At 56.1% G+C, this 57,671-nt stretch carries 52 protein-coding genes and 1 pseudogene (1 of these 53 running past the window's edge); 37 read left to right on the top strand and 16 right to left on the bottom strand.

What is annotated here, in order from left to right:
- A protein-coding gene (gene hemD / locus IAE27_RS23640) for a uroporphyrinogen-III synthase (RefSeq protein WP_004107673.1) crosses the window boundary here: on the bottom strand, positions 1–677 show its 5' portion. Its footprint begins 64 nt before the window's first position; the window shows 677 of its 741 coding nt (coding positions 1–677); its start codon is at positions 675–677; the stop codon falls past the left edge of the window.
- Positions 674–1,615, bottom strand: a complete 942-nt coding sequence (gene hemC / locus IAE27_RS23635) for a hydroxymethylbilane synthase (protein ID WP_016808212.1) — start codon at positions 1,613–1,615, stop codon at positions 674–676. Before hemC ends, hemD begins: the two co-directional genes overlap by 4 nt.
- 346 nt (positions 1,616–1,961) lie before the next feature.
- Here hemC and cyaA point away from each other — a divergent pair, with 346 nt between their 5' ends.
- The gene (cyaA, locus tag IAE27_RS23630; RefSeq protein ID WP_016808213.1) at positions 1,962–4,511 is read left to right on the top strand and encodes a class I adenylate cyclase; all 2,550 of its coding nucleotides are present in this window, start codon (positions 1,962–1,964) and stop codon (positions 4,509–4,511) included.
- Between the two features lie 156 nt (positions 4,512–4,667).
- On the opposite strand, the gene cyaY is transcribed toward cyaA, so the two are convergent.
- The 4 genes from cyaY to IAE27_RS23610 all read right to left on the bottom strand — a co-directional run bounded on the left by cyaY (position 4,668) and on the right by IAE27_RS23610 (position 10,229).
- Positions 4,668–4,988, bottom strand: coding sequence for an iron donor protein CyaY (gene cyaY / locus IAE27_RS23625; RefSeq protein WP_004107678.1), 321 nt, complete (start codon positions 4,986–4,988; stop codon positions 4,668–4,670).
- A 44-nt stretch (positions 4,989–5,032) separates the two neighbouring features.
- The gene (locus tag IAE27_RS23620; RefSeq protein WP_070555244.1) at positions 5,033–6,616 is read right to left on the bottom strand and encodes an MFS transporter; all 1,584 of its coding nucleotides are present in this window, start codon (positions 6,614–6,616) and stop codon (positions 5,033–5,035) included.
- Positions 6,617–6,702: 86 nt separating this feature from the next.
- On the bottom strand, positions 6,703–8,379 hold the full coding sequence (locus IAE27_RS23615) for an MFS transporter (RefSeq protein WP_154022976.1): 1,677 nt from the start codon (positions 8,377–8,379) through the stop codon (positions 6,703–6,705).
- Positions 8,380–8,582: 203 nt separating this feature from the next.
- Positions 8,583–10,229, bottom strand: coding sequence for an amidohydrolase (locus IAE27_RS23610; protein ID WP_070555250.1), 1,647 nt, complete (start codon positions 10,227–10,229; stop codon positions 8,583–8,585).
- Between the two features lie 132 nt (positions 10,230–10,361).
- Between IAE27_RS23610 and IAE27_RS23605 the strand changes: the two genes are divergently transcribed.
- From IAE27_RS23605 to corA, 9 genes are all read left to right on the top strand, one after another.
- Positions 10,362–11,822, top strand: a complete 1,461-nt coding sequence (locus IAE27_RS23605; protein WP_070555253.1) for a PLP-dependent aminotransferase family protein — start codon at positions 10,362–10,364, stop codon at positions 11,820–11,822.
- Between the two features lie 164 nt (positions 11,823–11,986).
- Positions 11,987–12,190: an LPS translocon maturation chaperone LptM gene (gene lptM / locus IAE27_RS23600; protein ID WP_016808214.1), complete on the top strand. Its 204-nt coding sequence runs from the start codon at positions 11,987–11,989 to the stop codon at positions 12,188–12,190.
- A gap of 25 nt (positions 12,191–12,215) precedes the next feature.
- Entirely contained in the window at positions 12,216–13,040 is an 825-nt protein-coding gene (gene dapF / locus IAE27_RS23595) for a diaminopimelate epimerase (protein ID WP_004107680.1), read from the top strand.
- Positions 13,037–13,744 carry a DUF484 domain-containing protein gene (locus IAE27_RS23590; RefSeq protein ID WP_004107681.1) on the top strand — a complete coding sequence of 236 codons (708 nt, stop codon included), beginning with the start codon at positions 13,037–13,039 and terminating at the stop codon, positions 13,742–13,744. Before dapF ends, IAE27_RS23590 begins: the two co-directional genes overlap by 4 nt.
- Positions 13,741–14,643: a tyrosine recombinase XerC gene (xerC, locus tag IAE27_RS23585; protein WP_023329100.1), complete on the top strand. Its 903-nt coding sequence runs from the start codon at positions 13,741–13,743 to the stop codon at positions 14,641–14,643. Before IAE27_RS23590 ends, xerC begins: the two co-directional genes overlap by 4 nt.
- A complete protein-coding gene (gene yigB / locus IAE27_RS23580) occupies positions 14,643–15,359 on the top strand; it encodes a 5-amino-6-(5-phospho-D-ribitylamino)uracil phosphatase YigB (protein ID WP_016808215.1) in 717 nt (238 codons plus the stop codon). Before xerC ends, yigB begins: the two co-directional genes overlap by 1 nt.
- 77 nt (positions 15,360–15,436) lie before the next feature.
- Entirely contained in the window at positions 15,437–17,599 is a 2,163-nt protein-coding gene (gene uvrD, locus IAE27_RS23575; RefSeq protein ID WP_070555259.1) for a DNA helicase II, read from the top strand.
- 148 nt (positions 17,600–17,747) lie between these two features.
- Positions 17,748–17,804, top strand: a complete 57-nt coding sequence (gene ysgD, locus IAE27_RS30000) for a YsgD/CorL family protein (RefSeq protein ID WP_349817343.1) — start codon at positions 17,748–17,750, stop codon at positions 17,802–17,804.
- Between the two features lie 149 nt (positions 17,805–17,953).
- Entirely contained in the window at positions 17,954–18,904 is a 951-nt protein-coding gene (gene corA, locus IAE27_RS23570) for a magnesium/cobalt transporter CorA (RefSeq protein WP_004107687.1), read from the top strand.
- A gap of 41 nt (positions 18,905–18,945) precedes the next feature.
- Here corA and rarD read toward each other — a convergent pair whose 3' ends face one another.
- Complete coding sequence (gene rarD, locus IAE27_RS23565) at positions 18,946–19,839, bottom strand: EamA family transporter RarD (protein ID WP_004107689.1); 894 nt, start codon at positions 19,837–19,839, stop codon at positions 18,946–18,948.
- Between the two features lie 49 nt (positions 19,840–19,888).
- Positions 19,889–20,353 carry an acyl-CoA thioesterase YigI gene (gene yigI / locus IAE27_RS23560; protein ID WP_004097567.1) on the bottom strand — a complete coding sequence of 155 codons (465 nt, stop codon included), beginning with the start codon at positions 20,351–20,353 and terminating at the stop codon, positions 19,889–19,891.
- Between the two features lie 155 nt (positions 20,354–20,508).
- Here yigI and pldA point away from each other — a divergent pair, with 155 nt between their 5' ends.
- The 3 genes from pldA (at position 20,509) to rhtC (ending at position 23,960) form a co-directional block, all read left to right on the top strand.
- Positions 20,509–21,381, top strand: a complete 873-nt coding sequence (pldA, locus tag IAE27_RS23555; RefSeq protein WP_200092888.1) for a phospholipase A — start codon at positions 20,509–20,511, stop codon at positions 21,379–21,381.
- A gap of 67 nt (positions 21,382–21,448) precedes the next feature.
- Positions 21,449–23,275 (top strand): ATP-dependent DNA helicase RecQ, encoded by a 1,827-nt coding sequence (gene recQ, locus IAE27_RS23550; RefSeq protein WP_016808220.1) that lies wholly within the window; start codon positions 21,449–21,451, stop codon positions 23,273–23,275.
- A gap of 61 nt (positions 23,276–23,336) precedes the next feature.
- The gene (gene rhtC, locus IAE27_RS23545; RefSeq protein ID WP_154022974.1) at positions 23,337–23,960 is read left to right on the top strand and encodes a threonine export protein RhtC; all 624 of its coding nucleotides are present in this window, start codon (positions 23,337–23,339) and stop codon (positions 23,958–23,960) included.
- A gap of 42 nt (positions 23,961–24,002) precedes the next feature.
- Here the strand turns inward: rhtC and IAE27_RS29700 are convergent.
- Positions 24,003–24,299: pseudogene (locus IAE27_RS29700) on the bottom strand (ISNCY family transposase); the annotation flags it as partial.
- A 12-nt stretch (positions 24,300–24,311) separates the two neighbouring features.
- Positions 24,312–24,932 carry a homoserine/homoserine lactone efflux protein gene (rhtB, locus tag IAE27_RS23535; RefSeq protein WP_004107699.1) on the bottom strand — a complete coding sequence of 207 codons (621 nt, stop codon included), beginning with the start codon at positions 24,930–24,932 and terminating at the stop codon, positions 24,312–24,314.
- A gap of 109 nt (positions 24,933–25,041) precedes the next feature.
- On the opposite strand from rhtB, the gene pldB reads away from it, so the two are divergent.
- From pldB to IAE27_RS23520, 3 genes are all read left to right on the top strand, one after another.
- Entirely contained in the window at positions 25,042–26,034 is a 993-nt protein-coding gene (gene pldB, locus IAE27_RS23530; RefSeq protein WP_004107700.1) for a lysophospholipase L2, read from the top strand.
- 43 nt (positions 26,035–26,077) lie between these two features.
- Entirely contained in the window at positions 26,078–26,878 is an 801-nt protein-coding gene (gene yigL, locus IAE27_RS23525; RefSeq protein ID WP_200092887.1) for a sugar/pyridoxal phosphate phosphatase YigL, read from the top strand.
- Between the two features lie 88 nt (positions 26,879–26,966).
- Positions 26,967–27,866, top strand: a complete 900-nt coding sequence (locus tag IAE27_RS23520) for a carboxylate/amino acid/amine transporter (protein WP_154023070.1) — start codon at positions 26,967–26,969, stop codon at positions 27,864–27,866.
- On the opposite strand, the gene metR is transcribed toward IAE27_RS23520, so the two are convergent.
- The gene (gene metR / locus IAE27_RS23515) at positions 27,754–28,707 is read right to left on the bottom strand and encodes an HTH-type transcriptional regulator MetR (RefSeq protein ID WP_004107703.1); all 954 of its coding nucleotides are present in this window, start codon (positions 28,705–28,707) and stop codon (positions 27,754–27,756) included. The two genes, IAE27_RS23520 and metR, sit on opposite strands and share 113 nt — an antisense overlap.
- A 231-nt stretch (positions 28,708–28,938) precedes the next feature.
- Here metR and metE point away from each other — a divergent pair, with 231 nt between their 5' ends.
- The 6 genes from metE to IAE27_RS23485 all read left to right on the top strand — a co-directional run bounded on the left by metE (position 28,939) and on the right by IAE27_RS23485 (position 37,566).
- The gene (metE, locus tag IAE27_RS23510) at positions 28,939–31,200 is read left to right on the top strand and encodes a 5-methyltetrahydropteroyltriglutamate--homocysteine S-methyltransferase (RefSeq protein WP_200092886.1); all 2,262 of its coding nucleotides are present in this window, start codon (positions 28,939–28,941) and stop codon (positions 31,198–31,200) included.
- Positions 31,201–31,498: 298 nt separating this feature from the next.
- Complete coding sequence (locus IAE27_RS23505) at positions 31,499–32,914, top strand: PTS transporter subunit EIIC (RefSeq protein ID WP_032729265.1); 1,416 nt, start codon at positions 31,499–31,501, stop codon at positions 32,912–32,914.
- 22 nt (positions 32,915–32,936) lie between these two features.
- The gene (locus IAE27_RS23500) at positions 32,937–34,682 is read left to right on the top strand and encodes a sulfatase (RefSeq protein ID WP_154023069.1); all 1,746 of its coding nucleotides are present in this window, start codon (positions 32,937–32,939) and stop codon (positions 34,680–34,682) included.
- 43 nt (positions 34,683–34,725) lie between these two features.
- On the top strand, positions 34,726–35,448 hold the full coding sequence (locus IAE27_RS23495; protein ID WP_004107711.1) for a GntR family transcriptional regulator: 723 nt from the start codon (positions 34,726–34,728) through the stop codon (positions 35,446–35,448).
- Between the two features lie 40 nt (positions 35,449–35,488).
- Positions 35,489–36,781 carry an anaerobic sulfatase maturase gene (locus IAE27_RS23490; protein WP_023321880.1) on the top strand — a complete coding sequence of 431 codons (1,293 nt, stop codon included), beginning with the start codon at positions 35,489–35,491 and terminating at the stop codon, positions 36,779–36,781.
- A gap of 95 nt (positions 36,782–36,876) precedes the next feature.
- Positions 36,877–37,566, top strand: a complete 690-nt coding sequence (locus IAE27_RS23485; protein ID WP_070555273.1) for a transporter substrate-binding domain-containing protein — start codon at positions 36,877–36,879, stop codon at positions 37,564–37,566.
- Positions 37,567–37,569: 3 nt separating this feature from the next.
- Here IAE27_RS23485 and IAE27_RS23480 read toward each other — a convergent pair whose 3' ends face one another.
- Positions 37,570–38,382, bottom strand: coding sequence for a dienelactone hydrolase family protein (locus IAE27_RS23480; RefSeq protein ID WP_004117059.1), 813 nt, complete (start codon positions 38,380–38,382; stop codon positions 37,570–37,572).
- A gap of 266 nt (positions 38,383–38,648) precedes the next feature.
- Here IAE27_RS23480 and udp point away from each other — a divergent pair, with 266 nt between their 5' ends.
- The 9 genes from udp to tatD all read left to right on the top strand — a co-directional run bounded on the left by udp (position 38,649) and on the right by tatD (position 46,552).
- Positions 38,649–39,410 carry a uridine phosphorylase gene (gene udp, locus IAE27_RS23475; protein ID WP_004097583.1) on the top strand — a complete coding sequence of 254 codons (762 nt, stop codon included), beginning with the start codon at positions 38,649–38,651 and terminating at the stop codon, positions 39,408–39,410.
- Positions 39,411–39,548: 138 nt separating this feature from the next.
- On the top strand, positions 39,549–40,997 hold the full coding sequence (gene rmuC, locus IAE27_RS23470; RefSeq protein WP_115240080.1) for a DNA recombination protein RmuC: 1,449 nt from the start codon (positions 39,549–39,551) through the stop codon (positions 40,995–40,997).
- 70 nt (positions 40,998–41,067) lie between these two features.
- The gene (gene ubiE, locus IAE27_RS23465) at positions 41,068–41,823 is read left to right on the top strand and encodes a bifunctional demethylmenaquinone methyltransferase/2-methoxy-6-polyprenyl-1,4-benzoquinol methylase UbiE (RefSeq protein WP_004107776.1); all 756 of its coding nucleotides are present in this window, start codon (positions 41,068–41,070) and stop codon (positions 41,821–41,823) included.
- 13 nt (positions 41,824–41,836) lie between these two features.
- Positions 41,837–42,442, top strand: coding sequence for a ubiquinone biosynthesis protein UbiJ (gene ubiJ / locus IAE27_RS23460; RefSeq protein WP_108704331.1), 606 nt, complete (start codon positions 41,837–41,839; stop codon positions 42,440–42,442).
- Positions 42,439–44,079 (top strand): ubiquinone biosynthesis regulatory protein kinase UbiB, encoded by a 1,641-nt coding sequence (gene ubiB / locus IAE27_RS23455; RefSeq protein ID WP_064398916.1) that lies wholly within the window; start codon positions 42,439–42,441, stop codon positions 44,077–44,079. The genes ubiJ and ubiB overlap by 4 nt, the downstream gene beginning before the upstream one ends.
- Before the next feature lie 77 nt (positions 44,080–44,156).
- Positions 44,157–44,408, top strand: coding sequence for a Sec-independent protein translocase subunit TatA (tatA, locus tag IAE27_RS23450; RefSeq protein WP_004107782.1), 252 nt, complete (start codon positions 44,157–44,159; stop codon positions 44,406–44,408).
- Between the two features lie 3 nt (positions 44,409–44,411).
- A complete protein-coding gene (tatB, locus tag IAE27_RS23445) occupies positions 44,412–44,951 on the top strand; it encodes a Sec-independent protein translocase protein TatB (RefSeq protein WP_004107785.1) in 540 nt (179 codons plus the stop codon).
- Positions 44,952–44,953: 2 nt separating this feature from the next.
- Positions 44,954–45,727, top strand: coding sequence for a Sec-independent protein translocase subunit TatC (gene tatC, locus IAE27_RS23440; protein ID WP_004107787.1), 774 nt, complete (start codon positions 44,954–44,956; stop codon positions 45,725–45,727).
- Positions 45,728–45,757: 30 nt separating this feature from the next.
- Entirely contained in the window at positions 45,758–46,552 is a 795-nt protein-coding gene (gene tatD / locus IAE27_RS23435) for a 3'-5' ssDNA/RNA exonuclease TatD (RefSeq protein WP_162556106.1), read from the top strand.
- Positions 46,553–46,558: 6 nt separating this feature from the next.
- Here the strand turns inward: tatD and rfaH are convergent, their stop codons facing one another.
- On the bottom strand, positions 46,559–47,047 hold the full coding sequence (rfaH, locus tag IAE27_RS23430; RefSeq protein ID WP_004097595.1) for a transcription/translation regulatory transformer protein RfaH: 489 nt from the start codon (positions 47,045–47,047) through the stop codon (positions 46,559–46,561).
- A 176-nt stretch (positions 47,048–47,223) separates the two neighbouring features.
- On the opposite strand from rfaH, the gene ubiD reads away from it, so the two are divergent.
- Together ubiD and fre are read left to right on the top strand one after the other, a co-directional pair.
- A complete protein-coding gene (gene ubiD, locus IAE27_RS23425) occupies positions 47,224–48,693 on the top strand; it encodes a 4-hydroxy-3-polyprenylbenzoate decarboxylase (RefSeq protein WP_004107790.1) in 1,470 nt (489 codons plus the stop codon).
- Positions 48,694–48,747: 54 nt separating this feature from the next.
- Positions 48,748–49,449 carry an NAD(P)H-flavin reductase gene (fre, locus tag IAE27_RS23420; protein ID WP_004107791.1) on the top strand — a complete coding sequence of 234 codons (702 nt, stop codon included), beginning with the start codon at positions 48,748–48,750 and terminating at the stop codon, positions 49,447–49,449.
- 42 nt (positions 49,450–49,491) lie between these two features.
- Here the strand turns inward: fre and IAE27_RS23415 are convergent, their stop codons facing one another.
- The 3 genes from IAE27_RS23415 to fadB form a co-directional block, all read right to left on the bottom strand.
- Complete coding sequence (locus IAE27_RS23415; protein WP_004107793.1) at positions 49,492–49,803, bottom strand: hypothetical protein; 312 nt, start codon at positions 49,801–49,803, stop codon at positions 49,492–49,494.
- A 242-nt stretch (positions 49,804–50,045) separates the two neighbouring features.
- Positions 50,046–51,209 carry an acetyl-CoA C-acyltransferase FadA gene (gene fadA / locus IAE27_RS23410; protein ID WP_017145173.1) on the bottom strand — a complete coding sequence of 388 codons (1,164 nt, stop codon included), beginning with the start codon at positions 51,207–51,209 and terminating at the stop codon, positions 50,046–50,048.
- Between the two features lie 9 nt (positions 51,210–51,218).
- The gene (gene fadB, locus IAE27_RS23405; protein WP_105889485.1) at positions 51,219–53,408 is read right to left on the bottom strand and encodes a fatty acid oxidation complex subunit alpha FadB; all 2,190 of its coding nucleotides are present in this window, start codon (positions 53,406–53,408) and stop codon (positions 51,219–51,221) included.
- Between the two features lie 191 nt (positions 53,409–53,599).
- On the opposite strand from fadB, the gene pepQ reads away from it, so the two are divergent.
- Genes pepQ through hemG form a run of 4 tightly spaced genes read left to right on the top strand, consistent with a single transcriptional unit; the run spans position 53,600 to position 57,583 of the window.
- A complete protein-coding gene (pepQ, locus tag IAE27_RS23400; RefSeq protein ID WP_064398925.1) occupies positions 53,600–54,931 on the top strand; it encodes a Xaa-Pro dipeptidase in 1,332 nt (443 codons plus the stop codon).
- On the top strand, positions 54,931–55,545 hold the full coding sequence (locus IAE27_RS23395; protein WP_004107800.1) for an IMPACT family protein: 615 nt from the start codon (positions 54,931–54,933) through the stop codon (positions 55,543–55,545). The genes pepQ and IAE27_RS23395 overlap by 1 nt, the downstream gene beginning before the upstream one ends.
- 41 nt (positions 55,546–55,586) lie before the next feature.
- Positions 55,587–57,038 carry a Trk system potassium transporter TrkH gene (gene trkH / locus IAE27_RS23390; protein ID WP_004107802.1) on the top strand — a complete coding sequence of 484 codons (1,452 nt, stop codon included), beginning with the start codon at positions 55,587–55,589 and terminating at the stop codon, positions 57,036–57,038.
- 11 nt (positions 57,039–57,049) lie between these two features.
- On the top strand, positions 57,050–57,583 hold the full coding sequence (hemG, locus tag IAE27_RS23385) for a menaquinone-dependent protoporphyrinogen IX dehydrogenase (protein WP_023329109.1): 534 nt from the start codon (positions 57,050–57,052) through the stop codon (positions 57,581–57,583).
- The last annotated feature ends 88 nt before the right edge of the window (positions 57,584–57,671 follow it).

Raw genomic sequence — 57,671 nt, 5'->3', positions numbered from 1 at the left:
CCCAATTCTCTGGCCTGCTCGGCCAGACGTTCACTGACAACTAAAATGCGACAGCTCAGGAGCCAACGTTCGCGATACCACTGTGGTATCAGCGTCCAGAGCTGCTGCAGCATCTCGCCGCTGGTAATGACCAGCGTTGAAATACCGCGAGACTGCCAGCGCATTGCTTCTTCTGCGCCATCATAGTGCCTTGCACTACGTTGATAACATTCACAAAAAGTGACATCAGCACCGCGTTCGCGAAGCGTGTCACCGAGTAATTCCCGCCCGCCGTTACCGCGCAGGATGAGCGCTCTTTTCCCCGCAATGTTTTGTAATTCAGGTAATTGTAGCAAGACTTCGCTGATTTCCCGATCTAACGGATAGCGAACATGACGATTGCTGACTTTATGCAGGGCCAGCGCGGTGGTGCGGCCAATGGCAAAATAGTCAGGCGCCGAAGGCCAGCGCAGCCTTTGCTGCTGGAGGCGAGAGTGGGCAAACTCAACGGCGTGCTGGGACAGTGCGAAGAGCAAATCGCCAGCCGCGAGGTTTTCCAGCTGGCCGCCCAGCTCAGGAAGCTGACGTCCAGGGGTAAATTCAATGAGCGGAAAGCTCCAGGCCACGCGCCCCAGCGCGCGCAGGCGGCTGACTAACTCTTCGCCTTGCGGCAGCGGACGGGTGACCAGGATACTCATTGTGGACCTTCTCCTGCATAGACGACGGCAAGAATGTCACGTGCGCCGTTATTCAGAAGCTCTTCGGCGAGAGAAACGCCGAGCGTTTCTGCTTCTTCCGCACGGCCGCGCCGCTCGCCGCGCACCATTTGTGAGCCATCCGGCGCGCCAACCAGCGCGCGCAGCCATAGCTCACCGTCGATCAGTTCGGCATAGCTGCCGATCGGCACCTGACAGCCGCCTTCTAGCCGGGTGTTCATCGCCCGTTCAGCGCGTACGCGTATGGCCGTTTCCGTATGATTTAACGGGGCCAGTAGCGCTTTGGTCCATTCGTCGTCAAGGCGACACTCGATGCCGACCGCGCCCTGGCCAACGGCGGGCAGCGATTGCTCCGGCGATAGCGGTTGACGAATACGCGCCTCCAGGTTCAGGCGTTTAAGCCCTGCGGCGGCAAGAATAATGGCGTCATACTCGCCGCTATCAAGCTTGCCCAGACGCGTGCCTACGTTGCCGCGCAGGGAGCGGATCGTGAGATCCGGCCGCGCTGCGGCCAGCTGACACTGACGGCGTAAACTTGACGTGCCAACGATGCTGCCGTGCGGCAGTTCATCAATGGAAGCGTAGTGGTTTGAGACAAACGCATCGCGCGGATCTTCACGCTCGCAGATGGTCACCAGCCCAAGCCCTGCGGGAAACTCCACCGGTACGTCTTTCATCGAATGGACGGCGATGTCGGCGCGGCCTTCCAGCATTGCCAGCTCTAACTCTTTCACAAACAGACCCTTACCGCCCACTTTTGCAAGGGGCGTATCAAGGATCACGTCGCCGCGGGTGACCATAGGCACCAGTTCAACGGAAAGCCCCGGGTGGCAGGACTCCAGACGCTCTTTCACATAATGTGCCTGCCATAGCGCAAGCGGGCTTTGCCGTGTGGCAATTCTCAAAACTTTGTCTAACATGCTTGTTACCGTCATTGTCGACCACTAACCATCCTAACATTGTTGTCTTAGGGATGTTAGTTTTGTGGGGTTAAGGGTCGCGGCCATCTTTTTAGCCTTTCATGCGTTTGCGGGTTGCCGCAAACGTAGTGAAGAATTTACACGTAGTAAAGGGTGCTACACTTGTATGTAGCGCATCTTTCTTTACGGTCAATCAGCAAGGTGTTAGATTGATCACGTTTTAAACCATTTGTCAGTCAGCAGTTCACCACAACCACACCGACGACGAATGGTGACGGTTTTTGTTGAAATACTGAAACTCTCCGTACTATTGTACGTCGGGTTTTTGAACATCAGGCGATATGTCTTGTACCTCTATATTGAGACACTGAAACAGAGACTGGATGCCATCAACCAATTGCGCGTGGATCGCGCCCTTGCTGCCATGGGACCCGCTTTCCAGCAGGTTTACAGTCTACTGCCGACATTACTACATTATCATCATCCGCTGATGCCGGGTTACCTTGACGGTAACGTTCCCCGTGGCATTTGCCTCTACACGCCTGATGAAACCCAACGTCACTATCTTGATGAGCTCGAGCTCAACCGTGGCATGCTGGCCAAGGAGCCGCCGAAAGGCGAGCTGCCGATCACCGGCCTTTACTCTATGGGCAGCACATCTTCCGTCGGCCAAAGCTGTTCGTCTGACCTGGATATCTGGGTTTGCCACCAGTCCTGGCTTGACACTGAAGAGCGTCAGCTGCTGCAGCGTAAATGTAGCCTGCTGGAGAGCTGGGCGGCATCGCTGGGCGTCGAGGTCAGCTTCTTCCTGATCGACGAAAACCGCTTCCGTCATAACGAAAGCGGCAGCCTGGGCGGCGAAGACTGCGGCTCCACCCAGCATATCCTGCTGCTGGATGAGTTTTACCGTACCGCGGTGCGCCTTGCCGGCAAACGTATTCTGTGGAATATGGTGCCGTGCGATGAAGAAGAGCATTACGACGATTACGTCATGAGCCTCTACGCGCAGGGCGTACTGACGCCGAATGAATGGCTGGATCTCGGCGGCCTGAGTTCTCTGTCGGCCGAAGAGTACTTCGGCGCCAGCCTCTGGCAACTGTATAAAAGCATCGACTCGCCCTATAAGGCCGTGCTGAAAACGCTGCTGCTGGAAGCGTACTCCTGGGAGTACCCCAATAACCGCCTGCTGGCGAAAGATATCAAACAGCGTCTGCATGACGGTGAAATCGTTTCGTTTGGCCTCGATCCTTACTGCATGATGCTGGAGCGCGTGACGCTCTATCTGCAGGCCATCGAAGATGAAACGCGCCTCGATCTGGTGCGTCGATGTTTCTATTTAAAAGTCTGCGAGAAGCTGAGCCGCGAGCGCGCCTGCGTCGGCTGGCGTCGCGAAGTCGTCAGTCACCTGGTGAAAGAGTGGGGCTGGGATGAAAAGCGTCTGATGATGCTCGACAACCGGGCCAACTGGAAGATCGACGAAGTCCGTAAAGCGCACAACGAACTGCTTGATGCGATGATGCAGAGCTATCGCAACCTGATTCGTTTTGCGCGCCGCAATAACCTGAGCGTTTCCGCCAGCCCGCAGGATATTGGCGTGCTGACGCGTAAGCTGTACGCCGCCTTTGAAGCGCTGCCGGGGAAAGTCACCCTGGTAAACCCGCAAATTTCACCGGATCTGTCTGAGCCGAATCTGACCTTTATCCACGTGCCGCCGGGCCGCGCCAACCGCACCGGTTGGTATGTCTATAACCGGGCGCCGGACATGGAATCGATCATCAGCCATCAGCCGCTGGAATATAACCGTTATCTTAATAAGCTGGTGGCCTGGGCCTGGTTTAACGGCCTGTTGACGTCACGTACGCGCCTGTTTATTAAGGGCAACGGCATTGTCGATCTGGCGAAGCTGCAGGAGATGGTGGCCGATGTGGCGCATCACTTCCCGCTGCGTCTGCCTTCTCCGACGCCGAAAGCGCTGTACAGTCCGTGCGAAATCCGCCATCTGGCGATTATCGTCAACCTGGAATATGACCCGACGGCGGCCTTCCGCAATCAGGTGGTGCATTTTGACTTCCGCAAGCTGGATGTTTTCAGCTTCGGCGAAGAGCAAAAGTGCCTGATTGGCAGCATCGACCTGCTGTACCGCAACTCGTGGAACGAGGTGCGTACGCTGCACTTTAACGGCGAGCAGGCGATGATCGAAGCGCTGAAAACCATTCTTGGCAAGATGCACCAGGACGCCGCGCCGCCGGATAGCGTGGAGGTTTTCTGCTATAGCCAGCATCTGCGCGGTCTGATCCGCACTCGCGTACAGCAGCTGGTGTCTGAATGCGTTGAGCTGCGTCTTTCCAGCACCCGTCAGGATACCGGCCGCTTTAAAGCGCTACGCGTTTCCGGGCAGACCTGGGGGTTGTTCTTCGAGCGTCTTAACGTTTCGGTTCAGAAACTGGAAAACGCCATCGAATTCTATGGCGCGATTTCCCATAACAAATTGCACGGGCTGTCGGTGCAGGTGGAAACTAACCACGTCAGGCTGCCGCAGGTAGTGGACGGCTTTGCCAGCGAAGGGATTATTCAGTTCTTCTTCGAAGATGCGGATAACGATAACGGTTTTAACATCTATATCCTCGATGAGAGCAACCGCGCCGAGGTGTATCACCACTGCGAAGGTAGCAAAGAGGAGCTGGTGCGCGACGTCAGCCGCTTCTACTCTTCATCCCATGATCGTTTTACCTACGGTTCCAGCTTTATCAACTTTAACCTGCCGCAGTTTTATCAAATCGTCGACGTTGATGGTCGCGAGCAGGTGATTCCGTTCCGCAGCCAGGTGATTGCCGCTGCCACCGCTTCAGCCGGTCAGGATGCTGCTTCATCGCCAATGCTACAGCACTACTCCTGAGCCTGAACTGCGGGCCTTGAGGGTGTGATAGGTTTGAAATCTTCTACGGGTGGACTTGCCGGGGGCGCTGCGCTTGCCCGTGCTACAGGGCGATAGGGATTTTTGTAACCCGGATAAGGCGTTAGCCGCAATCCGGGGAATTCGTATCACGCTCTCTTAGCGAAAACTCACCGCTTCACCGGCCTGCATGGTCGCCGCCTGTTCCAGCAGATCCCAGAAGGTTTCGCCGCTGCGGTCGCATACCCACTCGTCGCCTTTTAAGTCGAAATGGTAGCCGCCTTGTTTCGTTGCCAGCCACACCTGGTGTAGCGGTTCCTGACGGTTGATAATAATCTTGCTGCCGTTTTCAAAACTGATAGTCAGTACGCCGCCGTTGATTTCACAGTCGATATCGCTGTCGCCGTCCCAGTCGTCAAGGCGTTCTTCGATGGTCATCCACAGGGTATCGGCCAGGCGATGGAATTCACTGTCGTTCATGGTTCTTTCCCGCTTTTTTGATAGTGGCGGCAGTATAGCGCAAACTACGACGACTTCGGCAGATGGCGGAGGCGGATAAGCAGCATAGACGTTGCGATCGCCATCGCCAGAAGCCCATAGCGCGCGCTCTGCATCCTGCTCAGTTGATAATGTTGGAGAAGGCTATAAATATCGGCAGGCGCCAGGTTTTGTGTCTGGATGAGCTGACGGAAGGTACGATCGCTAGTCCAGGGGATAAACGTGAGATGGCTGATGATTTGTCTCGCGAGCGGGGTAATTGCCAGGTCGTGCTGTACCTGATATTTCATCAGGAAGGTCAGTACCGTGAGCATAACAGTACTGATCAACGCCATTCCTAAAGCTTGTCCGATATCGCGCGACGCGGCCTGAACGCCGCCGGACTGTTCAGCATGCCGACTCCCTGCGCCAGTGGTGACCAGCATCGGAGCGTTGGCTGCAATAGTGCCCATTCCTGCGCCGATCAAACAAAGCCCTGATGCCATCATGATCGGAGTAAAACCCGTTACATGGAGCGCCCCTGCGGCTACCAGAGCGCCGGCGATTCCCGCTGTCAGCCCCATTTGGCACTGACGGCGAGGATTTCGCTGCTGAATAAACAGCGGCAGGCCAAGCGAACAGGCGGCGAGGCATATCGCAAAAGGGAGTATCAGCAGCCCTGTTTCCATCGCTGAGACGTTTTTGACAATCTGTGCAAAACTCACCACGGTGAAAATAGCTGAACTGTACGCAAAAAAGATCCAACCGGTGAGATAGAGCCCGTGCCGCACCAGGCGAGTTTTCAGGAAAACAGCGGGGAGCAAAGCGTTGCCGGTGGTGGCTTCAAAATGACGTTCCCAGCGCAGCATCATCAGCAGCACCATCAGGCCGCAGAGGATGACGAAAGGGGCGGGGCTCAGGCCGAGAACGCTTACTGCCGGGTCGAAGGGCATAACTAGTCCCCAGATCGGGATGCGCAGAATACCGAAAATCGTCAGGAACAGACCCAGAGTGCCTAACAGGAAACCTGGGGTATCGAAGGTAATAGCTGCACGATTATTTTTTGATGCCGGGATGATGGTTGAGCAGAGCAGGATAAGTAGCGCCAGCAGGCCAAGCGAGGCAAATGCGATGCGCCAGCCGACGTGGTCCAGCAAATATCCGCATAAAATCGGCCCACAGGCGAAAGAAATGCCGCTGGAGGCGCCCAGCGCGCCAAATGCGGCAACCCGCCGTCGCTGTTGATATAGTGCAGAGATCAGGCCAAAAACGGCGGGTATCATCAGGCTTCCGCCAACCCCAGCGGTCAGACGAGCCCCCCACGTAAAGAGCGTTATCGATGGCGAAAAATAGGCGCAGGCTTCGGCGAGGATAAATATCATGCATCCAATGCGAAACAGCATCCGCCAACCCCAGATACACCCCAGCATTCCCCCCGCCACCATAAACGTGCCTGCAATCAGCGGGTACATCGTATTTGCCGTACTGACCTGCCCAAGCGTGGCGTGCAGATCATTCATTAGCGCCTGCGTGGCGATGCTTAACGTCACATTGTCGGCAGAAGCCAGAAACTGTGCGCAACATAAGACAATCAAAGGTAACCAGCTTGTTGATGTAGGGTTGTTGGTCACAGATTGTTCCTTCTTGATAGAAACGACAAAACGCGCCCTTCCTTGCAAAAGGGGCGCGTTGATATTAGTTATTTTTAGCGTTTAATTTAGATTTTCGACTTCCTGGCACGCGGCTCTTCTCCTGTAGCGTCAGCGGAACCTTTGGCGCGGACAGGGAGATTACGTGTCCCGAATAAAAATAGCAGCGTCATAACTGCAGTAGCGATCATACCCGCTCGCGTGGCTTTCAGACGGGCAGTTTTATACACCCGGCTTAGTTCGGATACATCCTTCTTATTGACCCCTTGATCCAGCATGAGCTTTGAGAAGCCGGTATCGCTGAGATAAGGGATAACGGAAATATTTGCCACCTTCTGCTGCGTATCCAGGCTCAGCGAAGCGTCTTTACTTGCCATATTCTGCACCGTCATGGTGATTGCCGTTAGCATCACCATGCCGCAGACCGCTACGCCGATTGCCTGGCCGACGTTACGCGACGTTGCCTGGACGCCGCCGGACTGTTGCGCATCTCGCGCCGGCAGGGCGCTGGTGACAATATAGCTGGAGTAGGCGGAAACAATGCCCATACTGACGCCAATCAGACACATCCCTACCGGCACGATTGCGCTGAAATCGGACGGGCCGAAGCCAAAGATGCACAAAACTGAACCCAGCGTGCCGATTAACAACGCGCTTTGGCACATCCGTTTCGGATTCGCATTTTTCCAGACGATCGGCAGCCCCAGAGAAAAGACCACGACGCCCAGCGCAAACGGCAGAATGAGCAAGCCGGTTTCAATACCGTTCAGTCCGGCGACAACCTGCACGAAACTCACGGTCACAAAAATACCGGAACCGTAGGCGAGGAAGATAAATGCCGTCAGATAGAGGCCGTTACGCACCTGCGGCGTAGCGAGGAACGACAACGGGATTAGCGCGCTGCCTGTAGTGGCTTCGCGATGGCGTTCCCACTTTAGCATAATCGCCAGGACGATCAGGCCAAACAGCACCAGGAACGGCGCCGGGCTGAGGCCCATCACGGTGAATGGCGCGTTGAACGGCGTGAACAGGCCCCAGCTTGAGACTTTCAGGAAGCCGAGGATTACGCTGAACAGGCCGATAACGGTCAGGATGACGCCCGGCAGATCGAACACCACTTTGCGTTCTGGTTTTGCCGGCGTAGGTACCAGGAAAGAGCCGCAGAAGATCACGATGCACAGGCCGGCGATAGCGGCAAAGGCCGCGCGCCAGCCGAGGTGGTCAACCAGCAGACCGCAAATCAGCGGACCTGCGGCAAAAGAGACCCCGCTTGCCGCGCCGATAGCGCCAAAGGCGATCGCCTGCTGCCCGCCTTTATAGTTACTGGCGATAAGCCCCAGCACCGAAGGGATCATAAAGCTCCCGCCAATACCGGAAAGCAGGCGGGCGCCGTAGGTGAAGACCAGCATGTTTGGTGAAAAATAGGCCGTCAGCTCGGCGAGGAATAGCAGCGCGCAGCCGATACGGAACGTTTTCTTCCAGCCTACGATCAGCCCGGCCATCCCGGCAGCAACCATCAGAGAACCCGCGGCCAGCGAGTACATCGCGTTGGCAATGCTGATGAGATCCATTGACGCGTGCAGGTCTTTGACCAGTGCACCGGTAGCGATACTCAACGTTGCATTATCGCCGGATGTTGAGAGCTGCGCGAGGCACAGTACCAGCAGCGGCAACCATTTCATTGCCGTTTCGGCGGATGCATTGTGCGACATGCCCGCAGAGTTAATTACTGAATTTGTCGTCATGATAGTGTTCTGTGGTTAATTTCAGGCATCTACACATCATCCTTCAAGCTGCCCCTGCGTTGGCTGCCTGCGTTCATTCCAGTCACTTACTGTAGTAAGCGCCAGGGGATTCTCTTAGTTGCCGCATTGATGCAACTTGAATGATTTTGTGCAATAGCTATCCGCCCGACGACGACGCCGGGTGGATAATGTTCGCAACAGGATTACTGGATTTGCTGTTTCTTACCGCCCAGCACGGTGCCCCATACCTTCACATCTTTGAGCTGAATCGGCTCAATGGTCTGAGGATCGTCTTCCAGAACGGTAAAGTCGGCGTATTTACCGCACTCAATGCTGCCGATCAGATGGTCCATTTTCATGGTCCATGCTGCGCCCAGAGTCATCGCGTACAGCGCTTGATCGACGGTAATCTTCTCCGCTTCGCCCAGTACACGTCCGGAAGCCGTCAGGCGGTTAACCGCGCACCATCCGGTGAACAGCGGGTTGATGGGGGTGATACCGCAATCGCTGTGGAAGGCGAAAGGTATACCGTGGCGTACCGCGCTGCCGCAGGCGTCCATACGCATCGCGCGCTCCGGGCCCATGGTTTTGCTGTAGTGTTGATCGCCCCAGTAATAGACGTGATTGCTGAAAAAGTTCACGCCCATCCCCATCGCTTTGATGCGTTTGAACTGATCTTCACGCAGCATCTGCGCGTGCTGCATCACCGCGCGGTGGTTAACCGCCGGAATACGATTCAGGGTTTTCTCGACGGCTTTAATGAACGCTTCCGAGGCCTCATCGCCGTTACAGTGGCAGTGAACCTGGTAGCCGCGGGACATAATGTCGTAGACCTGCTGTTCCACCTCTTCCGGCGTAGCGTTCCACGCGCCGTTGTGGCCATCCAGATAATAGAAGGGCTCCAGCATCCGTCCTGAACCGCCCTGGATAGAACCATCGAGGAAGATTTTCATCGGGCCGAAGTGCATTTTTTCGTGCCCGTGACGCATGACGTCCGGGGCAAAATCCAGCGCTTCCTGGAAGGGTTTTTTCACGAAAGGAGGGCCGTAGGCCACCAGCAGACGAATCGGAAAGTCCGCTTCACGGGTCATGCGGATGTAGTTGGTCATCAGCTCGGGATTGCTGAAATCGGTCAGACCCATATCAGCAGCGCTGGTGCAGCCTGCACGAAATGCTTCCTGACCGAAATTAGCAATGGCGATTTCGGTGGTGAGTTCGTCCCAGAAACCATATTTATTCAGGATTGGCCCCATTGCGGCGAATTCTACCAGTTCACCGTGCAGCGTACCGTCCTGATTTTTCACCACACCTTCAATCTGGCAGTCGTCAAATATTCCGCAGTCGTGCAGCGCGGCGGTATTCGCGCCCATCAGGTGGATGCTCATATGGATAACGGCGACCGGACGGGTGGTTGAGACGCGGTCCAGATGTTCGCGGCCCAGCTTTTCGCTGCCGAAATAGATAGGATCGACACCCCATGCGATCAGCGGGGCATGCGGATCGGTCATCTCGCGTTCAACGGCCTGTAGGGCGCTGACGACATCATCAAAAGAGCGGCAGCCTTTCCAGACCTTACCGGTATGGTCCGGGCGGTCGTAGTAACCGACATACGGGAACTGCCACATGCCGCCCCCGGTGACGTGCGAATGGGCTTCAATCAGGCCGGGCATTAATACTTTGTCGGCAAAGGTATTATCCAGCTGGTATTCGCCAAAGCCGGTGAGTTCCTCAAGGGTGCCGGTGCCTAAAATACGATCTCCGCGTACCGCAACATGGGTGGTTTCCGGGCGGTTTGGACACATCGTAATGATTTTTTTAGCGGCAAAAATCGTGATTTCTGATGCTGACATAGTAGGCTCAATCATTCTGGGTTCAGAGAGTGATGAAAGACGTTGCTTTCATCATGAGTATTAATACATCTATGCTAATTGCCGCATTGGATGTATAACAGGGCCAAAAACACACGATATTAAGGTGCCAATTTGTCGATCGCTCTGCCTTTTGATTTAACGGGAATAAAGCTGGATGCTGGCAGAAAGCGTAGCGAGCAACTCTATCGCGCGCTGAGAGAGAAGATGATGAGCACGCCCGGCCTCCACGGGGCGAAGCTGCCTGCGACGCGTGAGCTGGCACGTATGCTGGGCGTTTCTCGCAATACGGTGGTCTCGGTCTACGAGCGTTTATACGCTGACGATTTGATTGAAACCCGACAGGGTGATGGAACCTATATTCGCTACCGGGGGCAGGAAGCTGAAGAGGGCCCGGAGGTTCCGGAAATTCCAGCCCTACGCGTAGACTCACGCCTGCCGCTGACGGCAAGGTTTAACCGCCATTTTGTTCACGATGGCCCGCCGAAGGCTTTTCGCATTGGCATGCCCGCGATTGACCATTTTCCGTTTGATACCTGGTCGCGCCTGCAAAACCGCTTCTGGCGGCGGCGACCCATTGCGCAAATGGGGTACGGCGTTCCGGCGGGAGATTTACAGCTGCGCGAGCTTATCGCCAGCTACCTGCATACCTCGCGCGGGCTGAAGTGCGACCCGGCGCAGGTGATTATTACCCTGGGGGCGCAGCAGGCGATTATGTTGTGCTCCGCGCTACTGCTGCGCGCTGAACAGGATGTGATTATGGAAAATCCCTGCCACTGGGCGGCTGCGGGCGTATTTTCCTGCCTTGGTTTAAATATTAAAGCGATTAACGTTGATGATGAGGGGCTTCAGACGGCACAGTTGACGGATTATCCCGACGCCAGGATGGTCTACGTTAGCCCGTCATGCCAGTATCCCACGGGCGCCACGCTCTCACTTTCGCGGCGCATGATGCTGCTGGAGTGGGCCAGAAAGCATCAGGCGTGGATTATGGAGGATGATTACGACGGTGAGTATCGCTATGACGGCACGCCGTTAATGCCGCTCGCCGCGCTGGATAATCGCCACCGGGTTATTTATATCGGTTCGTTTTCCAAAGTGATGTATCCCGCGCTACGCCTGGGCTACATGGTAGTTCCGCAACAGCTTGTGGAACCACTGAACCTGCTGCGCACGTTGTCCACCCGCCAGCCGCCAATGAACGACCAGCAGGTGATGGCGAGCTTTATTACCGAAGGTCATTTCCAGCCCCATATTCGTCGAATGCGCAGAATCAGTAAAAGCCGCCGCGATCTGCTGCTGGCCGAGTGGAACCAGCATCTGAGCCATATTGGCGTGATGCCCGAAGTGGCCTCGGGGCTACATGCCGCGATTACGCTGGATAGCGCCGAAACGGAAAATCGGCTTGTTAGCCAGGCCCAGGCGGCAGGCGTTGAAATTACGCCGCTGAGCGCGCTGTGGATCCCCGATACGCCGGAAAGCGACCACCATTACGGTATTGTGCTTGGGTTCGCTGGCGTCATGGAAGCGGATATTGTGCAATCGATACAGGTGCTAAAAAAATGCTGGCAGTGAGCTCAGATAAATTGAATCACCAGAGTGTCACTGGCAACGCTTTTGCGCCGTAACTCTGGTGAAAAGCCGCTTTTCAGATTTCATAAAGCTGCCCTAAACGCTTGCTTTTACGTCTTCTCCTGCGATGATAGAAAGCAGTAAGAATGAATCACGGGCAACTATCCATGAAAAACGTTTTCCCAGCGCTTGCCGTTTTATTAGCGGTTCTCAGCCTTAGCGGCTGTGGTCTGAAAGGGCCGCTTTACTTCCCGCCAGCGGATAAAACGGCGCCTCCGCCGACTAAGCCGGTTGATAGCGGTATCCAGAGCTCTACGCCGGATCGTAACGATCGCGGCGATAGCGGTGGCCCGACCCAGGTGAATTACTGACAGTTCCGCGCAGCTGGAGTAGAAAATGCAGTTCTCTAAAATGCATGGCCTGGGTAACGACTTTATGGTCGTTGACGCAGTAACGCAGAATGTTTTTTTCTCACCTGAACTGATCCGTCGTCTGGCGGATCGGCATCTTGGCGTGGGTTTCGATCAGCTGCTGGTGGTGGAGCCGCCTTACGATCCGGAGCTCGACTTCCACTATCGTATCTTCAATGCCGACGGTAGCGAAGTGGCGCAATGCGGCAACGGCGCGCGCTGTTTCGCCCGCTTTGTGCGTCTGAAAGGCCTGACCAATAAACGTGATATCCGCGTCAGTACCTCGAATGGCCGTATGGTATTAAGCGTCACGGAAGACGATCTGGTGCGCGTCAATATGGGTGAGCCAAACTTCGAACCGTCCCAGGTGCCGTTCCGCGCCAACAAAGCGGAAAAGACCTATATTATGCGCGCCGCTGAACAGACAGTATTGTGCGGCGTGGTGTCGATGGGTAACCCGCACTGCGTTATCCAGGTTGATGATGTGGAAACCGCGACGGTGGAAACGCTCGGCCCGGTGATGGAAAACCACGAGCGCTTCCCGGAGCGGGCGAACATCGGCTTTATGCAGGTGATCAGCCGCTCTCATATTCGCCTGCGCGTGTATGAACGCGGTGCGGGGGAAACTCAGGCCTGCGGCAGCGGCGCCTGTGCGGCGGCGGCAGTCGGTATCCAGCAGGGATTACTGGGCGAGGAGGTCCGCGTGGAATTACCCGGCGGGCGTCTGGATATCGCCTGGAAAGGTCCGGGCCAACCGTTGTATATGACTGGCCCGGCGGCACATGTCTATGACGGATTTATTCATTTATGAAACAAGTCGGGGAAGAACAACAGGAACTTGCCAGCGAGCTAAACGATCGCGCAGTGGTGGACTATCTGTTGCAACATCCTGAATTCTTTATTCGTAATGCGGCGCTGGTGGAGCACATGTCGGTGCCGCATCCGGTGCGTGGTTCGGTCTCGCTGGTGGAGTGGCACATGGCGCGGGCGCGGAACCATATCAACGTGCTGGAAGAAAATATGACGCTGCTGATGGAGCAGGCGACGGCTAACGAAAGCCTGTTTCAGCGCCTGTTTCACCTGCAAACGCGGCTGGCGGCGGCCGATAGCCTTGACGAAATGCTGAACCGCTTTCATCGCTGGGCGCGCGAGCTGGGTCTGGCGGGCGCCACGGTGCGCCTGTTTCCCGACCGCTGGCGGCTCGGCGCGCCTTCCAAATTCACCCATCTGGCGATAAGCCGTCAGGCGTTTGAGCCTATTCGCATTCAGCGTCTTGGGCAACAGCGCCATTATCTTGGCGCTTTAAACGGTCCCGAGCTGCTGGTCGTGCTGCCGGAAGCTAAAGCCATCGGATCGGTGGCGATGTCGCTGCTGGGGGGAGACGACGCCCCCGGAGTGATGATATTCAGCAGTCGCGACCCCCAGCACTATCAGCAAGGGCAGGGAACGCAGCTATTGCAGGAAATCGCGTCGATGCTCCCGGGATTGCTGGAGCGCTGGATTGAACGCGCATGACCGACTCGCCTCTGTTTGCTCCCGTAGAACGCTTCTTACGCTATCTCGGCGTCGAGCGTCAGCTGAGCCCGATAACGCTGCTGAACTATCGCCGCCAGCTGGAAACGCTTATCGCGCTGGCGGATAGCGCCGGGCTGAAAAGATGGCAGCAGTGTGATGCCGCCCAGGTCCGTAGCCTGGCGGTGCGCAGCCGTCGTCAGGGGCTGGGGCCTGCCAGCCTGGCCTTACGTCTCTCCGCCTTACGCAGCTTCTTTGACTGGCTGGTGAGCCAGGGCGAACTGGCCGCGAATCCGGCGAAGGGGATTTCGGCGCCGAAAATACCCCGCCATCTACCGAAAAATATCGACGTCGACGACGTTAATCGGCTGCTGGATATCGATCTCAACGATCCGCTGGCGGTACGCGACAGGGCGATGCTGGAAGTGATGTACGGCGCGGGGTTGCGTCTTTCGGAGCTGGTGAATCTCGATATTAAGCACCTCGATCTGGAATCCGGCGAGGTGTGGGTGATGGGCAAAGGCAGCAAAGAGCGCCGCCTGCCGATTGGCCGCAATGCGGTGGTGTGGATTGAGCACTGGCTCGATCTGCGCGGACTGTTCGGCGCCGATGAGGACGCCCTGTTCTTATCTAAACTGGGGAAGCGAATTTCCGCGCGTAACGTGCAAAAGCGCTTTGCCGAATGGGGCATAAAGCAGGGGCTCAACAGCCACGTGCACCCGCATAAGCTGCGCCACTCCTTCGCGACCCATATGCTGGAGTCGAGCGGCGATCTGCGCGGGGTGCAGGAGCTGCTGGGCCATGCTAACCTTTCCACCACTCAAATCTATACCCATCTCGATTTTCAACACCTTGCGTCGGTGTACGATGCGGCACATCCGCGCGCCAAACGGGGGAAATGATGCGTTTTTACCGACCTCTGGGCCAGATTTCAGCATTGACGTTTGACCTGGACGATACCCTTTATGACAACCGCCCGGTGATTGACCGGACGCTGCATGAGTCGCTGAGCTTTGTGCGCAGCTACCACCCTTCTCTGAGCCAATTTGACGCCAGCGAGCTTAACCGGCTGCGCCAGACGCTGCTGGCGTCAGAGCCGGAAATTTACCACGATGTGACCGAATGGCGCCGCCGCGCGCTGGAGCTGGGGATGATCAACGCCGGGCTTTCAGCGACGCTGGCGAAAACGGGGGCCGATGAAGCGATGGCGAATTTCGCTCACTGGCGCAGCCTGATTGACGTTCCGCAGGAGACGCACGATACGCTGGCGCAGCTGGCGGAAAAGTGGCCGCTGGTGGCCATTACCAACGGCAACGCCCAGCCGGAACTCTTTGGCCTGAGCGACTACTTCCGCTTCGTGCTGCGCGCGGGCCCTGACGGACGCTCTAAGCCCTTTGCCGATATGTATCATCTCGCAGCGGAGCGGCTGGAGCTTCCTCTGGGGCAGATTCTGCACGTCGGGGACGATCTGACGACCGATGTCGCAGGCGCTATTCGCTGCGGCATGCAGGCCTGTTGGATCAAACCGCAGGGCGCAGACCTGATGCGCGCCGCCGATGGCCGCCTGCTACCGCACATCGAAATTTCACGGTTGGCATCTCTGACCTCGCTGATATAATCGTCAGTAGTTCTGTATAAATTAACAGTAGCCCGGCGAGCCAAACGTTGCCGGGCGCCTCATTTCCGGCGGTGCCAATGGACGTTTCTTACCTGCTCGACAGCCTCAATGACAAACAGCGTGAAGCCGTTGCGGCATCACGTACTAATATGCTGGTTCTGGCAGGAGCGGGCAGCGGCAAGACGCGCGTCCTGGTACACCGCATCGCCTGGCTGCTGAGCGTTGAGAACTGTTCCCCTTACTCCATCATGGCGGTGACCTTTACCAACAAAGCGGCGGCGGAAATGCGTCATCGTATTGGTCAACTGATGGGCACCACTCAGGGCGGTATGTGGGTCGGCACTTTCCATGGTCTGGCGCACCGTCTGCTGCGCGCTCATCACCTTGACGCCGGGCTGCCGCAGGACTTCCAGATCCTCGACAGCGAAGATCAGCTGCGCCTGCTTAAGCGCCTGATTAAGGCGATGAATCTCGATGAGAAGCAGTGGCCGCCGCGGCAGGCGATGTGGTACATCAACGGCCAAAAAGATGAAGGGCTGCGCCCGCATCATATTCAGAGCTACGGTAATCCGGTTGAGCAGACCTGGCAGAAGGTTTACCAGGCCTATCAGGAAGCCTGCGATCGCGCGGGGCTGGTGGACTTCGCCGAGCTGCTGCTGCGCGCCCACGAGCTGTGGCTTAACAAGCCGCATATCCTTCAGCACTACCGCGAGCGCTTTACCAATATCCTGGTGGATGAATTCCAGGATACCAACAATATTCAGTACGCGTGGATCCGACTGCTGGCGGGCGATACCGGTAAGGTAATGATCGTTGGCGATGACGATCAGTCGATTTACGGCTGGCGCGGCGCGCAGGTAGAAAACATCCAGCGCTTCCTCAACGACTTCCCCGGCGCGGAAACTATCCGTCTGGAGCAGAACTATCGCTCGACCAGCAATATCCTCAGCGCGGCGAACGCCCTGATTGAGAACAACAGCGGACGGCTGGGGAAAAAGCTGTGGACCGACGGCGCCGACGGCGAGCCGATTTCGCTCTACTGCGCGTTTAACGATCTTGATGAGGCGCGTTTTGTCGTCAATCGTATCAAAACCTGGCAGGAAAACGGCGGGGCGCTGGAGCAGTGCGCGATCTTGTATCGTAGCAACGCCCAATCGCGCGTGCTGGAAGAGGCGCTGCTGCAGGCCAGCATGCCTTATCGTATTTATGGCGGCATGCGCTTCTTCGAACGTCAGGAGATCAAAGATGCGCTCTCCTATCTGCGCCTGATTGCCAACCGTAACGACGATGCGGCGTTTGAGCGCGTGGTCAATACCCCGACGCGCGGCATTGGCGATCGCACGCTGGACGTGGTGCGTCAGACCTCGCGCGACCGGCAGCTGACGCTGTGGCAGGCCTGTCGCGAGCTGTTAAAAGAGAAAGTTCTCGCCGGGCGCGCTGCCAGCGCTCTGCAGCGTTTTATGGAACTTATTGACGCCATGGCGCAGGAGACAGCCGACATGCCGCTGCACGTGCAGACCGACCGGGTCATTAAAGATTCCGGCCTGCGCATGATGTACGAGCAGGAGAAAGGCGAGAAGGGCCAGACGCGTATCGAAAACTTAGAGGAGCTGGTGACGGCGACGCGCCAGTTTAGCTACAACGAAGAAGATGAAGATTTAATGCCGCTGCAGGCGTTCCTCTCGCATGCGGCGCTGGAAGCGGGAGAAGGGCAGGCGGACACCTGGCAGGATGCGGTACAGCTGATGACCCTGCATTCGGCGAAAGGGCTGGAGTTTCCGCAGGTATTTATCGTTGGCGTGGAAGAAGGGATGTTCCCGAGCCAGATGGCGCTTGATGAGGGCGGCCGCCTGGAGGAAGAACGCCGCCTGGCCTACGTCGGCGTAACTCGTGCCATGCAAAAACTCACGCTGACCTACGCGGAGACCCGTCGCCTGTACGGCAAAGAGGTTTATCATCGTCCCTCGCGCTTTATCGGCGAGCTGCCGGAGTCGTGCGTGGAAGAGGTGCGGCTGCGCGCCACGGTGAGCCGGCCGGTCAGCCATCAGCGCATGGGGACGCCGATGGTAGAAAACGACACCGGCTATAAGCTGGGCCAGCGCGTCCGCCATGCCAAATTCGGTGAAGGCACCATTGTGAACCTCGAAGGCAGCGGCGAACACAGTCGCCTGCAGGTTGCCTTTCAGGGGCAGGGGATCAAATGGCTGGTCGCGGCGTATGCCCGGCTGGAAACAGTGTAACAGTAAGAAAAATATCATTATTTTGTAATATTCTGCTACCTTTATACGTTAAGGAGCTTGATTTGCTCTTTAGCGTTCCGTTGCGTGTTGACGCCGTTTTTGCGCTGGCGTAACATGCGCGCACGATTACGCTAAGAGGACATTCGCCTTGGACACACCCAGTAGATGCTGGCTCAATTTCCTGCCCATCAGGAACAACTCCTAAGGCTATCCTCTTATGCTGATAGCCTTAGCGGTTGTCGGCGACCCGTTCTATTCCCGTCGCTCTGAGTCAGGCTTAATGGTCTGAAACCCAAATTGTTTCTGTGTGCCCACCGAACTGTCCGATAATTTTTTGCATTGGGAGTCCCGGTCATGCTGAGCGCATTTCAACTGGAAAACAATCGCTTAACGCGTCTGGAAGCCGACGAGATCAAGCACCTCGCCAGTTCGGTGTGGGTCGATCTGGTCGAGCCTGACGACGATGAACGAAGCCGTGTGCAAACGGAATTGGGCCAGAACCTGGCGACGCGCCCGGAGCTGGAAGACATCGAAGCGTCAGCGCGTTTCTTTGAGGATGAAGACGGTCTGCATATCCACTCATTTTTCTTTTTTGAAGATGCTGAGGATCACGCCGGTAACTCTACCGTGGCGTTTACTATCCGCGAAGGCCGTCTGTTCACCCTGCGCGAGCGGGAGCTGCCCGCTTTCCGCCTGTATCGCATGCGCGCCCGCAACCAGTCGATGGTGGACGGCAACGCCTACGAGCTGCTGCTGGATCTGTTCGAAACCAAAATCGAGCAGCTGGCGGATGAAATCGAAAACATCTACAGCGATCTGGAAAAGCTTAGCCGGGTGATTATGGAAGGTCGTCAGGGCGATGATTACGACGAGGCGCTCTCTACGCTGGCGGAACAGGAAGATATCGGCTGGAAAGTCCGCCTGTGTCTGATGGATACCCAGCGCGCGCTGAACTTCCTCGTACGCAAGGCCCGTCTGCCGGCAGGGCAGCTGGAGCAGGCGCGCGAAATCCTGCGAGATATCGAATCCCTGCTGCCGCACAATGAATCGCTGTTCCAGAAGGTCAACTTCCTGATGCAGGCGGCGATGGGCTTTATCAACATTGAGCAGAACCGCATCATCAAGATCTTCTCGGTCGTCTCCGTCGTCTTCCTGCCGCCGACCCTGGTGGCTTCCAGCTATGGCATGAACTTTGAGTTTATGCCTGAGCTGCACTGGAGCTTTGGCTATCCCGGCGCGATTGTCTTTATGATGCTCGCTGGCCTGGCGCCCTATCTGTACTTTAAGCGCAAGAACTGGCTGTAAAAAAAGGAGCTTCGGCTCCTTTTTTGCGTACCGGTCTGGCTTTATGCCCTACGCGTACGGCGTATTGTGTAAACCGCATCCATTACGAAAATCGCCAGCGCCACCCAGATAAAAGCAAAGGTCACCATCTTATCCGCGCCCGGCACCTCGCCGTAGAAGGTCACCGCCAGCAGGAACATCAGCGTTGGGCCGATATACTGGAAGAAGCCCAGCGTAGAAAGGCGCAGACGGGTCGCCGCGCCGGTAAAGCACAGCAGCGGAATAGTGGTGACCACGCCCGCCGCCATCAGCAGCAGGTTCAGCGACCACGGGTTCTGACCCATATGGCTGGTCGGGCTATCGGCTATACCAAACAGATAAATCGCGGCGACCGGCAGCAGCCAGAGCGTTTCAAACAGCATGCCGGTTTGTGCATCCACGGCGATCTTTTTACGTAGCAGACCATAAAAAGCGAAGCTGAACGCCAGGCCCAGCGCGATAATCGGCAACGAGCCAAAAGTCCAGAGCTGCACCAGAACGCCGCAGGCGGCCAGCAGCACCGCCAGCCACTGCATCCGACGAAAACGCTCCCCGAGGAAGATCATCCCCAGCAGAATATTCACCAGCGGGTTGATAAAGTAGCCCAGGCTGGCTTCCAGCATATGATGGTTATTGACCGCCCAAATAAATAGCAGCCAGTTACCGCCCACCAGCACGGCAGACAGGGCCAGCAGAAACACCTTCTTCGGCGTTTTCAGTAGCCTTTTGACCTGCGGCCACTGACGACTGATGCTGATTAGCGCGACCATAAAGAAGAAGGACCAGATCACGCGGTGAGTCAGAATTTCATCGGCGGGAACATAGTAGATAAGCTTGAAGTACGCTGGCGCGATACCCCAGATAAAATAGGCGGCCAGGGCCAGGAGAACCCCCACCCGCGTTTGTTTAGCGTCCATCGGTACAAATCCATTGCCAAAGAGAATGATGTTACTCGATTTAAGCCGATCAACCCACCATATACGTCGCCGTAGCGCTGGCGATATACACCTGCTCTTCGTTATGCAGTTCGACGCGGGCCACTGCCACCTTGTTACCGGCGCGCAGCAGGCTGCTGGTGGCGGTAAAGCGCTCCCCACGACCCGGACGCAGGTAGTCGACGCGCAGATCGATGGTGCCCATCCGCGACAGGCGCTGGCGCAGCTCTTCTTCATTGATGGTGTCGTGGCGAGTCAGGGTGCTGCCGACGCATACTAGCCCCGCCGCGACGTCCAGCGCTGAGGCAATCACTCCGCCATGTAAAATACTCTGCGCCCAGTTGCCGACCATCATTGGTTGGTTGTTGAAACTCAGCTGGGCGAACTCTTTTTCATAGCGCTCCAGCTCCAGCCCTAAGGCGCGATTAAAGGGCATGTGGTAGACGAAGATTTCTCCCACCAGCTTCAGGGCGGCGGCGGCGGTCAGTTCAGACATAACAACATTTCCATAGGTTAATGAAATGTTGATTTTATGCTTCTAAAATATTGATTTCTACTTTAAGAACGGATAACAGGTCAGAAGACGTATAAATAGGTAGAATGCTGCCTGGGTTAAACAGAAATAATAAATATCCATCCAGGAGAACAGCAATGCGTATCTCTTTGGCCTGCCTGCTGGCGCTTGTTGCGCTTCCGGCCGGCGTTCTGGCGCAGGACGCGCCGGTGAATGAACAGGTCCACGACACTCCGGCCGTTCGCGGGAGTATTATCGCCAACCTGTTACAGGACCATGATAATCCCTTCCTGCTCTATCCCTACGAGAGCAACTATCTGCTCTATACGTGGACCAGCGATCTCAATAAAGAAGCGATTCGCAGCTACGACTGGGCTGAAAACGCGCGTAAAGACGAAGTGAAGTTCCAGCTTAGCCTGGCGTTTCCATTATGGCGCGGGATTTTGGGCGAGAATTCGCTGCTGGGCGCTTCTTATACGCAAAAATCCTGGTGGCAGCTCTCCAACAGCAAAGAGTCCGCGCCGTTTCGCGAAACCAACTACGAGCCGCAGCTGTTCCTCGGGTTTGCGACCGATTACTCATTTGCCGGCTGGACGCTGCGCGACGTTGAAATGGGTTATAACCACGACTCTAACGGCCGTTCCGATCCCACTTCCCGCAGCTGGAATCGCCTCTATACCCGACTGATGGCGCAAAATGGCAACTGGCTGGTCGAGGTGAAGCCCTGGTACGTTATTGGCAGCACCGACGATAACCCGGATATCACCAAATATATGGGTTATTACCGGCTGAAAGTGGGCTACCAGCTGGGCGACGCTATTCTCAGCGCTCAGGGGCAATATAACTGGAATACCGGCTACGGCGGCGCCGAGCTTGGGGTAAGCTATCCGATCACCAAACACGTGCGCGTCTATACTCAGGTCTATAGCGGTTATGGCGAGTCGCTTATCGATTATAACTTTAATCAAACCCGCGTCGGCGTCGGGCTGATGCTCAACGATCTGTTTTAATCGTTGCACTCTGGCTCTCAGGCGCTGAAAATAGCGCCTGTTTTCTTTTCAGGCATATGGGGTCAACGTGGCGCAGGCGGAAGTATTGAATCAGGAATCGCTGGCTAAGCAGGTTTTACAAGAGACCTTCGGCTACCAGCAGTTTCGCCCTGGCCAGGAAACCATTATCGATACGGCACTGGCCGGGCGCGATTGCCTGGTGGTGATGCCGACCGGCGGCGGCAAGTCGCTGTGTTATCAGGTGCCGGCGCTGGTGCTGGGCGGTCTGACCGTCGTGGTCTCGCCGCTCATCTCCTTGATGAAGGATCAGGTCGATCAGCTGCTGGCTAACGGCGTGGCGGCGGCGTGCCTGAATTCAACCCAGAGCCGGGAGCAGCAGCAGGAGGTGATGGCCGGCTGCCGCAGCGGGCAGATCCGCCTGCTGTATATCGCCCCGGAGCGCCTGATGCTGGATAACTTCCTCGAGCATCTTACGCACTGGAATCTGTCGATGGTGGCGGTGGATGAGGCGCACTGTATTTCCCAGTGGGGCCATGATTTCCGTCCGGAATACGCTGCGTTAGGGCAGCTGCGCCAGCGGATACCGCAAATCCCGTTTATGGCGCTGACCGCCACCGCCGATGACACCACGCGTCGCGACATTGTTCGCCTGCTGGGCCTGAACGACCCGCTTATCCAGGTCAGCAGCTTCGACCGACCCAATATCCGCTACATGCTGATGGAGAAGTTTAAGCCGCTGGATCAGCTGATGCGCTACGTACAGGATCAGCGCGGCAAATCAGGCATTATCTACTGCAATAGCCGGTCGAAAGTGGAGGATACCGCCGCACGCCTGCAAAGTCGCGGCATCAGCGCGGCGGCCTATCACGCCGGCCTGGAAAATCATATCCGCGCCGACGTACAGGAGAAATTCCAGCGCGACGACCTGCAAATCGTGGTGGCCACGGTGGCCTTCGGGATGGGGATCAACAAACCGAACGTCCGTTTTGTGGTGCATTTCGATATCCCCCGCAATATTGAATCCTATTACCAGGAGACCGGCCGCGCCGGGCGCGATGGGCTGCCTGCCGAGGCGATGCTGTTTTACGATCCGGCGGATATGGCGTGGCTCAGGCGCTGCCTTGAGGAGAAACCCGCCGGGCCGCTGCAGGACATCGAACGCCATAAGCTCAACGCGATGGGGGCTTTTGCCGAAGCGCAAACCTGCCGCCGCCTGGTGTTGCTCAACTACTTTGGCGAGGGGCGCCAGGAGCCGTGCGGCAACTGCGATATCTGCCTCGACCCGCCGAAACAGTACGACGGTTTAATGGACGCGCGGAAGGCGCTGTCGACGATTTACCGCGTCAACCAGCGCTTTGGTATGGGCTATGTGGTGGAAGTGCTGCGCGGCGCCAATAACCAGCGTATTCGCGATATGGGGCATGATAAGCTGCCGGTATACGGCATTGGGCGCGAGCAGAGCCATGAGCATTGGGTTAGCGTGATCCGCCAGCTGATCCATTTAGGCCTGGTCACGCAGAATATTGCCCAGCACTCTGCGCTACAGCTTACCGAGGCCGCGCGTCCGGTTCTGCGCGGCGACGTGACGCTACAGCTTGCCGTGCCGCGTATTGTGGCGCTGAAGCCAAAAGCGATGCAGAAATCCTTTGGCGGCAATTACGATCGTAAGCTTTTTGCCAAGCTGCGCAAACTGCGTAAGGCGATTGCCGACGAAGAGAATATCCCACCCTACGTCGTGTTTAACGATGCAACACTGATTGAAATGGCTGAGCAAACGCCGCTGACGGCCGGCGAGATGCTTAGCGTCAACGGCGTCGGCACGCGTAAGCTCGAGCGTTTTGGTAAAGAGTTTATGGCCCTGATCCGCGCGCACGTGGATGGCGATGATGAGTAGTCAGCCGGACGAAAAAGTGCAAATATAGTTTTCGTCCTGACTATTTTCCTGCGAGTTAATTATGTTGACGCTTTTCTTCACCGTCGCGCTGGTGCATATCATTGCGCTGATGAGTCCTGGCCCGGACTTTTTCTTTGTTTCGCAAACCGCCGTTAGCCGCTCTCGTAAGGAGGCGATGATGGGCGTGCTGGGTATCACCTGCGGGGTAATGGTATGGGCGGGCGTAGCGCTGCTCGGCCTGAACCTGATTATCGAGAAGATGGCCTGGCTGCATACCATTATTATGGTCGGCGGCGGCCTGTATCTGTGCTGGATGGGCTTCCAGATGCTGCGTGGCGCGCTGAAAAAAGGCGAAGCGGCGGCAGCGGTAGAGCCTCAGGTTGAGCTGGCGCGCAGCGGCCGGAGCTTTCTGAAAGGGCTGCTGACTAATCTGGCGAACCCAAAAGCGATTATCTATTTCGGCTCCGTGTTCTCGCTGTTCGTCGGCGATAGCGTCACTTCTGGCGCGCGCTGGGGAATTTTTCTGCTGATCGTACTGGAGACGCTGGCCTGGTTCACGGTGGTTGCCAGCCTGTTCGCCCTGCCGGGCATGCGCCGTGGCTATCAGCGGATGGCGAAGTGGATCGACGGCATCGCCGGTACGCTATTCGCCGGCTTCGGTATTCATCTGATTATTTCACGCTAACCCTTCTGCGTCCCGCCCAGGAGGTTATGGGCGGGCCGGGTATTAATGATGGAGCTGCTGCAAATCGTCGGACGTGAGACCGGTCATTTCCATCACCGCAGTAGTATCAATGCCCCGCTCGAGCATGGCCTTTGCGACGTTAAGTAGCGCAGCGCGTTTGCCCTCTTTTATGCCTTCCTTAATGCCCTTTTGCATACCTTCCTCAAGCCACTTTTCTGCCAGAGTCATCAGTACACCTCCATGTTGCGGCACCCGCTGTGCCAGCTCATAGAATAGCGGCCGAACATCCTGCTCTTCTCCCGCCTGGGCCCTATATTTTATCAGTACGGTAATTTTTTGTTTATCTATACATCACGCGTGGCGGGCGGAGGCCAGCAGGGCGCCGACCAGCATAAACAGCGAACCAAAGACCTTATTCAGCGCCTTCATCTGTTTTGGCCCCTTGATCCATGCAGCGATACGCTGGGCCAGCGTGGCGTAGCCAATCATGACGATAATATCGACCACGATAGTGGTAACGCCAAGTACCAGATACTGCATTACCTGAGGCTGGTGCGGCACGATAAACTGCGGGAAGAGCGCGGCGAGAAATACGATGCTTTTCGGATTGGTCAGATTCACGAATACCGCGCGCTTAAAGAGTTTGCCGCGGGTCTGTGCTTTCGCAAGGGTATTCAGATCGAGAGAGCCTGCGGCTCGCCACTGCTGAATGCCGAGCCAGATAAGATAAGCGGCGCCCGCCCATTTCAGGATTTCAAAAGCTAACAGCGATCGAGAGAAGAGCGTCCCCAGGCCGACGCCGACCAGCACGATGTGAATGCCGAGCCCGGTCTGTAGCCCGGCAATAGAGGCCGCCGCGCCGCGATAGCCGTGGTTAATAGAGGTGGTCATGGTATTTATTGCCCCGGAGCCCGGCGACAGGCTGAGAATAATAGATGTTAGCAGATAGGCAAACCACCACTCGAACGTCATGAGAAACTCCCTGATTGTCTGTTTTTATGCCACAATACGCTATTGTGTAAGCATTGTGTGATGCACGACAAAAAAACGATTTTCAGCGGTTATCAGGGGTGTAAGCCCGATGTTTTTGCAGCAAAAGGACTGGGAAACACGAGAAAACGCGTTTGCGGCTTTTACCATGGGGCCACTAACCGATTTCTGGCGTCAGCGGGAAGAGGCTGAATTTACGGGCGTGGATGACGTTCCGGTGCGCTTTGTGCGCTTCTGCGCCAAAAGTCACGACCGGGTCGTGGTGATCTGTCCGGGTCGTATTGAAAGCTACGTTAAGTACGCCGAACTGGCTTACGATCTTTTCCGCAGCGGCTTTGACGTGATGATTATCGATCATCGCGGCCAGGGGCGTTCCGGGCGCATGCTTTCCGATACCCACCGCGGGCACGTCGTAAATTTCAGCGATTACGTTGACGATCTCGCCGCTTTCTGGCAACAACATGTCGTGCCGGGGCACTGGCGGAAACGGTTTATTCTTGCCCATTCCATGGGTGGCGCTATTGCGACGCTATTTTTGCAGCGCCACCACCAGCATTGCGACGCGATGGCGCTCTGCGCGCCGATGTTCGGCATTGTTATGCGCCTGCCTGACTGGATGGTGCGCCACATTCTCGATTGGGCTGAGGGCCATCAGCGCATTCGTGAAGAGTATGCCCTCGGTACCGGCCGCTGGCGGGCGCTGCCCTTTGCGGTCAACGTACTGACGCACAGCCGTCAACGCTATCGTCGCAACCTGCGTTTTTACGCCGATGAGCCGCAGCTGCGGGTCGGCGGGCCAACGTTCCATTGGGTGCGCGAGGGGATCCTTGCGGGCGAAGAGGTGCTGGCCGGCGCGGAAAAAGACGTTACGCCAACATTATTGCTCCAGGCGGAAGAAGAGCGAGTAGTCGATAACCGTATGCACGATCGCTACTGTGAACTTCGCGCCGCAGGCGGCCATCCCTGCGAAGGGAATAAGCCGTTTGTCATAGAAGGGGCATACCATGAGATCCTTTTTGAAAAGGACGCCATGCGCTCGGTCGCGCTAAACGCTATCGTCGATTTTTTTGCTCGACATACTTAATCCGGCGAAACGCTCGTCGCCCTGTTTAGAGGTTAAAATTTTTATGTACCAGGTTGTTGCGTCTGACTTAGATGGCACGCTGCTTTCTCCCGATCACTGCTTAACCCCCTACGCCAAAGAGACGCTGAAACTGCTTACCGCACGCGGTATCAATTTCGTGTTCGCGACCGGCCGCCACTACATCGATGTTGGGCAAATTCGCGATAATCTCGGCATTAAATCCTATATGATCACCTCTAACGGCGCCCGCGTACATGATAGCGACGGGAAGCAGATCTTCGCTCATAACCTTGATCGCGATATCGCCGCTGACCTGTTCGAGATGATGCGAAACGATCCGGCGATCGTAACCAACGTTTATCGTGAAGATGAGTGGTATATGAACCGCCACCGTCCGGAAGAGATGCGCTTCTTCAAAGAGGCAGTGTTTAACTACAAGCTGTACGAGCCGGGCGAGCTGGACCCGGAAGGGATCAGCAAAGTCTTTTTCACCTGCGATAAGCATGAGCATCTGCTGCCGCTGGAGCAGGCGATCAACGCCCGCTGGGGCGATCGGGTGAACGTGAGCTTCTCTACCGTTACCTGCCTCGAAGTGATGGCGGGCGGCGTGTCGAAAGGCCATGCGCTGGAGGCCGTGGCGAAAATGCTCGGCTATCGCCTGAAAGAGTGTATCGCCTTCGGCGACGGTATGAACGATGCGGAAATGCTGTCGATGGCGGGCAAGGGCTGCATTATGGCCAACGCGCACCAGCGGCTGAAAGACCTGCATCCTGAGCTGGAAGTGATTGGCAGTAACGTCGACGACGCCGTTCCCCACTACCTGCGTAAACTCTATCTTGACTAAAAAAGATTGACGATTGTTTAATTAATGAGCAGTCGTCAACCTGTCACTTCGCTACAATGAGTGTTCTTTACTCTATGAGACATTCATTGTGGCGCTACTGATTATCACCACCATTCTGTGGGCCTTCTCTTTTAGCCTCTATGGCGAATACCTTGCAGGTCACGTCGACAGTTATTTCGCGGTGCTGGCGCGCGTTGGTCTGGCGGCGCTGGTCTTTTTACCTTTCCTGCGCACCCGCGGGCAAAGCCTGTCCACCATCGGCCTGTATATGCTGGTGGGGGCGATGCAGCTCGGCATTATGTATATGTTGAGTTTCCAGGCCTATCTGTACCTGACGGTATCTGAACTCCTGCTGTTTACCGTCCTGACGCCGCTCTATATCACGCTGATTTATGATGTAATGAGCCGCCGCCGCCTGCGCTGGGGCTACGCCTGCAGCGCGCTGCTGGCGGTGATAGGCGCGGGTATTATTCGCTACGACCAGGTGACAAATCATTTCTGGACCGGTTTGATCCTGGTGCAGCTCTCCAATATCAGCTTCGCGATTGGCATGGTGGGCTACAAGCGCTTGATGGAAACGCGTCCGATGCCGCAGCATAATGCCTTCGCTTGGTTCTATGTCGGGGCGTTTCTGGTGGCGGCGGTTGCCTGGCCGATACTGGGCAATGCGCAGAAAATGCCGGAAACTTCTCTACAGTGGGGCATTCTGGTGTTCCTTGGCGTGGCGGCATCGGGGATCGGCTACTTCATGTGGAACTACGGCGCCACCCAGGTGGATGCCGGTACGCTCGGCATCATGAACAATATGCATGTACCTGCCGGGCTGCTGGTGAATCTTGCTATCTGGCAGGAGCAGCCCCGTTGGCCAAGTTTTATTACGGGAGCTCTGGTGATCCTGGCCTCGCTGTGGGTCCATCGACGCTGGGTCGCTCCGCACTCCGCACAAACGGTAAATGGTCGCAAGCGTGGTTCCGCGCTGAGCGAATAAACGCCTCGGTCACCGGCTGGCGCTGTTCGCCGTCGCGTACCGCGGCGTATAGCCGGCTCCACAGTCCCTCGCCCAGGGTTTTGGTCACCACCAGACCCTGGCGCTCAAAGCTTTCCACAACCCAGTGCGGCAGGGCGGCGATGCCCATCCGCGCCGCCACCATCTGAATTAACAGCAGCGTATTGTCGACGCTCTTCAGCTGCGGGCTGATCCCCGCAGGCTGCAGGAAGTGACGCCAGATATCCAGACGAGCGCGCTGGACCGGGTAAATCAGCAGCATCTCGGTTGCTAAATCCTCAGGCGCAATGCGCGTCTTTGTCGCCAGCGGATGATCCGGCGCCATCACCAGACGCACTTCGAAATCAAACATTGGCGAATAGTGCAGACCGCTGCGCGGCAGGATATCGGAGGTCATGACCAGATCCAGCTCGCCCTGCTGCAGGCCCGGCTGCGGGTCGAAGATCACGCCGGACTGAAAGTCCACTTCCACATGCGGCCAGCGGGCGCGGAAGCTCTCCAGCGCCGGCGTGAGCCATTGAATACAGCTATGGCATTCGATGGCGATACGCAGACGAGTTTGCTGCGGCTCATTGCAATCCTGCAGGGCGCGGCTGATTTGCGGCAGCACCTGGTTGGCCAGCTGGAGCAGGATTTCACCCTGCGGCGTAAAGCGCAGCGGCTGACTTTTACGCACAAACAGACGGAAGCCAAGGCGCTGTTCCAGATCGCTGAACTGGTGGGACAAGGCGGATTGAGTCTGGTGCAGGGCCGCTGCTGCGCCTGCCAGCGAACCGCTGTTCCGCAACGCCTGGAGCGTTTTCAGGTGTTTAATTTCGATCATGAAAGTCCTTCACTTCGCCATGAATAATTTGCGCTTGAGGAATATACAGTAACTGCCAATTATGGATGTGTAAACATCTGGACGGCTAAATCCTTTATCTTTCGAATTTATGGTGCGTTGGCTGCACTTCCTCACCCCAGTCACTTACTTCAGTAAGCTCCTGGGGATGAGCAAGTTTGCCGCCTTCCCTAAATCCGAAATCCTTCGGATTGCAATTATGAGGCTCAAAAAATGACAATTATTAATCACACCCTCGGTTTCCCTCGCGTTGGCCTGCGTCGCGAGCTGAAGAAAGCGCAAGAAAGCTATTGGGCGGGCAATATCAGCCGCGAAGAACTGCTGGCCGTTGGCCGGGAACTGCGCGCTCGCCACTGGGAACAGCAAAAGCAGGCGGGCGTTGATCTGCTGCCGGTTGGCGATTTCGCCTGGTACGACCATGTTCTGACCACCAGCCTGTGGCTTGGCAACGTGCCGGCTCGTCATCAGAACAAAGACGGCTCCGTCGATATCGATACTCTGTTTCGCATGGGTCGCGGCCGCGCGCCGACCGGCGAACCGGCCGCGGCGGCGGAAATGACCAAATGGTTTAACACCAACTACCACTACATGGTGCCGGAATTCGTGAAGGGCCAGCAGTTCAAACTGAGCTGGAACCAGCTGTTGGATGAGGTGGACGAAGCGCTGGCGCTGGGCCACAAAGTGAAGCCCGTCGTGCTTGGGCCAGTCACCTATCTGTGGCTTGGTAAGGTGAAAGGCGAGTCGTTCGATCGTCTGAACCTGCTGCACGATATTCTGCCGGTTTACCAGCAGGTGCTGGCGGAGCTGGCAAAACGAGGCATTGAGTGGGTGCAGATTGATGAACCGGCGCTGGTGCTCGAGCTGCCGCAGACGTGGCTGGACGCTTTCAAACCGGCTTATGAGGCGCTTAATGGCCAGATTAAGCTACTGTTGACCACCTACTTTGAAGGCATTACCGATAACCTCGACACCATTACCGCGCTGCCGGTGCAGGGTTTGCATGTGGATCTGGTCCATGGCCAGGATGATGTCGCCGAACTGCATAAGCGCCTGCCTGCCGACTGGCTGCTCTCCGCGGGCCTGATCAACGGTCGCAACGTCTGGCGCGCCGATCTGAGCGAAAAATACGCGCAGGTTAAAGGGATTGTCGGCAAACGCGAGCTGTGGGTCGCCTCTTCCTGCTCCCTGCTGCACAGCCCGATCGATTTGAGCGTGGAAACGCGGCTTGATGCCGAAGTGAAGAGCTGGTTTGCCTTCGCCCTGCAAAAATGCCAGGAACTGGCGCTGCTGCGCGATGCGCTGAACAGCGGCGACACCGCTGCGATTGCTGACTGGAGCGCACCGATCCGGGCCCGTCGCTATTCAACCCGCGTGCATAACGCGGCGGTAGAGAAGCGTCTGGCAGCCATAACCGCTCAGGACAGTCAGCGTCAAAGCGGCTACGAAGTTCGCGCCGAAGCGCAGCGCGCCCGCTTTAAGCTGCCGGCCTGGCCGACCACCACCATCGGTTCTTTCCCGCAGACTCCCGAGATCCGCGGCCTGCGTCTGGACTTCAAAAAAGGCCATCTCGACGCTAACCGCTACCGCACCGGCATCGCTGAACACATCAAGCAGGCGATCGTCGAGCAGGAGCGGCTGGGGCTGGACGTGCTGGTACACGGTGAGGCCGAACGTAACGACATGGTGGAATATTTTGGCGAACATCTGGACGGCTTTATCTTCACCCAGAACGGCTGGGTACAGAGCTACGGTTCCCGCTGCGTTAAGCCGCCGGTGGTGATTGGCGACGTCAGCCGTCCGGAGGCGATCACCGTCGAGTGGGCAAAATACGCACAGTCGCTGACCGACAAACCGGTAAAAGGCATGCTGACCGGTCCTGTGACCATTCTTTGCTGGTCCTTCCCGCGCGAGGACGTCAGCCGTGAAACGATTGCGAAGCAGATTGCCCTGGCGCTGCGTGACGAAGTGGCGGATCTGGAAGCCGCCGGTATCGGCATCATCCAGATTGACGAACCGGCGCTGCGCGAAGGGCTACCGCTGAAACGTAGCGACTGGGAGGACTATCTGGCGTGGGGTGTGGAAGCTTTTCGCATCAATGCCGCGGCGGCGAAAGATGACACCCAGATCCATACCCATATGTGCTATTGCGAGTTCAACGACATCATGGACTCTATCGCCGCGCTGGATGCGGACGTGATTACCATCGAAACCTCGCGCTCTGATATGGAGCTGCTGGAGTCGTTTGAAGAGTTCGACTATCCGAATGAGATCGGGCCGGGGGTGTACGATATTCACTCGCCGAACGTCCCAGGCGTGGAGTGGATCGAGGCGTTGCTGAAGAAAGCCGCGCAGCGCATCCCGGCAGAGCGCCTGTGGGTAAACCCGGACTGCGGCCTGAAAACCCGCGGCTGGGCGGAAACCCGTGCTGCGCTGGCCAACATGGTTAAAGCCGCGCAGAACCTGCGTCAGGCATAGTATAACCACGCTTTCCGGCGTCCGGATGACAGCATAATAACCCCTGAGCCACTCAGTGCTCTTTCCCCCGGTGGGGGGCTACGGATCGCCGCCTGCGGGCCGGTAGCCCGAGTAAGCACAGCGCAACCCGGCGAATGTGCTTATCCTGACCACTCTCTGCTCAAGGAGGCTTCGGCCTCCTTTTTTGTTCTTCCCTGCCAAAAATCGATCGCTGGTGCGCCTTTATGACGATCCTCACAAACATAATAACATTATATTGTTATAACAATTGCCAGTAAAATAATAAAGGAACCTCTGTATGGACTACAACCAGGTGGCAAACGCGATTGTGGGGCACTGTGGCGGCTTAGCTAATTTTCTGCATGTGACCAACTGTATGACGCGCGTACGAATGACGATAAGCGATCAAACACGAGTCAATATCGCCGCGCTTAAAAGCATTGAAGGCGTACTCGGGGTCGTTGAGGACGATACCCTGCAGGTTATTGTCGGGCCGGGAAAATCGTCGAAGGTCGCAAATGTGATTAACGATCTGCTTAAGGGCCAGCCTGCGGACGCTACTCCGTTAAGCAACGTTGAGCAAAAAGCTCAGCTGGCGCGGGAAAAGGCGAAAAAACAGACCCGCACCAAAGTTATCCTTAAGCATATTGCCAATATTTTTGTGCCGATCCTGCCATCGTTGATTGCCGCCGGTATCCTGATGGGAATTAATAACGTGCTGGTGAACTCAGCCGCTTCCTGGGCGCTGGCGCATCATGTGGCGGCGCCGGGAGACCTGTCGCCTACCCAGGTGGTGCTCGATCAACGGCATATGCTCGGCATCAGCCAGTTCCTTGATATCGTCTCTAAAGCGCTGTTCGGCTTCCTCGCCATTTATACCGGCGTGACGGCGGCGAAGGAGTTTGACGGAAACGCGGTGATGGGCGGCCTGCTGGGGGCGATCACCATCGTGCCGCAGATTACCGCGCTGGGGCTGATCCCGGGGCAGGGCGGGCTGATTGGCGTCATTCTTTGCGCCTGGCTAATGTGCCTGCTGGAAAAACGGGTGCGGCGCTTTGTCCCGGATATTGTTGATGTTGTGGTCACGCCAACTATCGTGTTGGTGGTGATGGCAGCGGCGCTGCTGCTGGTGATTATGCCCGTGGCGGGCGTCATTTCTAACGGTATTCTGCACGGGCTAAACGGCCTGCTCTCTACCGGCGGCATTGCGGCTGGGTTTGTCCTCTCCGCGCTTTTCCCCTTCCTGATTTCGCTTGGTCTGCATCACGGCCTGTTCCCTATTCATCTGGAGATGATTAACGCGACCGGCCACGCGCCGCTTTTTGCCATCCAGATTATGTCCAACGCCGGGATGGTGGGTGCCGCGACGGCGGTGCTGCTGCTGACGCGCGACCCGATGATGAAGAAAATCGCTAAAGGGGCGATCCCGACCTCTATTCTGGCGGTGGGTGAACCGACCATTTTCGGCGTCAATATTCCGGCAGGATTTGCCTTTATAACCGGCTCCATCGGCGCTGGTTTCGGCGGAATGATGGTGGTGCTGCTGGGCGTCTCAACCAACGGCGTTGGCGCCGCCGGGCTGTCCGCGCTGCCGCTCATCGCCGACGGCAAATATTTGCAGTACATCATCTCATGGTTAACCGGCTGCGCTGCAGCCTTCGTGCTGACCTATATCGTCGGCAAAGTACGCGGTTACGATAAAGAAACGGCGTGAAGGAAGAGTGAAGGAGTAAAGCATGAAAGCGATAATGTTGATGTTTGATTCGCTGAATAAGCGCCTGCTGTCGGCCTACGGCAGCGACAGGGCGATCACGCCGAATTTCCAGCGGCTGAGGGAGCGTACGGTTCGTTTTGACAACGGCTATGTCGGCAGCATGCCCTGCATGCCCGCACGCCGGGAGCTGCATACCGGACGCTATAACTTTTTACATCGCGGCTGGTCGCCAATCGAGCCGTTCGATGATTCGGTTCCCGAGCTGCTGAAGAAGAACGGTATTCACACCCACCTGGTGACGGATCACAAACACTACTGGCGCGACGGCGGAGCGACCTATCACTCTCGCTACAGCACCTACGAGTTTGTGCGCGGTCAGGAGGGCGATGCCTGGAAAGGGGTGGTGGATAAGCCGCAATATCGCTACGAATCCGGCGAGCCGGAGGAGATCAAACAGCGGCGGATCGCCAGCCGGATTCAGCATCAGATCAACGTGCAGTTTATGCAGAACGAAGAGGATCATCATCTGGCGAAGACGATCGGCAAAGGGCTGGGTTTTATCGACGCCAACCATGCCAGCGATAACTGGTTTCTGCAGCTGGAATGTTTCGACCCGCATGAGCCGTTTTTCGTGCCGGAAAAATATCTCAAGATGTACGGCATTGACGATCCTGCGCAGTTCGACGGCTGGCCGCCTTACTACTTCGTCACCGAAAGCGACGAACGCAAGAGCATGATCCAGAAATACTATATGGCGCTGCTGACGATGGTGGATGCGTACGTCGGTAAGGTGCTGGACTATATGGATCGTTACGATCTCTGGCGCGACACGATGCTGATCGTCAACACCGACCACGGTTTTTTGCTCGGCGAGCACGAGTGGTGGGGGAAAAATATTATGCCGCTGTATAACGAAGTGGCAAATATTCCGCTGTTTATCTGGCATCCGCAGTATGGCGGCGCGGGCGAGTCTCGTCAGGCGCTGGCGCAGACCATCGATATCGCCGCGACGCTGCTGGATTGTTTTGGCCTGAATAAACCGGCGGATATGCAGGGCGTGTCGCTGCTGCCCGCGCTGCGCGACGATACCCCTGTCCGCGACTATGCTCTGTTTGGCTATCACGGTTGCCATATTAATATTACCGATGGTCGCTACGTCTATATGCGCTCGCCCGTTGAGCAAGGCGTCGATGGCCTGTTCGAATACACCCTGATGCCGACCCGTATCAATCGTCGCTTCACGCCGCAGGAGCTGCGCGAAACGACGCTGCATCCGCCGTTTCGCTTTACCAAGGGCTGTCCGGTAATGAAAATTCCCGCTGAGTCGGTGATGACCCGCGGCGCCGATCGCTTCGGTCATCGACTATATGATTTACACACCGATCCGACGCAGCAAACCCAGTGCCGGGATGAACACGCGGCGCGGCGGCTGCGGGAGCAGATGATCTGCATGATGAAGGAGAACGATGCGCCCGCTGAGCTGTACGCGCGCTATGGCCTGGATGATGCGCAAAGCCCGCTGCTGGGGCTGGATCCGCATCTGCTACCGGAGCTGGCCGCCTTTACGCCGCAGGTGCGCTACGGCCTGTTTGCGCTACTGCAGCATCTTGAGGGCAGCGGGCAGCATGTTCTGGCTGACAAACTGCGGGCCACCTGTCAGCCGGACTGGGCGCGGCAAAATTTGTGGGCTTTCGTGCAGAACGAGGTTCCGGAGGAGCAGCATCAGAGCGTGTACTATAAGATGGCGTTAGAAATGCGACTTGATTAAGGGGTACCCCCGGCTGCGGCCGGGGAACAGGAGTGCGAAGTTAATGAAAGAAGAACTGGACTATTCTCGCGGCGCGAAACCATTGTACGCCCAGCTTCACGATATCCTGCTGGAAAAGCTGAGAACCGGGGCCTACAAAAAGAATGATGTCCTGCCGACCGAAGCCGAGTTTGAAGAGCTGTTCGGCGTCAGCCGCATCACCGCCCGGCGCGCGCTGGCCGAGCTGGCCGCGAAAGGGCTGGTAAAACGCCAGGCTGGAATCGGCACTATGGTTATCAGCACCTCAGAGAAACAGGGCGTCAAAACCCGTATCCGGCTGGTTGATGGCCAGCAGCAGCACTCTATTTCGCGACATAATCTGACACTCGAGCAGCTGTTGCCGCCGGCGGAAGTGGCGCAGGCCTTCGCTCTCCCGGCGGGGCAGAAAATTCAGCGTCTCACCCGCACGATCTATCGACAAAATGAACTGCCCGCGCAGGTAAACTATATCTGGCTGACGCCGCGTCTGGGCGAGCTGACTTTAGACGCGTTTAAAGAAGGTTTGTATAGTGCGCTGGAACAGCGCGGCGAGAATATTGACAGCTATAAAGACACCATTACCGCCGAGCTGCCGACGGCCCAGGACTGCGACATTCTGCAGGTTGCCGCAGGCGAGCCGCTGCTGGTGAAGACTCGCCAGGGATTTAACGATCGCGGCGAGCTGGTGGAATATACCATCGCCCGCCATATCGCCAGCTGCTATCAGTACATTGTAGAGAACAGTTAATGGCAGCATTTACCGGGCCATCAAATCTGGGGAAATTAGCATGATTCATGGCTGCCACGTGATGGCAAAGCCGAGCGGCTCGGTGTGTAACATCGATTGCACCTACTGCTTTTATCTGGAAAAAGAAGCGCTTTATCCGGAACGGAATAAAAACTGGCGCATGTCCGATGAGACGCTGGAAAACTATATTCGCCAGCATATTGCCGCCCAGTCCGGCGATGCGGTGACCTTTGCCTGGCAGGGCGGCGAGCCGACCATGATGGGGCTGCCGTTTTTTCGCCGGGTCGTTGAGCTGTGCGGCCAGTACGCCAACGGTAAGAAGATAGAACATGCGCTGCAAACTAACGGCGTCCTGGTGGACGAAGAGTGGGCGCGTTTTTTTGCCGAACAGGGTTTTCTGGTGGGTTTGTCGATAGACGGCCCGGCGCATCTGCATAACCAGTACCGCGTTAACCGCGCCGGAAAGGGTACCCACGAAAAGGTTGTTGCGGCGATGGCGCTGCTGAAGGCGCATAACGTCGAGTTCAATACCCTGACCGTCGTCGGCAAGCATAACGTCGATCATGCCCGTGAAGTGTATGATTTCCTGCTGGCGGCCGGTTCGCGCTATATGCAGTTTATCCCGCTGGTCGAACGGATGAGCAGCGACGCCTCGGCGCCGCTCCAGCTGGTGCTCCCGGGTGAGAGCGCGGCGCGGCTGGCGCCCTGGACGGTACCCTCCTGGCAGTTCGGCGAGTTTCTTAACCAAATTTTCGATATCTGGGTGCGTCGCGACGTCGATCGCGTCTACGTGCAGATGTTTGACGTTGCCCTGGCGGCATGGACCGGTCAGCCGCCGGTGCTTTGCGTACATTCGCCAACCTGCGGGCATGCTTTTGCGCTGGAATCGAACGGCGATCTGTATAACTGCGATCACTTTGTTTATCCGGAGCATAAGCTGGGTAATATTCATCAGCAGAGCATCCGCGAGCTGAATAATAGCGAGCAGGCCATCGCTTTTGGTCAGGCAAAACAAGAGACGCTAACGGCGGATTGCCGCAGCTGCGAGTTTCGCTTTGCCTGCCACGGCGGTTGTCCGAAACATCGCTTCGCCGTTTCCCCGAGCGGTCGCCCCGGCCATAGCTACCTGTGCGCAGGCTACCAGCACTTTTTCAAACACGTGACGCCGTATATGAACGTCTGGCGGCAGCTTCTGGAAAACGGTTATCCGCTCCCGGCCATGATGCAGTGGCTGGCGCAAGAAGAGCAGCAGCCGAAAACGGCTTCCCGCAACGATCCTTGCCCCTGCGGCAGCGGACGTAAATATAAAAAATGCTGCGGCGCGCAGCATTGATATGCTTAAAGTAATACGTCAAAGCCCTGGCGCTGGAGATGGCCAGAGTTAATCATTTACTGAATGGGTCTACTGTCACTCTTCGGAGATGAATGATGATTGAACGCCACGAGCAAAAGAAGTATTTACGTTTTGCCATTAATCTGGGCAACCCGGTTCTTACGATACTGTCGCCAGATGGATCGCCGGGGGGGATAACCGTCGAACTGGCAAAGAAACTGGCGACTGAGAGCCAGCGTGAAGCGCGGTTGGTGACCTGGCCAACGGCCGGGCAGGTCGTGGATGCGGCGCTGATGGATCAATGGGATATCGCTTTTCTGGCTATCGACCCGGCGAGGGAAGATAAGCTTCGCTTTACGCCCTCCTACATCACGATCGAGAGTTCGCTGATGGTTAAAAAAGAGAGCAAGATTCAATCGGTTCAGGAGATGGACCGCGAAGGTTCAGTAATCAACGTGGGCAAAGGTGCGGCCTACGAGCTGTATCTGATTCGCACGCTGAAACATGCGACGCTGCGCCAATATGCCACTTCGCAGGATGCTATACAGGCGTTCATCAACGGCGAAGGTGATATGGTGGCCGGTATTCGTCAGCCTCTGGAGAAAGCCGAGCGGGATAATCCACAGTTTCGCGTTTTACCCGATAGTTTTAGCCAGATACATCAGGCGATATGCGTGCCGCGCAATGCGACACAGCACTATGAATTTATTTGCCGCTGCCTTTCTTCATGGATAGCGGACGGGACTATTGCCGGGATGGTGAGTCACCATATCGGCAATAGTTGATTTTTACCCCCGCTTACCGCCGTACTGCGCAAACCACGCCAGCATTCGCTGCCAGCCGTCTTTCGCCGACTCTTCATGATAGCTGGCGCGATAGTCGGCATTAAAAGCGTGGCCGGCCTGCGGATAAACCACAATTTCCGCCGTGGCGTTGGCCGCCCGTAGCGCCTGGCGCATGGTTTCTACCGTATCCTGTGGGATGCTGTCATCTTTTGCGCCATACAGCCCTAAAACCGGCGCATTCAGATCGACGGCGACATCGACCGGATGCTTCGGCGAATTAAGCGTTTTTTCGCCGACCAGCTTGCCGTACCAGGCGACGGCGGCTTTTAGCTGCGGGTTATGCGCAGCGTACAGCCAGGTGATACGCCCGCCCCAGCAGAAACCGGTAATGAGCAGACGGTGGGCGTCGCCGCCGTGGCGGTAGGCCCAGCTGGCCACGTGATCGAGGTCGGCCAGCACCTGAGAATCCGGCACCTTTGTGACCAGTCCCTGGAACAGAGAAGGAATGTCGCTGTAATCGTTAGGATCGCCCTGGCGGAAATACAGCTCCGGTGCGATAGCCAGATACCCCTCCTTAGCCAGGCGGCGGCAGATATCGCGGATATGTTCATGCACGCCGAAAATTTCCTGAACCACGATAACCACCGGCAGCGAACCGTCGACGCTGCGCGGGCGGGCATGGAATGCCGGCATGTTATCTCCCTGCGAAGGGATGGATGTCTCCCCGGACACGATGTTCTCATCTGATGTGTGAACGGCAGTTGAGGCGTGCGGCGTGGCTGCAGGTGCAAAGCCGGTTGGCTTGATTGTCGTCATGGTATTCTCCGTACCCTCAATTATTAGCGCATCAATAACTATAGCTGCTCTGGACAGGACGTTAACCAAACACAGTGCCCGAAACCGGCTATCTTTTGTTCAGGGTTCTGAGATTTAGCTTGTTAATGTGATGTATATCACTATTTTATGGAAAGTTATTGCAATGAATTTCATTCATGGTGATTGGTATCACAAAACTGAACCAGCAGCTTCTGTAAAGTACCGTTTTGCTTCTGCTGATAATTCGACCCACAGAGGAGTTTTTTATGTCCAAGTCTGATGTTTTTCATCTCGGCCTCACCAAAAACGATTTACAAGGGGCTACGCTGGCTATCGTCCCTGGCGATCCGGAGCGTGTGGAAAAGATCGCCGCGCTGATGGATAAGCCGGTTAAGCTGGCATCTCACCGTGAATTCACCACCTGGCGCGCCGAGCTGGATGGTAAAGCAGTGATTGTCTGCTCTACCGGTATCGGCGGCCCATCGACCTCTATCGCCGTGGAAGAACTGGCCCAGCTCGGCATCCGTACCTTCCTGCGTATTGGTACCACCGGCGCCATTCAGCCGCACATTAACGTAGGTGATGTTCTGGTGACCACCGCTTCTGTCCGCCTGGACGGTGCAAGCCTGCACTTTGCGCCGATGGAGTTCCCGGCGGTGGCTGATTTTGAATGTACTACCGCGCTGGTTGAGGCGGCGAAGTCTATTGGCGCGACCACCCATATCGGCGTGACCGCTTCTTCCGACACCTTCTATCCGGGCCAGGAACGTTACGATACCTTCTCCGGCCGCGTCGTTAGCCGCTTTAAAGGCTCGATGGAAGAGTGGCAGGCGATGGGCGTAATGAACTATGAAATGGAATCCGCCACTCTGCTGACCATGTGCGCCAGCCAGGGCCTGCGCGCCGGAATGGTTGCCGGGGTTATCGTCAACCGTACCCAGCAGGAGATTCCGAACGCGGAAACCATGAAGCAAACCGAAAGCCACGCGGTGAAAATTGTCGTGGAAGCGGCGCGCCGCCTGCTGTAATTATTCTCTCTTCGTAGAAGGGTCGGATTCTCCGGCCCTTCTTTTTTGCGTAGCGCCTCGCAGGAAAACCCTTTCAAACTGGACGTTTGTACAGCACAATTCTATTTTGTGCCGTAAGTCGTTGCCGCAGGGGGCGTTGTGGATATCTCAATTATTATTAGTGCCGTCGTGGCGCTGGCCGTGGGGCTGATTGTCGGCTGGCTGGCGACCAAAGCGCACGCCGATCAAATTCGCGCCGATCTCATCGAAGAGCGGCGCGAGCTGGATATTGAGCTGAGCGCCACCCGCCAACGGCTGGTACAGGAGTCTCACTGGCGCGAAGAGTGTGAACTGCTGAATAACGAGCTGCGCAGCCTGCGCGAAATCAACGCCTCGCTGGAAGCTGACCTCCGCGAAGTGACCACTCGTCTTGAATCCACTCAGCTGCATGCGGAAGACAAAATCCGCCAGATGGTTAACAGCGAGCAGCGGCTTAGCGAGCAGTTTGAGAATCTGGCGAACCGTATTTTTGAGCACAGTAATCGCCGGGTAGATGAGCAGAACCGCCAGAGCCTGCATGGTCTGCTGACGCCGCTGCGCGAACAGCTGGATGGCTTTCGTCGGCAGGTGCAGGATAGCTTTGGCCAGGAAGCGCGGGAGCGTCACACCCTGGCCCATGAAATCCGCAATCTTCAGCAGCTAAATGCGCAGATGGCCCAGGAAGCGCTAAATCTGACCCGCGCGCTAAAAGGCGATAACAAAACTCAGGGCAACTGGGGCGAGGTGGTGTTGACCCGCGTACTGGAAGCATCGGGGCTGCGGGAAGGCCATGAATATCAAACTCAGGTGAGCATCGAAACGGAAAACCGCGCGCGGATGCAGCCTGATGTGATCGTCCGTTTGCCGCAGGGAAAGGATGTGGTCATCGATGCCAAAATGACCCTGGTGGCCTATGAGCGTTACTTCAACGCTGACGATGATTACACCCGAGAAGCGGCGCTGCAGGAGCATATTGCTTCCGTACGCAACCATATGCGCCTGCTGGGACGCAAAGATTATCAGCAGTTGCCTGGTCTGCGCTCGCTTGACTATGTTCTGATGTTTATCCCGGTGGAACCGGCCTTCCTGCTGGCAATCGATCGCCAGCCGGAACTCATTAGCGAAGCGCTGAAAAACAACATCATGCTGGTGAGCCCGACCACGCTGCTGGTGGCGCTGCGGACCATCGCCAATCTCTGGCGCTATGAACATCAGAGCCGTAACGCGCAGAAAATTGCCGAAAGAGCGGGGCGGCTGTATGACAAGATGCGTCTGTTTGTTGACGATATGTCGGCCATTGGCCAGAGCCTGGATAAAGCCCAGGATAACTACCGTCAGGCGATGAAAAAGCTCGCCTCCGGGCGCGGTAACCTGCTGGTACAGGCGGAGTCATTTCGCGGGCTGGGGGTGGAGGTTAAACGTGGGATTAATCCTGACTTAGTCGAACAGGCAGCCGCGCAGGATGAAGAATACTTCCTTACAGATGACGGTAACGCGCAGGAAGATAAAGACTTTTCTGCCGATAAGGCCGTTGCCGCTGCGTATGAGAACCCTCCCCAGCCGCGTTGAAGCGTATGGGAAGTGCGCTAAACCTGTTACACTCAACGAACATTTTCTTGATAAGTAAGCAGGCATAGAGATGGTTGAGGATTCACAAGAAACGACGCATTTTGGCTTTCAGACTGTCGCCAAAGAGCAGAAAGCTGACATGGTGGCGCATGTATTTCATTCTGTGGCCGCAAAATATGACGTAATGAACGATCTGATGTCGTTCGGTATTCATCGTTTGTGGAAGCGTTTCACCATCGACTGCAGCGGCGTCCGCCGTGGGCAAACCGTGTTGGATCTGGCCGGAGGAACCGGCGATCTGACGGCGAAATTTTCTCGCCTGGTCGGCGAAACCGGCCGCGTGATGCTGGCGGATATCAACGACTCTATGCTGAAAATGGGCCGTGAAAAGCTGCGCAATATCGGCATTGTCGGCAACGTGGAATACGTCCAGGCGAACGCCGAAGCGCTACCTTTTGCGGACAACACCTTTGACTGCATTACGATTTCTTTCGGTCTGCGTAACGTGACGGATAAAGAAAAAGCGCTGCGCTCTATGTACCGCGTATTAAAGCCGGGTGGCCGTCTGCTGGTGCTGGAATTCTCAAAACCGATTATTGAGCCGCTTAGCAAAGCCTACGACGCCTATTCCTTCCATATCCTGCCGCGCGTAGGCGAGCTGGTTGCGAAAGACGCCGAAAGCTATCGTTATCTTGCTGAATCTATTCGAATGCATCCCGATCAGGACACGCTGAAAGGCATGATGCAGGATGCAGGATTTGAAAACGTCGACTACTACAACCTCACGGCAGGCATCGTTGCGCTACACCGCGGTTATAAGTTCTGACAGGAGGGACGCTATGCCTTTCAAACCACTGGTTACCGCCGGTCTTGAGACGGTTCTGAATACCTTCCTCTGGCGCGATCGGGCGTTGAAACCTGCCCGTCAGCGTCTGCTGGGGAAAGTGCTGCGTGTCGAACTGCAGGAGCTCTCCGAATCCGTGGTGCTGGTTTTTAGCGAGCGCCAGGTCGATGTGCTGGGGGCGTGGGAAGGCGAGGCAGACTGCACCGTGCGTACTCGCCTGAGCGTGCTTCCGCAGCTACGTAATCGCCAGCAGCTTACCGCGCTGATTCGCAGCGGCGATCTTGAAGTGCAGGGCGATCTGCAGGTGGTACAAAATACCGTTACGCTGTGCGATCTCGCGGAGTTCGATCCGGCTGAACTGCTCGCCCCGTATACCGGGGATGTGGTTGCGGAAGGCTTTAGTAAAGTATTCCGCGGCGGTGCTCGTTTTCTTCTGCGTGGTGCTCAGCGCCAGCAGCGCTATGTTGCGGAAGCGATTACCGAAGAGTGGCGCCTGGCGCCGGGTCCGCTGGAGCTGGCCTGGTTTGCTGAAGAAACCACAGCCGTTGAGCGAGCGCTGGCCGCGCTGGAAAAACGGCTGGAAACGCTGGAGGGCAAATGACGCCAGGAGAATTACGGCGCCTGTATTTCATCGTCCACACCTTTTTGAGCTACGGGCTTGATGAGCTCATTCCTAAAATGCGTATCACGCTGCCGCTGCGAATCTGGCGGCGGATGCTGTTCTGGATGCCAAACCGCCATAAAGAACGTCCTCTTGGCGAGCGCCTGCGTCTTGCGCTGCAGGAGCTGGGGCCGGTGTGGATCAAGTTTGGCCAGATGCTCTCGACCCGTCGCGACCTGTTTCCTCCCCACATTGCCGATCAGCTGGCCATGCTGCAGGATCGCGTTGCGCCTTTTGATGGTCTGCAGGCCAAAAAGCAAATTGAGCAAGCCATGGGCGGCCTGCCGATAGAAGCCTGGTTTGATGATTTCTCTGTTGAACCGCTTGCTTCCGCTTCTATTGCCCAGGTGCATACCGCGCGCTTGAAAGAGAACGGCAAAGAAGTGGTCATTAAAGTGATCCGCCCGGATATCGTGCCGGTTATCAAAGCGGATATGAAGCTCATCTACCGCCTTGCCCGCTGGGTGCCTCGTCTGTTACCGGACGGTCGTCGCCTGCGCCCGCAGGAAGTGGTGCGTGAATACGAAAAAACGCTGCTGGATGAGCTCAACCTGCTGCGTGAATCGGCTAACGCTATTCAGCTGCGGCGCAACTTTGAAGATAGCCCGATGCTTTATGTCCCGGAAGTTTACTCGGACTACTGCAGTGAAGGCATGATGGTGATGGAGCGGATTTACGGGATCCCGGTTTCCGACGTCGCCGCGCTGGAAGCGCAGGGGACCAACATGCAGCTGCTGGCTGAGCGCGGCGTGCAGGTCTTCTTTACTCAGGTTTTCCGCGACAGCTTCTTCCATGCCGACATGCATCCGGGCAACATTTTCGTCAGTCGTAACCACCCGGAAGACCCGCAGTATATTGGTATAGACTGCGGTATCGTCGGCTCGCTGAACAAAGAAGATAAACGCTATCTGGCGGAAAACTTTATTGCCTTCTTTAATCGCGACTACCGTAAGGTTGCGGAACTGCACGTTGATTCCGGCTGGGTTCCCGCAGATACCAACGTCGAAGAGTTCGAATTTGCCATTCGTACCGTCTGCGAGCCTATTTTTGAAAAACCGCTGGCGGAAATCTCGTTTGGCCATGTGTTGTTGAACCTGTTTAACACGGCGCGACGTTTCAATATGGAAGTGCAGCCGCAGCTGGTTCTGCTGCAGAAGACATTACTTTACGTAGAAGGAGTAGGTCGCCAGCTCTATCCTCAGTTAGACTTGTGGAAAACGGCGAAACCGTTCCTTGAGTCGTGGATTAAAGATCAGGTGGGCATTCCGGCTCTGGTGCGGGCTTTTAAAGAGAAGGCGCCGTTCTGGATTGAGAGAATGCCGGAAATACCTGAGCTGGTGTATCAGAGCCTGCAGCAAAGCAAGCAGTTACAGAATAGCGTCGATACCATCGTGCGCGACATCCAGGTGCGGCACGTGCGCCAGGGGCAGTCCCGTTATCTGTTTGGTATAGGCGCGGTTTTATTACTGAGTGGTACGCTGCTGTTCATCCACCGCCCTGAGTGGGGCATGATGCCCGGCTGGCTGATGGCCGCTGGCGTCGTAACCTGGCTTATCGGCTGGCGTAAGACGAACTGACGGCAGTCGCCTTTATCACTGCGCATAACGTGTATAATGCGTCCTATTAATTCATCATCTGTCATAGGGGAATGTGTATGGGTGGTATCAGTATTTGGCAGTTACTCATTGTTGTCGTCATTGTGGTTCTGCTTTTTGGGACAAAAAAGCTGAGCTCGCTCGGTTCCGATTTGGGGGCGTCGATCAAAGGTTTTAAAAAGGCCATGAGCGACGACGATAAACCGGAAAAATCCGCGCCGGATGCAGATTTCGCGGCAAAAACCCTTGCTGATAAGCCGGATGACGCAAAAAAAGACGAGACTAAACGCCACGACAAAGAGCAGGTGTAATTCGTGTTCGATATCGGTTTTAGTGAACTTCTGCTGGTATTCGTGATTGGCCTCATCGTTTTGGGGCCACAGCGACTACCGGTAGCGGTAAAAACGGTAGTCAGCTGGATCCGTACGCTGCGGTCGCTGGCGGCTACCGTACAAAATGAAATAACCCAGGAATTAAAACTGCAGGAGTTTCAGGAAAGCCTTAAGAAGGTGGAAAAGGCCAGTCTGGATAACCTGACGCCTGAGCTAAAAGCATCTATGGATGAGCTGCGAGAAGCGGCTGAATCTATGAAGCGATCCTATTCCGCCCACGATCCTGAAAAAGCCAGCGACGAAGCCAATACGATTCATAACCCGGTTGTAAAAGGGAGTGAAGAGCAGCGCAAGGACGTGACGCCAGCAACGGCTGAACATCAGGCCAGCGCGCCTGAGCACGTACCTGAACCCGTGTCTGAAGAGCTCCCCGTTTCGCAGAGTGAAATCCCGGCAGAGAAAGTAAAAGTTGCCGTGGCGGCTTCCGATTCCTCCTCCCCCGTATCGAGTGATAAACAGTAAAAATGGGCGTAGACGATACTCAACCGCTAATTACGCATCTGATTGAGCTGCGCAAGCGCTTAATCAACAGCATTCTTGCGATTCTGGTCATTTTCCTGGCGTTGGTTTATTTCGCCAATGATATCTATCAGCTGGTTTCTGCGCCGCTTATTCGGCAGATGCCGGTTGGCGCGACCATGATCGCAACGGATGTGGCCTCGCCTTTCTTCACGCCGATCAAGCTGACCTTCATGGTATCGATAATTTTGTCGGTGCCGGTCATTTTGTATCAGGTTTGGGCCTTTGTGGCGCCAGCGCTGTATAAGCACGAACGTCGATTGGTTATGCCGCTGCTGGTCTCCAGTACGTTGCTGTTCTATATCGGCATGGCTTTTGCCTACTTTGTTGTTTTCCCGCTGGCGTTTGGTTTTCTGACCCATGCGGCGCCGGAAGGCGTACAGGTCTCGACCGATATTCGCAGCTACCTCGACTTTGTGATGGCGTTGTTTATCGCCTTTGGCGTCTCATTTGAGGTTCCCGTGGCCATCGTCCTGCTGTGCTGGATGGGCGTCACCACGCCGGAAGACCTGCGTAAGAAACGCCCCTATGTTCTGGTTGGCGCATTTGTCGTTGGGATGCTGCTGACGCCGCCGGATGTGTTCTCGCAAACGCTGCTGGCGATTCCGATGTACTGCCTGTTTGAAGTCGGGGTCTTCTTCGCGCGGTTCTATACCGGTAAGCGCCTGACGCGTGACGAGGATGCCGCAGCCGAAGAGGCGCAGGGCAAAGAAGAATAAAGCGCAACCGCCCGTCAGGGCGGTTGCCGTATGGGGGTGATGATGTTTGATATCGGCGTGAATCTGACCAGCTCGCAGTTTTCCCGCGATCGGGACGAGGTTATTGCCCGAGCCCGGGCGGCGGGAGTCACAGGAATGCTGTTGACGGGGACCAACCTTCATGAAAGCGCGCAGGCGCAGCAGCTGGCGCATGGTTATTCCGGATGCTGGTCAACGGCCGGTGTTCATCCCCACGACAGCCGCAGCTGGACGGAATCGGCCGCGGCAGCGGTCTACGAGCTGGCCCGCGAGTCAGAGGTCGTTGCGATTGGCGAATGCGGGCTGGATTTCAACCGCAACTTTTCAACGCCTCAGGAGCAAGAGGCGGCGTTTAGCGCCCAGCTGGCGCTGGCTGCGGAACTGTCGATGCCGGTATTTTTGCACTGCCGCGATGCGCACGACCGTTTCCTGGCCCTGCTAACCCCGTGGCTTGATAAGCTTCCGGGGGCCGTGGTGCATTGCTTTACCGGTAGCCGCGAAGAGATGCGCGAATGCGTGGAGCTGGGATTATTTATTGGCATTACCGGCTGGGTATGCGATGAGCGTCGGGGGCTGGAGCTGCGGACTCTCCTGGCCGATATCCCGGCCGATCGCCTGCTGATTGAGACCGATGCGCCGTATCTGCTGCCGCGGGATATGCAGCCAAAACCCGCTTCCCGCCGCAATGAGCCTGCATATCTGCCGCATATTCTGTCTCGTATCGCGGAGTGGCGCGGAGAAGAAGCGCCGTGGCTGGAAGAGATTACCGATGCTAACGTCAGAAGGCTCTTTGGCGTGCGTTTTTAGACGCCGTCAGATTTTATAAAAGTCAGTATTTTTGACGCTTTGTAATACCTGCTTGTTAAGCAGATTCAGCAGCAGCATAGAGCGGGCTTCGCCGTCCGGTTCGGTAAAGATAGCCTGGAGACCCTCAAAGGCGCCATCGGTGATCAGCACGCTGTCGCCTTCATGCGGCGTTTCCGGGTCGGTAATACCTTCCGGTTTGTAGATGGAGAGCTGATGAATAACCGCAGACGGCACGATCGCGGGCAGCGCGCCGAAACGCACAAAGCTGTTCACGCCGCGCGTTGCGCTGATGGTGGTGGTATGAATCACTTCCGGGTCAAACTCGATAAACAGATAGTTTGGGAACAGGGGTTCGCTGACCGTCGTGCGTTTACCGCGGACGATTTTTTCCAGTTCGATCGTTGGCATCAGGCAATTGACGGCCTGCCGCTCGAGATGTTCCTGGGCGCGCTCAAGCTGCCCACGTTTGCAATAAAGTAAATACCAGGCTTGCATAATGACTCTTTCCACTCTACTAGCAGCAAGCATAACAAAAGGCCGGGGCGATCGCGAAATCATTGCAGTTGAAAGCTAAATTTCAGCGTTCTTTCACGCTAATTTAACAAAAATACAGCATAGCTCCGGCGAACGCCGTATAATCAGCCGCCTGTATAGAGGTCAATAACAACTCCATGAAATACCACGATCTACGCGAATTTCTGACATTACTGGAGCAGCAGGGGGAATTGAAACGGATTTCCCTGCCGGTCGATCCTCATCTGGAAATTACCGAAATTGCCGACCGCACCTTGCGCGCTGGCGGTCCGGCCCTGCTATTTGAAAATCCTAAAGGCTACGCGATGCCGGTGCTGTGTAATCTTTTCGGCACGCCGCGGCGAGTTGCGCTGGGGATGGGGCAGGAGGATGTCAGTTCTCTGCGCGAAGTGGGTAAGCTCCTGGCATTCCTGAAAGAGCCGGAACCACCAAAAGGTTTCCGCGATCTGTTTGATAAGCTGCCGCAGTTCAAGCAGGTGCTGAATATGCCGACTAAGCGTCTGCGCGGGGCGCCATGCCAGCAAAAAATTATTCAGGGCGATGATGTCGATCTGGGCCGCATCCCGATCATGACCTGCTGGCCGGAAGATGCCGCACCGCTGATCACCTGGGGCCTGACGGTGACGCGCGGCCCGCATAAAGAGCGGCAAAATCTGGGCATTTATCGCCAGCAGCTGATTGGCAAGAACAAGCTGATTATGCGCTGGCTATCGCACCGCGGCGGCGCGCTGGATTTCCAGGAGTGGTGCGCAGCGCGTCCTGGCGAGCGTTTCCCGGTCTCCGTTGCGCTGGGTGCCGATCCGGCAACCATTCTCGGGGCGGTGACTCCGGTTCCCGACACCCTCTCCGAGTATGCATTTGCCGGGCTGCTGCGCGGTACGAAAACCGAAGTCGTGAAGTGCATCTCTAACGATCTGGAGGTGCCCGCCAGCGCAGAGATTGTGCTGGAAGGGTATATTGAAGTCGGTGAAATGGCGCCGGAAGGGCCGTATGGCGATCATACGGGCTACTACAATGAAGTGGATAATTTCCCGGTCTTTACCGTTACCCATATTACTCAGCGTGAAGACGCTATCTACCATTCGACCTACACCGGACGTCCGCCGGACGAACCCGCGGTACTGGGCGTTGCGCTGAACGAAGTCTTCGTCCCTATTCTGCAAAAGCAGTTTCCTGAGATTGTGGATTTCTATTTACCACCTGAAGGCTGCTCCTATCGCCTGGCGGTGGTCACGATGAAGAAGCAGTACGCCGGTCACGCGAAACGCGTCATGATGGGAGTCTGGTCCTTCCTCCGTCAGTTCATGTATACCAAGTTTGTTATCGTCTGCGATGATGATGTCAACGCGCGTGACTGGAATGATGTGATTTGGGCGATTACTACCCGTATGGACCCGGCGCGTGATACGGTAATGGTAGAAAATACGCCAATTGATTATCTGGATTTTGCCTCACCGGTTTCCGGTTTGGGTTCAAAAATGGGGCTGGATGCCACAAATAAATGGCCCGGTGAGACCCAGCGCGAGTGGGGTCGTCCGATTAAGAAAGATCCCGAGGTGACGGCGCGCGTTGACGCCATCTGGGATGAACTGGCCATCTTCAAATAACAGTAAGCGGGGCTACGCCGCTGTTTTGCACAATAGACCCGACAGAGGGGACGCATGACAACCTTAAGCTGTAAAGTGACCTCGGTGGAGGCGATTACCGATACTGTGTATCGCGTTCGATTAGTGCCGGAAGCGGCGTTTTCTTTCCGGGCTGGTCAGTATCTGATGGTCGTGATGGACGAACGCGATAAGCGCCCATTCTCCATGGCTTCTACGCCGTCGGAACAGGAGTTTATCGAACTGCATATCGGTGCATCTGAACTTAATCTGTATGCGATGGCAGTGATGGATCGGATCCTGAAAGAGCGTGAAATCGAGGTCGATCTGCCGCATGGCGAAGCCTGGCTGCGTGATGACGAAGAACGCCCGCTGATTTTAATCGCTGGGGGAACGGGCTTCTCTTACGTGCGTTCGATTTTGCTTACCGCGCTGGCGCGCAATCCAAACCGCGATATCGCTATCTATTGGGGCGGACGCGAAGCGAAGCATCTCTATGATCTGGCGGAACTGGAAGCATTAAGCGTGCAGCATCCGGGCTTACGCATCGAGCCCGTGGTTGAGCAGCCTGACGCTGAGTGGCGTGGCCGTACCGGAACCGTACTCACCGCGGTCCTGCAGGATTACGGTACGCTGGGCGATCATGATATCTATATTGCAGGTCGCTTCGAGATGGCTAAAATTGCCCGCGATCTGTTCTGCAACGAGCGCGGCGCCCGCGAAGAGCGTCTGTTTGGCGACGCGTTTGCCTTTATCTGATTGCCGCTGTGAAGGCATCCGGGCGTTGGTCCGGATGCTGTTCTAGCGCGCATCGCTAAAGTAAACGTACAGCGGTCGATCGTTTTCCAGCAAACAGAGCATTTTCCCTACGGGGTTCCCTTCTTTTTCCAGCGTGGCGGCTAACTGCGTCGCGATATGTTGGCTGCCTATCTTCTCATCATAGCGTTCGGTATTAATATTGGTGATGGTCAGGTCCTTGAGCCGCTCGCTTTCCGGATTCTGCGCCATTTTATTGATTCCCCATGAGAGGCATGCCTGAGCGTTATCCTGTTCGCTGGCAAGAGCAGCGCCAGAGAATGCGGTGAGCAGAAGTATGAAAGGGAGTGTTTTCATAAGTCGTTATTATCCTTAGTCAACGTGACGTATCCGGTGATAATAGCTGAATAGCGGAAATAAAAAACCCGCCCCTGACAGGCGGGAAGAACGGCAACTAAACCTTCTCCCCGTTATCATTCACGCTGCCTTTTTGTTGGCTGCGCTCGCTCACCCCGGTCACAGAGTTATCTATGCTCCCGGGGATTTGCTCGGTTGCCGCCGCGATGCCGCGCGAATGATTCAGGGAATTAACTCTTTGCTTAAACCCGCTCGAATACCGTCGCGATCCCCTGACCTAAACCAATACACATCGTCGCCAGGCCGAACTGCGCATCTTTGCGCTCCATCTGGTTGATGAGCGTGGTGCTGATGCGCGCGCCTGAACAGCCGAGCGGATGGCCCAGGGCGATCGCGCCGCCGTTGAGATTGATCTTCTCGTCGATCTGTTCCATCAGTCCCAGATCTTTAATGCACGGCAGGATCTGCGCGGCAAAAGCTTCGTTCATCTCGAACACATCGATATCGCTGGTGGTGAGCCCGGCTTTTTTCAGCGCCAGCTTTGACGCGGGAACCGGGCCGTAGCCCATTATTGACGGGTCGCAGCCGACGACGGCCATCGAACGCACGCGAGCGCGAGGCTTCAAGCCCAGCTCGCGGGCGCGGCTTTCGCTCATTAACAGCATGGCTGCGGCGCCATCGGAGAGGGCAGAAGAGGTACCCGCCGTTACGGTACCGGTGACGGGATCGAACGCGGGCCTCAGCGCAGCCAGCGCTTCTACCGTCGTCTCCGGGCGAATCACTTCATCATAGCTGTATGACTTCAGTACGCCGTCGGCGTCGTGACCGCCGGTCGGAACAATCTCCGTTTTGAATGCGCCAGATTGCGTCGCGGCCCAGGCGCGGGCGTGGGAGCGGGCTGCAAACTGATCCTGCATTTCCCGGCTGATACCGTGCAGGCGCGCCAGCATTTCTGCGGTCAGCCCCATCATCCCGGCGGCTTTAGCGACGTTCCGGCTCAGGCCCGGGTGGAAATCCACACCGTGGCTCATCGGGACGTGGCCCATATGTTCTACGCCGCCAATCAGGCATACGCTGGCATCGCCGGTCATGATCATGCGGGCCGCATCGTGAAGCGCCTGCATGGAAGAACCGCACAGTCGATTGACCGTGTTGGCGGGCACGGAATGCGGGATTTCTGCCAGCAGCGCCGCGTTGCGGGCAATATTGAAACCCTGTTCAAGGGTCTGCTGAACGCATCCCCAGTAAATATCATCAATGGCGCTTGCTTCAAGGGATGGATTACGTGAAAGCAGGCTACGCATCAGGTGCGCGGAGAGATCTTCCGCGCGCACATGGCGAAAGGCGCCGCCCTTCGAACGGCCCATCGGGGTACGAACTGCATCGACAATGACAACCTGTTCCATTGTGACTCCTTAAGCCGTTTTCAGCTCGCCTGGCGCACGGGCAGGCTCAACCGGGGGATAGTACGGTTCGTTATGACGCGCTTTGCTGCGCAATCCTTCCGGCACGTCATACAGCGGACCGAGATGCTGATACTGCTGCGCCATATCGAGATATTTTGCGCTACCGAGGGTATCCAGCCAGCGGAACGCGCCGCCGTGGAACGGAGGGAAGCCGAGACCATAGACTAGCGCCATATCGGCTTCCGCCGGGCTGGCGATAATGCCCTCTTCAAGACAACGCACCACTTCGTTGACCATCGGGATCATCATGCGGGCGATAATCTCTTCATCGCTGAAATCACGCTTCGGCTGGCTGAGTTCCACCAGCAGGCTATCGACTGCGGCATCCTCTTCCTTCTTTGGCTTACCTTTGCTGTCTTCTTTGTAGCGCCAGAAGCCGAGGCCATTTTTCTGGCCGAAACGGTTAGCGTCGAACAGCGCATCGATCGCATCGCGATAATCTTTCTGCATCCGCTGCGGGAAGCCCGCCGCCATGACTGCCTGCGCGTGATGCGCGGTATCAATGCCAACGACGTCCAGCAGATAGGCCGGGCCCATCGGCCAGCCAAACTGCTTTTCCATCACTTTGTCGACTTTGCGGAAGTCTGCGCCGTCGCGCAGCAGCTGGCTGAAACCGGCGAAGTAGGGGAACAGCACGCGGTTAACAAAGAAACCGGGGCAGTCGTTGACCACAATTGGCGTTTTACCCATTTTGCTGGCCCAGGCGACCACTTTCGCAATGGTTTCGTCCGAGCTTTTTTCACCGCGAATAATCTCGACCAGCGGCATCCGGTGCACCGGATTAAAGAAGTGCATTCCGCAGAAGTTTTCCGGGCGCTTCAGTACGCTGGCCAACTCGCTGATGGGAATGGTGGAGGTATTCGATGCCAGCACGGTATCCGGACGGACTTTGTCTTCCGTTTCCGCCAGCACCGCTTTTTTCACTTTCGGATTCTCAACAACGGCTTCGACCACGACGTCCACGCGCTCAAAGCCGGCGTAATCCAGGGTTGGCTGAATAGTGGAAATAACGCCAGCCATTTTGAGGCCGTCGATTTTGCCGCGCTCAAGCTGTTTATTCAGCAATTTGGCCGCTTCGGTCATGCCGAGCGTCAGCGATTTGTCGTTGATATCTTTCATGACTACCGGCACGCCTTTCCATGCCGATTGGTATGCAATGCCGCCGCCCATAATCCCCGCGCCCAGTACGGCCGCGTGTTTTGGCGTGTCGGTATCTTTAGTCAGCTTCTTCGCTTTCGCTTTAACGTATTGATCGTTAAGGAAGATACCTACCAGCGCCCGCGCCTCGTTGGTATGCGCCAGCGGGACAAAACTTTTGTTTTCCAGATTCAAGGCTTCTTCGCGGCCAAAGCGGGCGGCGGCTTCAATGGTTTTAACGGCAGTAATGGGCGCAGGGTAGTGTTTCCCGGCGGTTTGCGCCACCATGCCTTTGGCGATGGTAAAACTCATCGCGGCTTCAATTTTACTCAGGTGAAGAGGCTCCAGCTTCGGCTGGCGCTTCGCCTTCCAGTCCAGGTCACCTTTAATGGCCTGACGCAGAATTGCTATCGCGCCATCGAGCAGTTTTTCATGTTTAACCACGCCATCGACGAGGCCGATTTTTAAGGCCTGTTCGGCGCCAACGTCTTTACCTGCGGCAATGATTTCCAGCGCGCTGTCCGCGCCAAGCATCCGCGGCATCCGCACCGAGCCGCCAAAGCCCGGCATGATACCCAGCTTCGTTTCCGGCAGGCCAATGCGCAAATCCGGCGTCGCCAGGCGATAATCGGTCGCCAGCACGCATTCGCAGCCGCCGCCCAGCGCATAGCCGTTGACGGCGGAAATAGTGGGAACCGGTAAATCTTCCAGGCGATTAAATACGCTATTGGCGAAATGCAGCCACTGGCTTAACTGTTCTTGCGGAACCAGGAACAGGGAAAGAAATTCAGTGATATCCGCACCGACGATAAAGGCTGCTTTCTCAGAGCGCAGCAGTAGCCCTTGCAGATCTTTTTGTTTTTCGAGCACGTCCAGCGCTTCACCGAGGCTGGCTACGGTTGCGGTATCAAGCTTATTGACCGAGCCGGGGGCATCGAATACCAGTTCGGCAATGCCGTCTTCCCGCCAGTCGAGGTACAGGGTGTCGCCTTTGTAGAGCATGTCAGTCTCCTGAATCCAGCAATATGATCTGGTCGTACCAGATGCAACGGAGTGTGGAATTTATGTTAAGAAAATGCAAATAAGTCTTTAAATAAATGCTGGTCGGATCACACCCGCTAGAGATCACCCCGTCTGGAGCCAATGTGCTAAGATGCGAAGATTCACGATCCAATAAAATCAAAGGATAAAAGATGGAATCCCTGGCCGGTCTCTATAAAAATCATATCGTTACCTTACAAGAACGCACCCGCGATGTTCTGGCCCGCTTTAAGCTGGATGCCCTGTTGATTCACTCCGGTGAACTGGTCAACGTCTTTCTTGACGATCATCCGTATCCATTTAAGGTCAACCCACAGTTCAAAGCCTGGGTACCGGTTACGCAGGTTCCGAACTGCTGGCTGCTGGTGGACGGCGTCAACAAACCAAAGCTGTGGTTCTATCTGCCGGTTGATTACTGGCATAACGTAGAACCGTTGCCGACGTCATTCTGGACCGAAGAGGTGGAGGTGATCGCCCTGCCGAAAGCGGATGGTATCGGCAGCCAGCTGCCTGCCGCGCGTGGCAATATCGCTTATATCGGACCGGTACCGGAACGTGCGCTGGGGCTGGATATTGCGGCGGATAAAATCAACCCGAAAGGGGCGATAGATTATCTGCACTACTATCGCTCTTATAAAACTGACTATGAGCTGGCCTGTATGCGTGAAGCGCAGAAGTCGGCGGTTAACGGTCATCAGGCTGCTCATGAAGCTTTCCTCTCCGGGATGAGCGAGTTTGATATCAACCAGGCCTATCTGACCGCGACCGGCCATCGCGACACTGATGTGCCGTACAGCAATATTGTGGCGCTGAACGAGCATGCCTCCGTACTGCATTACACAAAGCTTGATCATCGTGCGCCTGCAGAGATGCGTAGCTTCCTGCTGGATGCGGGCGCGGAATACAACGGCTATGCAGCCGACCTGACCCGTACCTGGGCGGCGCATGGCGATAATGACTATGCTCACTTGATTAAAGACGTTAATGATGAACAGCTGGCGCTGATTAGCACCATGAAGGCGGGCGTGAGCTACGTGGATTATCATGTCCAGTTTCATCAGCGCATCGCCAAACTGCTGCGTAAACATCAGATAGTCAAAGACATGAGCGAAGAAGCGATGGTGGAAAATGACCTGACCGGACCATTTATGCCGCACGGTATTGGCCACCCCTTAGGTCTGCAGGTTCATGACGTTGCCGGTTTTATGCAGGATGATACCGGTACCCACCAGGCCGCGCCGGCAAAATATCCTTACCTGCGCTGCACGCGCGTTCTGCAGCCGCGCATGGTGTTGACGATCGAGCCGGGTATCTACTTTATCGAATCGCTGCTGGCACCGTGGCGCGAAGGACAGTTCAGCAAACACTTTAACTGGCAGAAAATTGAAGCGCTGAAACCCTTTGGCGGTATCCGTATCGAAGACAACGTCGTGATCCACGAAAACAGCATCGAAAATATGACGCGCGATCTGAAACTGGCGTAATGGAAAGCTGGTTGATACCGGCCGAGCCGGTCACCGTCGTTGAAGAGATCAAAAAGAGCCGCTTTATTACGCTGTTGGCCCATACCGATGGCGTAGCGGCGGCAAAGGCGTTTGTCGAGTCAGTCAGGGCGGATCACCCGGATGCGCGTCATCACTGCGTGGCGTGGGTTGCAGGGCCGCCAAATGATTCTCAGCAGCTGGGTTTTTCCGACGATGGCGAACCGGCGGGAACGGCGGGGAAACCAATGCTGGCGCAGCTGATGGGCAGCGGCGTCGGCGAGATAACCGCTGTCGTCGTGCGCTACTACGGTGGTATTCTGCTGGGCACCGGCGGCCTGGTGAAAGCGTATGGCGGCGGTGTACATCAGGCGCTAGCGCAGCTCACAACACAGCGCAAGACGCCGCTCACCGCATATACTTTGCAGTGTGAATACGGGCAGTTGGCCGGGATTGAAACGCTGTTGGCTCAGTTCTCAGGAAAAATTGTCGAAAGCGAATATCAGGCGTCTGTTCAGCTGCGCGTGGCGCTTCCCCAGGCTGAAGTGGCGCTATTTTCAGCAAAGCTGGCTGATTTTAGTCGCGGTTCGTTGCAATTACTGAAGATTGACGAATAATCCCCACCTGATTTTTTTGCATATCAAAGGAAGCGCCAGAGATGCATTTTCGCGCGATAACCCGAATCGTTGGACTGTTGGTCATTTTGTTTTCGGGGACGATGATCCTTCCGGGATTAATAGCTCTGATATATCGTGATGGTGCGGGGCGGGCGTTTACCCAGACCTTTTTCGTTGCCCTGGCCATCGGTTCGCTGCTGTGGTGGCCTAATCGTCGTGAGAAGGGAGAACTGAAATCCCGGGAAGGATTTCTGATTGTGGTTCTCTTCTGGACCGTGCTGGGTAGCGTGGGGGCATTGCCGTTTATCTTTGCGGAGCAGCCGAACCTGACGGTGACGGATGCATTCTTTGAATCTTTCTCCGGTCTGACAACGACGGGGGCAACCACGCTGGTGGGGCTCGATTCGTTACCCCATGCTATTCTTTTCTACCGGCAGATGCTGCAGTGGTTTGGCGGGATGGGGATCATCGTTCTGGCGGTAGCGATACTGCCGATACTGGGCGTCGGGGGGATGCAGCTGTATCGGGCTGAAATGCCCGGACCGCTGAAAGACAACAAGATGCGGCCGCGGATTGCAGAGACAGCAAAAACGCTGTGGCTTATTTATGTCCTGCTGACGGTGGCCTGCGCGCTGGCCCTGTGGTTTGCCGGGATGCCGGCATTTGACGCCATCGGCCATAGCTTCTCTACTATCGCAATTGGCGGGTTCTCCACCCATGATGCCAGCGTGGGTTACTTTAATAGCCCAACAATTAACTCCATTATTGCGGTTTTCCTGCTGATTTCTGGCTGTAACTACGGCCTGCACTTTTCATTACTTAGCGGGCGCAGCCTGAAAGTGTACTGGCGAGACCCTGAATTCCGTATGTTTATCGGCGTGCAGTTTACGCTGGTGGTGGTATGCACCCTTGTACTGTGGCTGCATGACGTCTATAGCTCGGCGTTAATGACGGTCAACCAGGCGTTTTTCCAGGTGGTGTCGATGGCGACAACGGCGGGCTTCACGACCGACAGTATTGCGCGCTGGCCGCTATTTTTGCCGGTGCTCCTCCTCTGTTCGGCTTTCATCGGCGGCTGCGCCGGGTCCACCGGCGGTGGACTAAAGGTTATCCGTATCCTGCTGCTTTTTAAGCAAGGCAACCGCGAGCTTAAACGTCTGGTACACCCTAATGCGGTCTACAGTATTAAACTGGGAAACCGTGCACTGCCGGAGCGTATCCTCGAAGCCGTCTGGGGATTCTTCTCCGCGTATGCGCTGGTGTTTATCATCAGTATGCTGGCGATAATTGCTACCGGCGTGGATGATTTCTCGGCCTTTGCTTCAGTCGTCGCCACGCTGAACAACCTTGGACCGGGACTGGGCGTAGTGGCGGATAACTTTGCCACGATGAACCCTGTCGCGAAATGGATCTTGATTGCTAATATGCTGTTTGGTCGTCTGGAAGTGTTCACCTTACTGGTGCTATTTACTCCGACTTTCTGGCGCGAATAACAGGAGTGCCTGTGAAAACTTTGATTCTCTTTTCCACCCGCGACGGACAGACGCGCGAGATCGCCTCGTTTTTGGCCTCTGAACTAAAAGAGCAGGGGATCGATTCGGACACGGTTGATCTCAACCGCACTAACGAGGTGGAGTGGCCTTTATACGATCGCGTTGTGATAGGCGCATCAATCCGCTACGGTCATTTTCATCCAGCGCTGGAACGGTTTGTAAAAACGCATCTTCAATCGCTACAGGCACTGCCGGGGGCTTTTTTCTCGGTTAACCTCGTGGCGCGTAAGCCAGAAAAACGAACGCCGCAAACTAATAGCTACACGCGCAAGTTTCTGCTCAACTCGCCCTGGCAGCCCCAGCATTGCGCGGTGTTTGCCGGTGCGCTCCGCTATCCACGCTATCGCTGGTACGATCGCTTTATGATTCGTCTTATTATGAAGATGACCGGCGGCGAGACCGATGTCAGTAAAGAAGTGGTCTATACCGACTGGCAGCAGGTAGGCAGATTTGCACGGGAAATTGCGCAAATGACCAGCAAATAGCGCGTTAAATCACCCCGATGATGCAAAGTTGAGCGAATGAAAAGTTTTTTGAAATTTCCCCTTGTCACTTCGTAATTACTCCCTATAA

The organism is Klebsiella sp. S69 (genome assembly GCF_016516145.1).
GTDB classification, from domain to species: Bacteria; Pseudomonadota; Gammaproteobacteria; order Enterobacterales; family Enterobacteriaceae; genus Klebsiella; species Klebsiella oxytoca.
Note: the sequence above shows the minus strand (reverse complement) of the source record. Positions and strands in the feature narration are given on the sequence as shown.

What these genes read in the sequence shown, in the direction of transcription:
- trkH (WP_004107802.1), top strand. Translation starts at nt 55,587, where the DNA reads ATGCATTTTCGCGCGATAACCCGAATCGTTGGACTGTTGGTCATTTTG.
- rhtC (WP_154022974.1), top strand. Translation starts at nt 23,337, where the DNA reads ATGTTGACGCTTTTCTTCACCGTCGCGCTGGTGCATATCATTGCGCTG.
- rhtB (WP_004107699.1), bottom strand. Translation starts at nt 24,932, where the DNA reads ATGACGTTCGAGTGGTGGTTTGCCTATCTGCTAACATCTATTATTCTC.
- metR (WP_004107703.1), bottom strand. Translation starts at nt 28,707, where the DNA reads ATGATCGAAATTAAACACCTGAAAACGCTCCAGGCGTTGCGGAACAGC.
- IAE27_RS23615 (WP_154022976.1), bottom strand. Translation starts at nt 8,379, where the DNA reads ATGACGACAAATTCAGTAATTAACTCTGCGGGCATGTCGCACAATGCA.
- IAE27_RS23480 (WP_004117059.1), bottom strand. Translation starts at nt 38,382, where the DNA reads ATGACGACAATCAAGCCAACCGGCTTTGCACCTGCAGCCACGCCGCAC.
- tatD (WP_162556106.1), top strand. Translation starts at nt 45,758, where the DNA reads ATGGGGGTGATGATGTTTGATATCGGCGTGAATCTGACCAGCTCGCAG.
- yigL (WP_200092887.1), top strand. Translation starts at nt 26,078, where the DNA reads ATGTACCAGGTTGTTGCGTCTGACTTAGATGGCACGCTGCTTTCTCCC.
- pldA (WP_200092888.1), top strand. Translation starts at nt 20,509, where the DNA reads ATGCGTATCTCTTTGGCCTGCCTGCTGGCGCTTGTTGCGCTTCCGGCC.
- ubiB (WP_064398916.1), top strand. Translation starts at nt 42,439, where the DNA reads ATGACGCCAGGAGAATTACGGCGCCTGTATTTCATCGTCCACACCTTT.
- yigI (WP_004097567.1), bottom strand. Translation starts at nt 20,353, where the DNA reads ATGTCTGAACTGACCGCCGCCGCCGCCCTGAAGCTGGTGGGAGAAATC.
- udp (WP_004097583.1), top strand. Translation starts at nt 38,649, where the DNA reads ATGTCCAAGTCTGATGTTTTTCATCTCGGCCTCACCAAAAACGATTTA.
- IAE27_RS23500 (WP_154023069.1), top strand. Translation starts at nt 32,937, where the DNA reads ATGAAAGCGATAATGTTGATGTTTGATTCGCTGAATAAGCGCCTGCTG.
- rfaH (WP_004097595.1), bottom strand. Translation starts at nt 47,047, where the DNA reads ATGCAAGCCTGGTATTTACTTTATTGCAAACGTGGGCAGCTTGAGCGC.
- IAE27_RS23395 (WP_004107800.1), top strand. Translation starts at nt 54,931, where the DNA reads ATGGAAAGCTGGTTGATACCGGCCGAGCCGGTCACCGTCGTTGAAGAG.
- yigB (WP_016808215.1), top strand. Translation starts at nt 14,643, where the DNA reads ATGCGTTTTTACCGACCTCTGGGCCAGATTTCAGCATTGACGTTTGAC.
- pepQ (WP_064398925.1), top strand. Translation starts at nt 53,600, where the DNA reads ATGGAATCCCTGGCCGGTCTCTATAAAAATCATATCGTTACCTTACAA.
- rarD (WP_004107689.1), bottom strand. Translation starts at nt 19,839, where the DNA reads ATGGACGCTAAACAAACGCGGGTGGGGGTTCTCCTGGCCCTGGCCGCC.
- uvrD (WP_070555259.1), top strand. Translation starts at nt 15,437, where the DNA reads ATGGACGTTTCTTACCTGCTCGACAGCCTCAATGACAAACAGCGTGAA.
- fre (WP_004107791.1), top strand. Translation starts at nt 48,748, where the DNA reads ATGACAACCTTAAGCTGTAAAGTGACCTCGGTGGAGGCGATTACCGAT.
- IAE27_RS23415 (WP_004107793.1), bottom strand. Translation starts at nt 49,803, where the DNA reads ATGAAAACACTCCCTTTCATACTTCTGCTCACCGCATTCTCTGGCGCT.
- corA (WP_004107687.1), top strand. Translation starts at nt 17,954, where the DNA reads ATGCTGAGCGCATTTCAACTGGAAAACAATCGCTTAACGCGTCTGGAA.
- xerC (WP_023329100.1), top strand. Translation starts at nt 13,741, where the DNA reads ATGACCGACTCGCCTCTGTTTGCTCCCGTAGAACGCTTCTTACGCTAT.
- tatC (WP_004107787.1), top strand. Translation starts at nt 44,954, where the DNA reads ATGGGCGTAGACGATACTCAACCGCTAATTACGCATCTGATTGAGCTG.
- cyaY (WP_004107678.1), bottom strand. Translation starts at nt 4,988, where the DNA reads ATGAACGACAGTGAATTCCATCGCCTGGCCGATACCCTGTGGATGACC.
- IAE27_RS23485 (WP_070555273.1), top strand. Translation starts at nt 36,877, where the DNA reads ATGATTGAACGCCACGAGCAAAAGAAGTATTTACGTTTTGCCATTAAT.
- ubiE (WP_004107776.1), top strand. Translation starts at nt 41,068, where the DNA reads ATGGTTGAGGATTCACAAGAAACGACGCATTTTGGCTTTCAGACTGTC.
- IAE27_RS23490 (WP_023321880.1), top strand. Translation starts at nt 35,489, where the DNA reads ATGATTCATGGCTGCCACGTGATGGCAAAGCCGAGCGGCTCGGTGTGT.
- fadB (WP_105889485.1), bottom strand. Translation starts at nt 53,408, where the DNA reads ATGCTCTACAAAGGCGACACCCTGTACCTCGACTGGCGGGAAGACGGC.
- ubiD (WP_004107790.1), top strand. Translation starts at nt 47,224, where the DNA reads ATGAAATACCACGATCTACGCGAATTTCTGACATTACTGGAGCAGCAG.
- lptM (WP_016808214.1), top strand. Translation starts at nt 11,987, where the DNA reads ATGAAAAACGTTTTCCCAGCGCTTGCCGTTTTATTAGCGGTTCTCAGC.
- dapF (WP_004107680.1), top strand. Translation starts at nt 12,216, where the DNA reads ATGCAGTTCTCTAAAATGCATGGCCTGGGTAACGACTTTATGGTCGTT.
- IAE27_RS23495 (WP_004107711.1), top strand. Translation starts at nt 34,726, where the DNA reads ATGAAAGAAGAACTGGACTATTCTCGCGGCGCGAAACCATTGTACGCC.
- tatA (WP_004107782.1), top strand. Translation starts at nt 44,157, where the DNA reads ATGGGTGGTATCAGTATTTGGCAGTTACTCATTGTTGTCGTCATTGTG.
- metE (WP_200092886.1), top strand. Translation starts at nt 28,939, where the DNA reads ATGACAATTATTAATCACACCCTCGGTTTCCCTCGCGTTGGCCTGCGT.
- IAE27_RS23590 (WP_004107681.1), top strand. Translation starts at nt 13,037, where the DNA reads ATGAAACAAGTCGGGGAAGAACAACAGGAACTTGCCAGCGAGCTAAAC.
- IAE27_RS23505 (WP_032729265.1), top strand. Translation starts at nt 31,499, where the DNA reads ATGGACTACAACCAGGTGGCAAACGCGATTGTGGGGCACTGTGGCGGC.
- ubiJ (WP_108704331.1), top strand. Translation starts at nt 41,837, where the DNA reads ATGCCTTTCAAACCACTGGTTACCGCCGGTCTTGAGACGGTTCTGAAT.
- pldB (WP_004107700.1), top strand. Translation starts at nt 25,042, where the DNA reads ATGTTTTTGCAGCAAAAGGACTGGGAAACACGAGAAAACGCGTTTGCG.
- hemC (WP_016808212.1), bottom strand. Translation starts at nt 1,615, where the DNA reads ATGTTAGACAAAGTTTTGAGAATTGCCACACGGCAAAGCCCGCTTGCG.
- IAE27_RS23610 (WP_070555250.1), bottom strand. Translation starts at nt 10,229, where the DNA reads ATGTCAGCATCAGAAATCACGATTTTTGCCGCTAAAAAAATCATTACG.
- fadA (WP_017145173.1), bottom strand. Translation starts at nt 51,209, where the DNA reads ATGGAACAGGTTGTCATTGTCGATGCAGTTCGTACCCCGATGGGCCGT.